This window comes from Stenotrophomonas sp. TD3 (assembly GCF_001939825.1).
GTDB lineage: Bacteria > Pseudomonadota > Gammaproteobacteria > Xanthomonadales > Xanthomonadaceae > Stenotrophomonas.
The window spans coordinates 1,819,576-1,875,052 of sequence record NZ_MOYM01000001.1; the positions used below are offsets into that span (position 1 = coordinate 1,819,576).

52 protein-coding genes and 1 riboswitch (2 of these 53 running past the window's edge) are annotated in these 55,477 nt (G+C 68.2%); of the genes, 26 read left to right on the forward strand and 26 right to left on the reverse strand.

What is annotated here, in order from left to right; all coding sequences use genetic code 11:
- On the reverse strand, positions 1-2,385 hold the 5' portion of the coding sequence (locus tag BKE09_RS08525) for a M14 family zinc carboxypeptidase (protein ID WP_075675451.1). It extends 210 nt beyond the left edge of the window; 2,385 of the gene's 2,595 nt are visible here — the first part of the coding sequence; the start codon lies at positions 2,383-2,385; its stop codon lies off the left edge, out of view.
- 74 nt (positions 2,386-2,459) lie between these two features.
- Positions 2,460-5,099 carry a TonB-dependent receptor gene (locus BKE09_RS08530; RefSeq protein WP_075675452.1) on the reverse strand — a complete coding sequence of 880 codons (2,640 nt, stop codon included), beginning with the start codon at positions 5,097-5,099 and terminating at the stop codon, positions 2,460-2,462.
- A gap of 192 nt (positions 5,100-5,291) precedes the next feature.
- Between BKE09_RS08530 and queD the strand changes: the two genes are divergently transcribed.
- Together queD and BKE09_RS08540 are read left to right on the forward strand one after the other, a co-directional pair.
- Complete coding sequence (gene queD / locus BKE09_RS08535) at positions 5,292-5,654, forward strand: 6-carboxytetrahydropterin synthase QueD (RefSeq protein ID WP_005407953.1); 363 nt, start codon at positions 5,292-5,294, stop codon at positions 5,652-5,654.
- Between the two features lie 116 nt (positions 5,655-5,770).
- Positions 5,771-6,118 (forward strand): phasin family protein, encoded by a 348-nt coding sequence (locus BKE09_RS08540; protein WP_075675453.1) that lies wholly within the window; start codon positions 5,771-5,773, stop codon positions 6,116-6,118.
- 683 nt (positions 6,119-6,801) lie between these two features.
- Here BKE09_RS08540 and asnB read toward each other — a convergent pair.
- On the reverse strand, positions 6,802-8,703 hold the full coding sequence (gene asnB, locus BKE09_RS08545) for an asparagine synthase (glutamine-hydrolyzing) (RefSeq protein ID WP_075675454.1): 1,902 nt from the start codon (positions 8,701-8,703) through the stop codon (positions 6,802-6,804).
- Positions 8,704-9,052: 349 nt separating this feature from the next.
- Between asnB and BKE09_RS08550 the strand changes: the two genes are divergently transcribed.
- Together BKE09_RS08550 and BKE09_RS08555 are read left to right on the forward strand one after the other, a co-directional pair.
- The gene (locus tag BKE09_RS08550; protein ID WP_010484092.1) at positions 9,053-9,742 is read left to right on the forward strand and encodes a winged helix-turn-helix domain-containing protein; all 690 of its coding nucleotides are present in this window, start codon (positions 9,053-9,055) and stop codon (positions 9,740-9,742) included.
- Complete coding sequence (locus tag BKE09_RS08555) at positions 9,739-11,085, forward strand: ATP-binding protein (RefSeq protein ID WP_075675455.1); 1,347 nt, start codon at positions 9,739-9,741, stop codon at positions 11,083-11,085. The genes BKE09_RS08550 and BKE09_RS08555 overlap by 4 nt, the downstream gene beginning before the upstream one ends.
- Here the strand turns inward: BKE09_RS08555 and BKE09_RS08560 are convergent.
- Both BKE09_RS08560 and BKE09_RS08565 read right to left on the reverse strand, forming a co-directional pair.
- The gene (locus BKE09_RS08560) at positions 11,082-12,551 is read right to left on the reverse strand and encodes a HAMP domain-containing sensor histidine kinase (protein ID WP_075675456.1); all 1,470 of its coding nucleotides are present in this window, start codon (positions 12,549-12,551) and stop codon (positions 11,082-11,084) included. The two genes, BKE09_RS08555 and BKE09_RS08560, sit on opposite strands and share 4 nt — an antisense overlap.
- Complete coding sequence (locus BKE09_RS08565) at positions 12,548-13,267, reverse strand: response regulator transcription factor (RefSeq protein WP_014035866.1); 720 nt, start codon at positions 13,265-13,267, stop codon at positions 12,548-12,550. The genes BKE09_RS08560 and BKE09_RS08565 overlap by 4 nt, the downstream gene beginning before the upstream one ends.
- Positions 13,268-13,411: 144 nt before the next feature.
- Here BKE09_RS08565 and msrB (BKE09_RS08570) point away from each other — a divergent pair, with 144 nt between their 5' ends.
- The 4 genes from msrB (BKE09_RS08570) to BKE09_RS08585 all read left to right on the forward strand — a co-directional run bounded on the left by msrB (BKE09_RS08570) (position 13,412) and on the right by BKE09_RS08585 (position 18,169).
- Positions 13,412-13,984: a peptide-methionine (R)-S-oxide reductase MsrB gene (msrB, locus tag BKE09_RS08570; protein WP_014035865.1), complete on the forward strand. Its 573-nt coding sequence runs from the start codon at positions 13,412-13,414 to the stop codon at positions 13,982-13,984.
- A gap of 2 nt (positions 13,985-13,986) precedes the next feature.
- Positions 13,987-15,756, forward strand: a complete 1,770-nt coding sequence (locus BKE09_RS08575; protein WP_075675457.1) for a cytochrome c biogenesis protein CcdA — start codon at positions 13,987-13,989, stop codon at positions 15,754-15,756.
- 14 nt (positions 15,757-15,770) lie between these two features.
- On the forward strand, positions 15,771-16,508 hold the full coding sequence (msrA, locus tag BKE09_RS08580) for a peptide-methionine (S)-S-oxide reductase MsrA (protein WP_075676655.1): 738 nt from the start codon (positions 15,771-15,773) through the stop codon (positions 16,506-16,508).
- Positions 16,509-16,720: 212 nt separating this feature from the next.
- Positions 16,721-18,169 (forward strand): PLP-dependent aminotransferase family protein, encoded by a 1,449-nt coding sequence (locus BKE09_RS08585; protein ID WP_075676657.1) that lies wholly within the window; start codon positions 16,721-16,723, stop codon positions 18,167-18,169.
- Between the two features lie 75 nt (positions 18,170-18,244).
- On the opposite strand, the gene bioD is transcribed toward BKE09_RS08585, so the two are convergent.
- Entirely contained in the window at positions 18,245-18,928 is a 684-nt protein-coding gene (gene bioD, locus BKE09_RS08590) for a dethiobiotin synthase (protein WP_075675458.1), read from the reverse strand.
- A 68-nt stretch (positions 18,929-18,996) separates the two neighbouring features.
- Between bioD and BKE09_RS08595 the strand changes: the two genes are divergently transcribed.
- On the forward strand, positions 18,997-19,479 hold the full coding sequence (locus BKE09_RS08595; RefSeq protein WP_004140850.1) for a GAF domain-containing protein: 483 nt from the start codon (positions 18,997-18,999) through the stop codon (positions 19,477-19,479).
- Positions 19,476-19,838 carry a TfoX/Sxy family protein gene (locus BKE09_RS08600; protein ID WP_014035860.1) on the forward strand — a complete coding sequence of 121 codons (363 nt, stop codon included), beginning with the start codon at positions 19,476-19,478 and terminating at the stop codon, positions 19,836-19,838. Before BKE09_RS08595 ends, BKE09_RS08600 begins: the two co-directional genes overlap by 4 nt.
- 91 nt (positions 19,839-19,929) lie before the next feature.
- Here the strand turns inward: BKE09_RS08600 and BKE09_RS08605 are convergent, their stop codons facing one another.
- On the reverse strand, positions 19,930-20,508 hold the full coding sequence (locus tag BKE09_RS08605) for a histidine phosphatase family protein (RefSeq protein ID WP_032128728.1): 579 nt from the start codon (positions 20,506-20,508) through the stop codon (positions 19,930-19,932).
- A 142-nt stretch (positions 20,509-20,650) separates the two neighbouring features.
- Positions 20,651-20,874, forward strand: a riboswitch (cobalamin riboswitch).
- A gap of 114 nt (positions 20,875-20,988) precedes the next feature.
- Here BKE09_RS08605 and btuB point away from each other — a divergent pair.
- Entirely contained in the window at positions 20,989-22,830 is a 1,842-nt protein-coding gene (gene btuB / locus BKE09_RS08610; RefSeq protein WP_075675459.1) for a TonB-dependent vitamin B12 receptor, read from the forward strand.
- A 141-nt stretch (positions 22,831-22,971) separates the two neighbouring features.
- Here the strand turns inward: btuB and gph are convergent, their stop codons facing one another.
- From gph to BKE09_RS08625, 3 genes are all read right to left on the reverse strand, one after another.
- Entirely contained in the window at positions 22,972-23,628 is a 657-nt protein-coding gene (gene gph, locus BKE09_RS08615) for a phosphoglycolate phosphatase (RefSeq protein ID WP_075675460.1), read from the reverse strand.
- Positions 23,629-23,704: 76 nt separating this feature from the next.
- A complete protein-coding gene (locus BKE09_RS08620) occupies positions 23,705-24,496 on the reverse strand; it encodes a class I SAM-dependent methyltransferase (RefSeq protein WP_075675461.1) in 792 nt (263 codons plus the stop codon).
- The gene (locus tag BKE09_RS08625) at positions 24,493-25,422 is read right to left on the reverse strand and encodes a LysR family transcriptional regulator (RefSeq protein WP_075675462.1); all 930 of its coding nucleotides are present in this window, start codon (positions 25,420-25,422) and stop codon (positions 24,493-24,495) included. Before BKE09_RS08625 ends, BKE09_RS08620 begins: the two co-directional genes overlap by 4 nt.
- A gap of 108 nt (positions 25,423-25,530) precedes the next feature.
- Between BKE09_RS08625 and BKE09_RS08630 the strand changes: the two genes are divergently transcribed.
- Positions 25,531-26,169, forward strand: a complete 639-nt coding sequence (locus BKE09_RS08630) for an NAD(P)H-binding protein (protein WP_075675463.1) — start codon at positions 25,531-25,533, stop codon at positions 26,167-26,169.
- A 91-nt stretch (positions 26,170-26,260) separates the two neighbouring features.
- A complete protein-coding gene (locus tag BKE09_RS08635) occupies positions 26,261-27,172 on the forward strand; it encodes an MBL fold metallo-hydrolase (RefSeq protein ID WP_075675464.1) in 912 nt (303 codons plus the stop codon).
- 312 nt (positions 27,173-27,484) lie between these two features.
- Here the strand turns inward: BKE09_RS08635 and dinB are convergent, their stop codons facing one another.
- Positions 27,485-28,579, reverse strand: coding sequence for a DNA polymerase IV (dinB, locus tag BKE09_RS08640; protein ID WP_075675465.1), 1,095 nt, complete (start codon positions 28,577-28,579; stop codon positions 27,485-27,487).
- Between the two features lie 190 nt (positions 28,580-28,769).
- Here dinB and fabA point away from each other — a divergent pair, with 190 nt between their 5' ends.
- Together fabA and fabB are read left to right on the forward strand one after the other, a co-directional pair.
- Positions 28,770-29,285: a 3-hydroxyacyl-[acyl-carrier-protein] dehydratase FabA gene (gene fabA / locus BKE09_RS08645; protein WP_075675466.1), complete on the forward strand. Its 516-nt coding sequence runs from the start codon at positions 28,770-28,772 to the stop codon at positions 29,283-29,285.
- Positions 29,285-30,493, forward strand: a complete 1,209-nt coding sequence (fabB, locus tag BKE09_RS08650; protein ID WP_075675467.1) for a beta-ketoacyl-ACP synthase I — start codon at positions 29,285-29,287, stop codon at positions 30,491-30,493. Before fabA ends, fabB begins: the two co-directional genes overlap by 1 nt.
- A gap of 113 nt (positions 30,494-30,606) precedes the next feature.
- Here fabB and BKE09_RS08655 read toward each other — a convergent pair whose 3' ends face one another.
- From BKE09_RS08655 to BKE09_RS08665, 3 genes are read right to left on the reverse strand one after another with little or no spacing between them, the layout of a single operon-like run.
- Positions 30,607-31,290, reverse strand: a complete 684-nt coding sequence (locus tag BKE09_RS08655; protein WP_075675468.1) for an HAD family phosphatase — start codon at positions 31,288-31,290, stop codon at positions 30,607-30,609.
- A complete protein-coding gene (locus tag BKE09_RS08660) occupies positions 31,287-31,988 on the reverse strand; it encodes a pseudouridine synthase (RefSeq protein ID WP_075675469.1) in 702 nt (233 codons plus the stop codon). The genes BKE09_RS08655 and BKE09_RS08660 overlap by 4 nt, the downstream gene beginning before the upstream one ends.
- The gene (locus BKE09_RS08665; protein ID WP_075675470.1) at positions 31,985-33,049 is read right to left on the reverse strand and encodes a class I SAM-dependent methyltransferase; all 1,065 of its coding nucleotides are present in this window, start codon (positions 33,047-33,049) and stop codon (positions 31,985-31,987) included. Before BKE09_RS08665 ends, BKE09_RS08660 begins: the two co-directional genes overlap by 4 nt.
- Positions 33,050-33,206: 157 nt before the next feature.
- On the opposite strand from BKE09_RS08665, the gene BKE09_RS08670 reads away from it, so the two are divergent.
- The gene (locus tag BKE09_RS08670) at positions 33,207-33,470 is read left to right on the forward strand and encodes a hypothetical protein (protein ID WP_005407925.1); all 264 of its coding nucleotides are present in this window, start codon (positions 33,207-33,209) and stop codon (positions 33,468-33,470) included.
- Positions 33,471-33,540: 70 nt separating this feature from the next.
- Here BKE09_RS08670 and BKE09_RS08675 read toward each other — a convergent pair whose 3' ends face one another.
- On the reverse strand, positions 33,541-33,834 hold the full coding sequence (locus BKE09_RS08675; RefSeq protein ID WP_075675471.1) for a DUF3247 family protein: 294 nt from the start codon (positions 33,832-33,834) through the stop codon (positions 33,541-33,543).
- Positions 33,835-33,877: 43 nt separating this feature from the next.
- The gene (locus BKE09_RS08680; RefSeq protein ID WP_075675472.1) at positions 33,878-35,866 is read right to left on the reverse strand and encodes an ATP-binding protein; all 1,989 of its coding nucleotides are present in this window, start codon (positions 35,864-35,866) and stop codon (positions 33,878-33,880) included.
- Between the two features lie 244 nt (positions 35,867-36,110).
- Here BKE09_RS08680 and BKE09_RS08685 point away from each other — a divergent pair, with 244 nt between their 5' ends.
- Positions 36,111-36,677, forward strand: a complete 567-nt coding sequence (locus BKE09_RS08685) for a DUF3016 domain-containing protein (protein WP_075675473.1) — start codon at positions 36,111-36,113, stop codon at positions 36,675-36,677.
- 126 nt (positions 36,678-36,803) lie between these two features.
- Here the strand turns inward: BKE09_RS08685 and alr are convergent, their stop codons facing one another.
- Together alr and BKE09_RS08695 are read right to left on the reverse strand one after the other, a co-directional pair.
- Entirely contained in the window at positions 36,804-37,871 is a 1,068-nt protein-coding gene (gene alr / locus BKE09_RS08690) for an alanine racemase (RefSeq protein ID WP_075675474.1), read from the reverse strand.
- Positions 37,850-39,154: a D-amino acid dehydrogenase gene (locus BKE09_RS08695; protein ID WP_014035841.1), complete on the reverse strand. Its 1,305-nt coding sequence runs from the start codon at positions 39,152-39,154 to the stop codon at positions 37,850-37,852. The genes alr and BKE09_RS08695 overlap by 22 nt, the downstream gene beginning before the upstream one ends.
- A gap of 149 nt (positions 39,155-39,303) precedes the next feature.
- Here BKE09_RS08695 and BKE09_RS08700 point away from each other — a divergent pair, with 149 nt between their 5' ends.
- Positions 39,304-39,783, forward strand: a complete 480-nt coding sequence (locus BKE09_RS08700) for an Lrp/AsnC ligand binding domain-containing protein (RefSeq protein WP_004140558.1) — start codon at positions 39,304-39,306, stop codon at positions 39,781-39,783.
- Positions 39,784-39,886: 103 nt separating this feature from the next.
- Here BKE09_RS08700 and BKE09_RS08705 read toward each other — a convergent pair whose 3' ends face one another.
- Positions 39,887-40,066, reverse strand: coding sequence for a hypothetical protein (locus tag BKE09_RS08705; protein ID WP_049408287.1), 180 nt, complete (start codon positions 40,064-40,066; stop codon positions 39,887-39,889).
- A gap of 144 nt (positions 40,067-40,210) precedes the next feature.
- The gene (locus BKE09_RS08710) at positions 40,211-40,585 is read right to left on the reverse strand and encodes a classical arabinogalactan protein 4 (RefSeq protein WP_075675475.1); all 375 of its coding nucleotides are present in this window, start codon (positions 40,583-40,585) and stop codon (positions 40,211-40,213) included.
- 140 nt (positions 40,586-40,725) lie between these two features.
- Here BKE09_RS08710 and msrB (BKE09_RS08715) point away from each other — a divergent pair, with 140 nt between their 5' ends.
- From msrB (BKE09_RS08715) to BKE09_RS08735, 5 genes are all read left to right on the forward strand, one after another.
- Positions 40,726-41,193, forward strand: a complete 468-nt coding sequence (gene msrB, locus BKE09_RS08715; protein WP_005415117.1) for a peptide-methionine (R)-S-oxide reductase MsrB — start codon at positions 40,726-40,728, stop codon at positions 41,191-41,193.
- A gap of 91 nt (positions 41,194-41,284) precedes the next feature.
- Positions 41,285-42,139, forward strand: coding sequence for a flagellar motor stator protein MotA (motA, locus tag BKE09_RS08720; RefSeq protein WP_005407915.1), 855 nt, complete (start codon positions 41,285-41,287; stop codon positions 42,137-42,139).
- 3 nt (positions 42,140-42,142) lie between these two features.
- Positions 42,143-43,081, forward strand: a complete 939-nt coding sequence (gene motB, locus BKE09_RS08725; protein WP_014035837.1) for a flagellar motor protein MotB — start codon at positions 42,143-42,145, stop codon at positions 43,079-43,081.
- Between the two features lie 97 nt (positions 43,082-43,178).
- On the forward strand, positions 43,179-43,667 hold the full coding sequence (locus tag BKE09_RS08730; RefSeq protein WP_014035836.1) for a hypothetical protein: 489 nt from the start codon (positions 43,179-43,181) through the stop codon (positions 43,665-43,667).
- 13 nt (positions 43,668-43,680) lie between these two features.
- Complete coding sequence (locus BKE09_RS08735; RefSeq protein WP_004153991.1) at positions 43,681-43,956, forward strand: DUF4031 domain-containing protein; 276 nt, start codon at positions 43,681-43,683, stop codon at positions 43,954-43,956.
- A 98-nt stretch (positions 43,957-44,054) separates the two neighbouring features.
- On the opposite strand, the gene BKE09_RS08740 is transcribed toward BKE09_RS08735, so the two are convergent.
- Positions 44,055-44,597, reverse strand: coding sequence for a hypothetical protein (locus BKE09_RS08740; RefSeq protein WP_075675476.1), 543 nt, complete (start codon positions 44,595-44,597; stop codon positions 44,055-44,057).
- A gap of 90 nt (positions 44,598-44,687) precedes the next feature.
- Here BKE09_RS08740 and BKE09_RS08745 point away from each other — a divergent pair, with 90 nt between their 5' ends.
- Positions 44,688-44,936, forward strand: a complete 249-nt coding sequence (locus BKE09_RS08745) for a DUF3297 family protein (protein WP_012509930.1) — start codon at positions 44,688-44,690, stop codon at positions 44,934-44,936.
- 106 nt (positions 44,937-45,042) lie between these two features.
- Here the strand turns inward: BKE09_RS08745 and BKE09_RS08750 are convergent, their stop codons facing one another.
- From BKE09_RS08750 to BKE09_RS08760, 3 genes are all read right to left on the reverse strand, one after another.
- On the reverse strand, positions 45,043-46,692 hold the full coding sequence (locus BKE09_RS08750) for a Na+/H+ antiporter (RefSeq protein ID WP_014035832.1): 1,650 nt from the start codon (positions 46,690-46,692) through the stop codon (positions 45,043-45,045).
- Between the two features lie 117 nt (positions 46,693-46,809).
- The gene (locus BKE09_RS08755) at positions 46,810-47,598 is read right to left on the reverse strand and encodes a class III extradiol ring-cleavage dioxygenase (protein WP_075675477.1); all 789 of its coding nucleotides are present in this window, start codon (positions 47,596-47,598) and stop codon (positions 46,810-46,812) included.
- A gap of 31 nt (positions 47,599-47,629) precedes the next feature.
- A complete protein-coding gene (locus BKE09_RS08760) occupies positions 47,630-48,040 on the reverse strand; it encodes a DoxX family protein (protein ID WP_075675478.1) in 411 nt (136 codons plus the stop codon).
- Between the two features lie 96 nt (positions 48,041-48,136).
- Between BKE09_RS08760 and BKE09_RS08765 the strand changes: the two genes are divergently transcribed.
- On the forward strand, positions 48,137-49,018 hold the full coding sequence (locus BKE09_RS08765) for a LysR family transcriptional regulator (protein ID WP_014035829.1): 882 nt from the start codon (positions 48,137-48,139) through the stop codon (positions 49,016-49,018).
- Between the two features lie 95 nt (positions 49,019-49,113).
- Here BKE09_RS08765 and BKE09_RS08770 read toward each other — a convergent pair whose 3' ends face one another.
- The gene (locus BKE09_RS08770) at positions 49,114-52,176 is read right to left on the reverse strand and encodes an EAL domain-containing protein (RefSeq protein ID WP_075675479.1); all 3,063 of its coding nucleotides are present in this window, start codon (positions 52,174-52,176) and stop codon (positions 49,114-49,116) included.
- A gap of 176 nt (positions 52,177-52,352) precedes the next feature.
- On the opposite strand from BKE09_RS08770, the gene BKE09_RS08775 reads away from it, so the two are divergent.
- Complete coding sequence (locus BKE09_RS08775; RefSeq protein WP_075675480.1) at positions 52,353-54,464, forward strand: M13 family metallopeptidase; 2,112 nt, start codon at positions 52,353-52,355, stop codon at positions 54,462-54,464.
- A gap of 193 nt (positions 54,465-54,657) precedes the next feature.
- Here the strand turns inward: BKE09_RS08775 and BKE09_RS08780 are convergent, their stop codons facing one another.
- On the reverse strand, positions 54,658-55,477 hold the 3' portion of the coding sequence (locus tag BKE09_RS08780) for an oxygenase MpaB family protein (protein WP_014035826.1). 110 nt of this gene lie beyond the right edge of the window; 820 of the gene's 930 nt are visible here — the last part of the coding sequence; the start codon falls outside the window, past its right edge; it ends in the stop codon at positions 54,658-54,660.

Here is a 55,477-nt window from a genome sequence, read left to right on the forward strand (position 1 = left end):
CGTATCAATGCGCACCACCGTCGAGAACGGATTCGCACTCGGCTGCAGCGTCACCGTGTTTTCCTTGTTGATCGCCAACTGCCGGCGTGGCACGCCAAACGCCAGCGGATGGCTGGTGTCCACGTCGGCACTGAGGATGTTGCCGCTGACCCGCTCGATCGCGGCAATGTCGCGCTGGTCGCCGAACGCGCGACGGCTTTCGTCAGCAGTCTCTTCCTCCTTGCCAGGCTTCTCGCCGTCGGCCAGCTTCTGTTCGATCGCCCACTTCGAGGCACTGCCGTAGGTCACCAGTGAACCACCGGCCTGCACCCAGCGCTTCAGTGCAGCCACCGCCGTGGCATCGATGCCTGTGTAGGTTCCACCGGACAGCACGATGGTGGTGTAACGATCCAGCGGCGCTTTGCCCAGCTGCTGTGGATCCAGCTTGCTGGCGGGCAACCGCAGCTGCTGGTCCAACAGGAACCAGGCCGAGCCGATCTCGGTGGCGGCCACGCCCTCGCCCATCACCAGCGCAACCGCGGGCTTGCGCAGCGCTTTGACGCCATCACTGCCGAGGTCGATGCCCTCGCGGCTGCGGCCGCTGGACAGCGCGTGCACCTGCACACCGGCAGCACGCGCGGCAGACGTCACGGCTTCAAGCAACGCCGTGCCCTGCAGTGATTGCCCGGCCACCGGAATCACCAGGCTGCCGGCGGCGAAGCTGACCTCGCCCTGCGTGGTCGCGGTGGTGAACGGCTGGAATGCCGCGCGTGCATTCACGCCCTTGTCCTGCAGCGCGGCCAACGCGCGTCCGGCGTTGTAGTTGCGCCAGTCGATCGCGTAGGCGAATCCGGCCTGGCCGCCCAGCACGGCGCCCTGCTCCGCCGGCAGCGCGGCCACGCGTGCGCCGCCGTCGATGCGACTGCGGCTGCCCGCAAAGGCCACGCCGTAGGCCGGTGCGATCGCGTAGCTGGTGCTGCCGTAGAACACATCGCCCTTGATCGGCGGCGTCTCGGCAAAGATCGAATGCACCAAGCGGAACTGCGCCTGCTGCACCGGCACCACGTAGGCGCTGCCGGCATCGAAGCGCTGGCCATCGACAGTGACATCACGATCCAGTGCGCGCACCTCGATGCGATGCAGCAGCAACAGTTCCAGCAGGCGGCGAGTCAGTGCCGGATCATGCGCATCGCCAAACACGAAGCTCTTCACCGGCTGCTGCGCGGCCTGCTTCAGTGCGCTCTGGAAGAACTGCTTCTGCAGGTCGAACAGGCCGCTGCGCTCGGTCACTGCACCACGCACCGTGCCCAGCCCGGTAGCCACCTGGTTGCGGATGGTGAACGGGAAGGTCAGCAGGCCATTCACCGATTCCTGCACGCGGCCGCGCGAGCTGGCCTGCTCGACGGTAACGCCGACCGCGCCATGGAAGTCCGGGTAGGTGGAGCCGTAGACCGGCGAGAAGTTGTCGAAGTTCTCGCCGGTGTAGTACAGCGAGCCCAGCGCATCCAACGCCTGCGCGTGGTACTTGGCCAGGGTCTTGTTGAATTCATACGACGCCGCTGGAATCAGCGGGCTGTGCATGCTCTTCGGCGACGGTTCGAAGTAATAGGTGCTGTCCTTGCCCATCTCGTGGAAGTCGATCTGCACGTTCGGGTACCACTGGTGGAACACCTCCACCTTCGGCCGCGAGTCCTGCTGGGTCAGGGCCAGCCAGTCGCGGTTGAGATCGGTGAAGTAGTGGTTGGTGCGGCCCTGCGGGAACGGCTCGACGTGCTCCTTGTCGGCCGGGTCGGCCGAGGCCGGTTCGGAGGCCCAGGCGTTGTGCCAGTTGGCAGCACGATCGCGGCCGTCCGGGTTCTGCGCCGGGTCGAACAGCACCACCGCCTGCTGCAGCCACTGCTGGGTTTCGGCGCTGCGGTTGGCTACCAGATAGTACGCCGTCAGCATCGCCGCCTCGGCACTGGAGGTTTCGTTGCCATGCACGCTGTAGCCCAGCCACACCACCACCGGGCTGTCGCCCGCCGCGCTGCGCGGCTGTGCCGGATCGGCCAGGGTCGCGTGCTGCTGGCGGATCTGCTCCAGCCGCGCATGATTGCCCGCAGCAGTGACGGTGGCGATCAGCAGCGGACGACCTTCATAGCTGCGGCCGATCTCGCGCACGCTGATCTTGTCCGAGTGTCTGGCCAGCTCCTGGAAATACGCCACCAGCTGGTCGTGCCGGGTGTAACGGCTGCCGATCGGATAGCCGAGGAACTGTTCCGGCGTGGGCACGGCGGTATCGAACGCCGCTGCGTCGGCCACCTGCGGAAAGAAGTAGGCGCTCTGTGCCTGCACCGGCTGCGGTGGGAACAGTGCGGTGGCGGCGGCGATCAGCAGCGGAAGAACGGCACGACGATGCAAGGACACGGTGACTCCCTTGGAACACAACGGCAGGCGGTCGCGCGGCCGGTCCCTACAGGTGACCGGCCGCGGCGGATGGATCAGAAGCGGTAATCGAAGCCCAGCGTGAAGTAGCGGCCACGCAGGTCGTACTGGCTGAAGTCGTACGGCGCGCGGATGCCCGGGAACGAAGCGTCGTACGGCGGCGTCTTGTCGGCCAGGTTCTGCACCTTGGCGTACACGGTCAGCTTGTCGATGCCGGTGTAGGCCAGGTACAGGTCGTACTGGCTGTAGCTGCCGACACGCTGCTGCACGGCCTTGGCGGCAGTGCTGGCTTCCTGGCGGTAGCCGCTGGTGTAGTACCAGGTCACCGCTGCGTTGAAGTCGCCGTACTTCCAGTCCAGCGTGGTGGTGGCCTTGTCCTTGGGCAGGGTCGCGCCGAGGTTGCTGCCGGCGTAGTCGACCAGCGGGCCGCCGACCACGGTCGGGCGACGGTAGTCGCGCACGTGGGTATAGGCCGAGGACACGGTGAAGTCGCCCAGCGCAGCGGTCGGGATGCGCTGGCGCAGCTCGACGTCGATGCCCGAGGTCTTCAGCTCGCTCAGGTTCTGGTAGCGGTTGTAGACCGCCTGCAGCTTGCCGCGCTCATCGCGCTGCACGGCGCCGGCCACATTGTCGTTGACCAGGGTCTGCGTGTTGTTGGTTCCGACCAGGTTGTCCAGCTGGATGCGGTAGTAGTCCACGCTCAGGTTGGTGTTGGCCCACGGCGACAGCACCACGCCGAAGTTCACGCTCTTGGTGCGCTCGGGCTTCAGTTCGTTGTTGCCAACGGTGAAGAAGGTCGGGTTCTGGCGCGAGCCCGGCACGTCCGGATCGCGCGGGTCGACCACGCTGCCGTAGGCGATGCTGGTGCTGTTGGAGTTCTCCGACAGCGACGGCGCACGGAACCCCTTCGACGCCGAAGCACGGACCAGCAGGAAGTCGAGCGGCTGCCAGCGCAGGCCGATCTTCGGCGAGAACGCATCGCCGAAGTCGTCGTAGTGATCGGCACGCGCGGCGGCGGACAGCTCCAGCGTCGAGGCCAGCGGGACGTTCACTTCTGCGTAGGCCGCACTGACCTGACGCTGGCCGTGCACTTCGGCGATGGCCGGGCGCACCTGCAGGCCGGCATCGATCTGCCACGGGTTGTTGGAATCGAGCTTCTCGCGGCGCCACTCGGCACCGGCGGCGAAGCCGATCTCGCCGGCCCAGGTGTGGCCCAGGCTGCCGGAGATCTTGGCGTCGATCCCCTGCAGCTTGGACTCGGCCGGGCGCAGCGTGGCGATGTTGATCGAATCGCGCACCGACTGCGGCGTGGCGGCAGGATTCAACAGGTTGTAACTGCCGGTGGCCAGTGCATCGGCCAGCGCCCAGCGGTTGGCGAAGCCGCCGGACACAGTCTCGCGCTCGCTGCTGCGCGCACCGAACGCGGCCACTTCCCAGTCCCAGTTGGCAGTGGTGCCGCGCAGGCCGAACACGCCGCGATAGGCGGTGGAGCGGTTGGTCTTGATCGTGCCGCCGAGGTCGAAGAAGGTGTATTCGATCGGGATCGCGCGGCCGTACGGGTTGTACGGATTGTTGGCCGGCAGCAACGATGACACCGGCTCGGCCAGGCCGCTGTTCGCGTTCAGTGCGAAACGGCCACTTTCCAGGGTGAAGAACGGGCTGCTGCCGAACCACGCGGCACTCTTGATCTGGCTGTACAGCACTTCGCCGAAGGCTTCGACATTGTCGTTCAGGCGGAAGGTGCCGTTGGCATAGGCCTGGTAGCGTTTGGTCGAGGGGATCAGCGTGGTGAACGGTGCCTGGTTGAAACCGCAGGTATCGCCGGCCAGACCGTCGATCGGCGCGCTGGCGACGCGGGTGGTACCGGCCGGGCAGTTGCCGTTGGCGTCGAGCATCGGCACCGACACGCCGTTGACCAGATAGCGCGCGCCCTTGGCCGACCAGCCGTTCCAGCGGCCACCGGGCTTGTCGGTGTAGATGCCGCTCTTGGTCAGGTTGCGCTCGTCCTGGTCCAGGCGCTCGCGGTTGTAGCCCTGCAGGCTGAAGAGGATGTTGTAGCCATCGGTATCGAGATCACCGAGGCCGCCGACGAACTTCAGGTTCTGCTCGTGCAGGCCGCCCTGGTCGGCACCGCCGAAGCTGCCGCCGATCTCGGCACCTTCGAAATTCTGACGGGTGATGATGTTGACCACGCCGGCCACGGCGTCGGAGCCGTACACCGCCGAGGCGCCGTCCTTGAGCACTTCGATGCGCTCGACCGCAACCAGCGGCAGCGCGTTGAGATCGACGAAGGTGTCGGACAGGCCACCGGCCGGGAAGCCGTAGTTGGCCAGGCGGCGGCCGTTGAGCAGCACCAGCGTGTTCTTCTGCGACAGGCCACGCAGGCCGATGCCGGCCGAGCCGGAGGCCCAACCGTTGTTGGTGGTTTCGTTGCTGGCGTTGCCGGTGTTGGCCGAGATCGAACGCAGCACATCGGCCACGGTGGCCTTACCGGTCTGTTCCAGCTGCTGGCGACCGATCACCTGTACCGGGTTGGAGGCTTCGGTATCGGTGCGCTTGATGTTGGAACCGGTGACGCGCACGGCGGCCAGGGTGCTGGCTTCGCCACTGGCGTCGGCGGAGGTTTCGGCGGCGGCGGACAAAGGCGCGGCCAGAGCGACGGCCAGGGCCGCCACGAGCAGGGTGTGCTTGGGCATGACGATGTGGGGGAGGTGGTAAGGGCGACGAAGTTCCGCAGTAGTCCATGCCTGGCCGTGGTCCGGCCAATAACATCTCTTCATACGGATATAAGAGAAATTATCATCTCTTCATCCGGATGGAAAGACTTTCTTCACGAAAGCCCAACCTCCGCTCAGGCTGCCCGGCGGCCTGCGGCGTACAATCGCGGCATGGAAATCTTCAAAGTCTTCATGCTCGAGGCGGCGCACCGCCTCCCCAACGTGCCGCCGGGGCACAAGTGCGCGCGCCTGCACGGCCACTCGTTCCGGGTGGAACTGAAGGTCGAGGGCGAACCCGGCGCGCAGACCGGCTGGATCATGGACTTCGGTGACGTGAAGGCGGCCTTCCAGCCGATCTACGACCGCCTGGACCATCACTACCTCAATGACATCCCCGGCCTGGAGAACCCGACCAGCGAGAACCTGGCGGTGTGGATCTGGAACGAGCTCAAGCCCAGCCTGCCGGCGCTGAGCGAGATCACCGTGCACGAAACCTGCACGTCGGGGTGCCGTTACCGCGGCCCGACGGCCTGATCAACCCATTGATCTGAAAGGTGTTTCAAAGGCGCCTTGGGCGCCTTTGTTATTTTTGTTGCATTGCCGCATCAAGGGCGTATGCTGCATTGCATCAAGCCACTCCCTGATGCCCCATGGCCGCCGCCTTCAGCGATCGCTTCAGTGATGCCACCCGCCAGCTCGCCGCCGCGGCAACGCGTGCGAACCGGTTGGCGTTGGAGAACGCGGAAAGCATGTTCGGCGTGCAGCTGAAGGTGATGGAGCGCAACCTGACCGCGACCGGCGGCTGGCTGGGTGAACTGGCCCGCGGCGAGGATGCGGCCGGGACGCTCTCCAAGGGTGCGCAGCTGTGGCAGGACAACCTGCAGCGGCTGGGCCAGGCCCAGCAGGACGTGGTCGGTCTCAGCCTGCAGGCCAGCAAGGCCTGGTCCGAACTGGTGCAGGGCTACAACGAATCAACGGCGGACGCGAACAACCACTGACGCGACGCAATGCTCATTGCGTGGGTCCCTCCCCCCACGCAATCCGGACCCGGCAGATCCCTCCCTCTGCCGGGTCTTTTTTTGCCTGGCGTCTGCACTGAAGAGCGCTTCCTCGTCTGGATTCGCCGCGAACTGAAGGGCCCCGCCGGGACAGGCAGGGGCCTGGGCAAATGTCCCCCGGCGCCGGCCGCTGGCCGTCACCTCCTCCTTTACTTTGCCCAGCCCCCTGCCCGCCCCGACGAGGCTCGGCGTGCAGTGAGAAGAGCGCAGTGCGCGCGGCAGCCTTCCAAGGAGGCGCCGACGAACTCCGAACGCAGGGCGGATGCCCTTGCGTACGAAGTAAAGGGGGAGGTGACGGCCAACGGCCGGCGCCGGAGGACATTCGTACGCAAGGGCATCCGCCCTGCGCCACGCAGAATGAATCCGCCACACGCGTGTCTTCGTCCGACGTCTCTGCGGGCTGAAGGGCCCCGACAAGGCTCCGCGTGCGGTGAGGAGAGCGCAGCACGCGCGGCCGCCTTCCAAGGAGGCGCCGACGAACTCCGAACGCAGAGCGGATGCCCTTGCGTACGAAGTAAAGGAGGAGATGACGGCCAACGGCCGGCGCCGGAGGACATTCGTACGCAAGGGCATCCGCCCTGCGCCACGCTAATTCAGTCCGCTGCACGCAATGCAGGAACGACTCAGCGCCCGCGACCACCGTGCCAATGCTGGTGCCACGCCTGGAACATCAGCACGTTCCACAGGTGCGTGTGCCACTTGCGCTCGCCACGCAGGAACGCCTCCCAGATACCGCGCACGCGTGCCACATCGAAGCAGCCCTGGTTGCGCAGCAGCTGCGGGTCCAGCAGCGCCTCCGCCCAGTCGCGCAACGGACCGGCCAGCCAGCGCGCCATCGGCGGACCGAAACCGCGCTTGGGGCGATACACCAGCGGTTCCGGCAGGTAGCGCGCCAGCAGGTGCTTCAGAATCAGCTTGTGCTCGCCATCGTGGTACTTCAGGTGCTGCGGCAGCCGCCAGGCCAGGCGCACCACCTCCATGTCCAGCAGCGGCGCACGGGTTTCAACGCCCGCCGCCATGCCCGCGCGATCAACCTTGGCCAGGATGCCCTCGGCCAGGTCCATGCGGAAATCCAACAGCTGGATGCGCGCCTCGGCCGGCAGCGCCGTGTCCTGCTGCTGGAAGATCGTCACCGGCTCGCGCGCGCCCAGCACCACCTGCGCCGGTTGCCGCCAGCGGGTCACGCGCTGCAGGTAATGACCTTCCACATCGTTGGCAGCCACCTCGGCCACCAGTGCGCGCCAGCCACCGAGGCGGCCACGCTCGACGTTCATGCGGTTGCCGCTGCGCCGCGCCAGATCGCGTACCCAGTCCGGCAGGCCACCACACAGGCGCGCATTGCGCAGCGCGCGGCCATAGCTGGGGTGGCCGAAGAACAGTTCATCGCCACCGTCACCGGTCAGTGCAACCGGCTTGCGCGCCCCCAGCAGTTCACTGGCCAGCAGCGTCGGCAGCTGCGAGGCGTCGGCGAAGGGCTCGCACCAGACCTGCGGCAGGCGCTGTAGCAGGTCCAGGCCCTGGCGCGCGTCCATCCGGTGCAGGTGGTGCTGCACACCCAGGTGGCGCGCGACCTGCGAAGCCCAGTCGCTCTCGTCATGCCCCGGATCGTCGAAGCCGACCGTCCACGCTTCGATCGGTAGGGTCGATTGTGCCTGCATCATCGCCGTCACCAGCGAGGAGTCGGTGCCGCCGGACAGGAACGCGCCGCACGCCAGGGGCGAGTGCATGCGTGAAGCGATGGCCTTCTGCAGTACCGCTTCGAGCTGGTCGGTGGCCTGTTCCAGGCTCGGCGCCGGCTGCAGCGGCTCCTGCAGTGCGCTCTGCATCGCGTCGCGTGCGCACCAGTAGCGCGTTCCCCCCTGCGCAGCCTGGCTGGAGCAACCCGCGGCATGGTCGCTGAGATCGATGCGCAGCATCGCGCCCGCCACCAGCTTGTGGATGCCACGGTAGATGGTGTGCGGCGCCGGCACATAGTCGTGGCGCAGCAGCAGGCTCAGCGCATCCTGGTCGATGCTCGGCGCGAAGCCGGCGAAGGCCTGCAGCGCCTTCAACTCGGAGGCGAACAGGAACTGGCCCTGGTACCAGCCGTAATACAGCGGTCGCTCGCCCACCGGATCACGGGCCAGCCACAGCACGCGCGACTCGCGGTCCCAGACACTGAAGCCGAACGCACCTTCGATACGGGACAGTGCCCGCTCCACGCCCCATTCGACGATCGCCTGCAGCAGCAGCCGCGCATCGCTGCAGCTGCGGGGCAGATCGCGCAGCTGCGCCTGCAGGTCGCCGCGGTTGTACAGGCGGCCGTCCAGGCACAGCACGTAGCGACCGCAGTCCGAGCTCAGCGGCTGCAACGGCGTATCGGTCGGCGCCCGGCAATGGCCCAGCGCGAGGCCGGCCTCGGCGTCGGTCCAGTAGCCGATGCGGCCGCGCCCACGCTGCTGCAGGGCGCGCAGCATCGGGGCCAGCTGCTGCAGCAGTTGCTCGTCTTCGGCGGGCGGCAGCCAGGCCCCGACCACGCCGCTCATCGGAAGCCTCCGCACTGGCAGCGGCGGGACGGGTTCGGCAGACAGGGGGCGGCGGGCGACATGGGGACGGCACGCGGAGCGGAGGAGACTCCATGCTCGGCCCCGGGCTGCGCGGCGTCAGTCGCTTTGCTGTCAGCGATCGTCACCAGCCGTATCACGAAGGTAACGTTTTGTAACAGCAACAGGCTATGCTGGACGCCAAGTTGTTGCCGGGACTGAGACCCGGCCCGTGCGCCAGCAACCCCGGCTGAATGGCGCCCGCCCCCGGGACCCGGGCGGCCCGAAGGCTGGGATAGCATCGCCGCGCTCGTGCCGTGGCGGTACGTTTGCGCCCACGGAGGCCTTGGAAATGCTGGATATCGTACTGGTCGAAGACGATGCCCGCCTGGGAACGATGGTCAGCGACTACCTGCAACGGCATGGCTACCAGGTGGCCCACGAGCGCAGCGGCGAGCGCGCAGTGGCCCGGATCCTGGCCGAAAAGCCGGCCCTGGTGCTGCTCGATGTCGGCCTGCCCGACCAGGATGGTTTCGAAGTGTGTCGGCAGATCCGGCCCCACTATGACGGCATCATCTGCGTGCTGACCGCCCGCACCGACAACATCGACCAGGTGCTGGGCCTGGAACTGGGGGCCGACGATTACATCGGCAAACCGATCGAACCGCGGGTGCTGCTGGCCCGCCTGCGTGCCCACCTGCGCCGCCACCGCCGGGTCGAACCGCGTGACGGCAGCCTGCGCTTCGGCGAGCTGAACATCGACCCGTCCACCCGCAACGTGCACCTGCAGGGCGGCCTGCTGGAGCTGACCACGGCCGAGTTCGACCTGCTGTTCCTGCTGGCCAGCAACGCCGGCCAGATCCTGGACCGCGACGCGCTACTGCGCGGCCTGCGTGGCATCGCCTTCGACGGCCTGGACCGTTCGATCGATGCCCGCATCTCGCGCCTGCGCCGCAAGCTGGGCGACAACCCCGAGCAGCCGGAACGGATCAAGACCGTCCGTGGCCGCGGCTACCTGTTCAGCCGCTCGGCATGGGGATGAAGCGCACGCCCTCGGCGATGCGCGGCCACGCCTTCCACTTCCTGCGCTACGGCATCGGTTTCCTGGTCGCCCACCTGTTGTTGATCGTGCTGGGCTTGTGGGCCTGGGATGCTCTGCTGGAAGACCGCACGGAAGCCGGTCTTCAGGCCGAGATGCGCGGTACCCATGCGCTGCTGCAGCACCGCTTCGCCGAAACCCCGCGCGGGCAGTGGCCGGCACTGGCGCGCGAACTCGACGCCGATTTCGCCTACGCGCTGCGCATGGTGCCGCTGGCCGAGGCGGTGAAGGAGCTGCCGGCCAGCCAGCGCCCGCCGTTCAACAACGGCCGCGTGCAGATCGACCTGGAGCACATGCGCAGCCTGCAGCGGATCGGCGACAGCGACTACGCGGTGATGCTGGGCCCGTTGGATGAAGCGCTGCCGGACGAGGGCTGGCAGGACAGCGAAGTATCCGGCGTGGCGATCCTGCTGCTGATCCTGATGGTGGCGGTGGCACTGCCGATGTACGTGATGGTCTACCGGCTGTGGCGCGACGTTTCGCAGTTGGCCCAGGCCGCGCGGCAGATGCGCGACGGCCAGCTGGATACCCGCGCGCCGCGTGCCGGTACCGCGCTTGTGCGTCCGTTGGCCAACGCCTTCAACCACATGGCCGAGCAGCTGCAGCAGCTGCTGGAAAGCCAGCGCGTGCTGGCCCAGGCGGTGGCGCACGAGGTGCGCACGCCGTTGGCACGGATGCGTTTCGGCCTGGCCGACCTGGAAGACACCGCGCTCGACGATGTGCAGCGCGATGCGCTGGGCGGTCTGCGCACCGATGTCGATCGGCTGCAGCACCTGACCGATGCCGGCGTCGAATACGCCGCACTGGGCCGCTGCCATCAACTCACCCGCCAGCGCCTGCAGCTGGCGGCGCTGGTGCGAGGCGTGGTGGCCCAGTTCGCACCGTTGCCGATGCCGGTGCAGCAGGCGTTGTCACCCGTGGGCCTGGTCAACGTCAACCGGCACATGCTGGAACTGGCGCTGCGCAACCTGCTCGGCAATGCGCTGCGTTACGCGCGTCGGCAGATCCGCATCGCCAGCACGGTCAATGACGGCTGGCTGTGCGTGCAGGTGGAGGACGACGGCCCCGGCATCGCGCCGGAACTGCGCGGCCAGGTGCTGCAACCGTATGTGCGGCTGGACCCGGGCAGCCCCGGTTTCGGCCTCGGCCTGGCGCTGGTGCAGGTGGTGGCCGACAAGCATGGCGGCCATGTCGAGGTGACCGATTCGGAGCTGGGCGGCGCCTGCATCCGCCTGCACCTGCCGCTGGAAACCGGCGGTGTCGTGGAGGGCGACGCGGTCTGCTAGACCGCCGGTTCCGCGCGCGGTAGTGCAAACACGAACAGCGCGCCTCGTTCGCTGTCGCGCAGTTCGATACGGCGGCCATGCAACTGCACAATGCGCTGCACGATCAACAGGCCCAGTCCGCCGTTGTCGCCACGCCGCGCGCCGAGCGCGGCCGGTGCCTGGAACAGCTGGGTACGCAGCGCCGGCGCAACCCCGGGGCCATCATCGGCAACACTGACCTCCACGCTGTCGGGGGTCGCGCGCAGGCGCACCTCGATCTGGCCACCGTCGGGCGCATGCCGCAGCGCGTTGTCGAGCAGATTGGTCAGCACCCGCTCGACCAGGCCCAGGTCGGCGCGGACCAGCGGCAGGCCGGGCGGAAACGCTGCGTGCAGCTGCTGGCCACGCGCCTGCGCCGCCAGTTCGAACTTCTGCAGCACGTCCTGCAGCAGCTCCGGCAGCGCGAACACCTCCCACTCCAGCCGCACTTCGCCGTGCTCCAGCCGCGCAAGTTCGAACAGCGCGCGTGCCAGCCGGCCGACCTTGGCGCTCTGCGCCAGCGCAATGCCGAGATAGCGGCGGCGCTCGTCCGGTGACAGCGTGGCGTCCTTCAACGCCAGCGTTTCCAGGTAGCCGTGCAGCGACGACAACGGCGTGCGCAGGTCGTGCGAGATGTTGGCGACCAGTTCACGGCGCTGCAGGTCCTGCTGGCGCAGCTGCTGCCACTGCTCGCCCAGCCGCTGCGCCATCTGCGCGTGTGCATGTTCGAGGATCACCAGTTCGTCGCGCTCCCCGGGGCGCAGCGGCTCCGGCGGCGGCAGTGGCGTGGGCGCATCGATGTCGAAGGCCTGGATCCGCCGGGTCAGCCGCCGCAACGGGCGCGTCACCCAGTAGAACGCCACCAGCCCGGCAAACAGGCCGAGGCCGCCGACCAGCACCACCGACCACAGCGTGGTGTTCCACTGGCTGCCGGCGGCAAGATCATCGGAGAGCATCTGCCGGTGCTCGCCGACCAGCACCACGTACACATAGCCAGCCGGCCGGCCCTGCACGATCAATGGTGCGGCGCTGAACACCTTGCGGCCGTCCGCGCTGCGCGGGTCATCGCCGAGGATCGGCAGTGGCGCACCCGACAGCAGGCGGCGCAGCGGTGCCACGTCCACCCGGTTGCGCACCAGATGGCCACTGGGCGCATCGTGACCGAGGATGCGGCCCTGGTCGTCCAGCAGGTAGACCTCGACGCTGGGGTTGACCGCCATCAGCTGGCCGAACAACGCGCGCACCGCGGCATCGCGCATGCCACTGGTGTCCATCAGTTCGCTGCGCTGGGCGATGTGCTCGGCCAGGCCCAGCGACAACCGCTGCACCACCTCCTGCTCGTGGCGGGTGTTGGCACGCATCTGCAATGCGAGCAGCGCCATGCAGCACATCAGCATCAGCGCGGCGGTCACCACCGCCAGCTTCTGCCACAGGTTCGGCTTGATCATGCCGCCGCCCCGGCCGGGTCGACCAGCTTGTAGCCGCGGCCCCACACCGTCAGCAACCGCCGTGGGTTGGCCGGGTCGGGTTCGATCTTGCTGCGCAGGCGGTTGATGTGGGTGTTGACCGTGTGCTCGTAACCATCGTGCTGGTAGCCCCAGACCTGGTTGAGCAGTTCCATGCGCGCGAACACCTGGTCCGGATGACGGGCGAAGAACAACAGCAGATCGAACTCGCGCGGGGTCAGCTCCAGCGCGTTGCCATCCACCGAGGCGGTGCGCGCGACCGGATCGAGCTGCAGCCCACCCAGCTCGATCGCGCCGGCATCGATGCGCGCGCTCTGCGCCATCGCCTCGGCGCGGCGCAGCAGCGCGCGCACCCGTGCCACCAGTTCCGGCATCGAAAAGGGTTTTGCCAGGTAATCGTCCGCGCCCAGTTCCAGGCCGACGATGCGCTGCGTTTCGCTGCCGCGCGCACTGATGATGATGATCGGGACATAGCGCGCCATCGCGCGTGCACGCTGGCACACCTGCAGCCCGTCCACGCCGGGCAGCATCACGTCCAGCACCAGCGCATCCCACGGGCCGTCCTGCTCGAGCAGGCGCAGGCCGGCATCGCCGCTGGCGGCATGGGCGACGTCGTAACCCTCATCGCCCAGATGCATGCGCAGCAGGTCGGCGATGTGGGCATCGTCTTCAACGATCAGCACGCGTTTGGTGGACATCGGCAGCTCGGGGCCAGTGGGGAGGCTGGCTGCATTGTGGCGCGGGACGGCCGCCGATACCTCACGAAAAATTGAATCCTGCGTGAGGATTCGTTGACCCGGGCGGGCGCAGCATGGCCCCGTCGCCCCTTCCCGGAGTCCGCCATGTCCCTCTCCCGCCGCCATCTGCTGGGTCTGGGCGGTGTTGCCACCGCCGCCGGGCTGCTCGGCCTGGGGGCGTGCAGCCGCGCCGCCCCGGCCGCCGCCGAAGCGCGTCCGTCGCGACAGTTCGAGGTCATGCACAGTGATGCCGAGTGGCGCCAGCGCCTGACCCCGGCGCAGTACGCGGTGCTGCGCCAGCAGGCCACCGAACGGCCGTGGAGCAGCCCGCTCAACAAGGAACACCGGCAGGGCACCTTTGCCTGCGCCGGCTGTGCACTGCCGCTGTTCTCCTCCTCCACCAAGTTCGAGAGCGGCACCGGCTGGCCCAGCTTCTGGGCGCCGCTGCACAACGCCATCGGCGAAGACCGCGACGTCACCTTCGGGATGCTGCGGGTGGAGGTGCATTGCCGCCGCTGCGGCGGCCATCTCGGCCATGTGTTCAACGATGGGCCACGCCCGACCGGGCTGCGCTACTGCATGAACGGTGCGGCGATGGTGTTCGTTCCCGGTGCCACTGATGGCACTGCCGACGGCTGGCGGGTGCCGGTCGGTTCTTCCACTGCTTCCGGAGCCTGACCATGCTGCTGTTGCTGCTTGCCTATCTGGGGGGCGCGCTGACCCTGCTCAGCCCCTGCATCCTGCCGGTGCTGCCGTTCGTGTTCGCGCGTGCCGACCGTCCGTTCCTGCGCAGCACGCTACCGCTGCTGCTGGGCATGGCGCTCACCTTCACAGTGGTCGCCAGCCTGGCCGCGGTGGGCAGCCAATGGGTGGCGCAGGCCAACCAGGTCGGACGCTGGATCGCCCTGCTGCTGATGGCGCTGTTCGCGATCGCCCTGCTCTGGCCACGGCTGGCCGACCACCTGCTGGCACCGTTCCAGCGCGTGGGTGCCCGCCTGAGCGCGCGCGCCGACGCGGCGGATGCCGCGGGGCACGGCGGCGCGTGGACCTCGCTGCTGATCGGCATCGCCACTGGCCTGCTGTGGGCACCGTGCGCCGGGCCGATCCTTGGCCTGGTGCTGACCGGCGCCGCCCTGCATGGCGCCAGCGTCGGCACCACTGCGCTGCTGCTGGCCTATGCACTGGGTGCGATCACCGCACTGGCGCTGGCGGTGTGGATCGGCGGTCGGGTGTTCCGCGCGATGCAGGCGCGGCTCGGCCTCGGCGATGTCCTGCGCAAGGTGCTGGGTGTGGCCGCGCTGCTGGCCGTCGTGGCGATCGGCCTCGGCTGGGATACCGGCCTGCTGACCCGCTTGTCCACGGTCAGCACCGCGCGCATCGAGCAGAGCCTGCTGGACGCAGTACCCGGCGCGCAGCCGATGGCACCGCCGATGATGATGATGGCCGGCGCCAAAGCCGGTGCCGATGCACCGCTGCCGGTGGAGGGCACCCTGCCCGCGCTGGACGGTGCCACCGGCTGGCTCAACAGCCCGCCGCTGAGTGCACAGCAGCTGCGCGGCAAGGTGGTGCTGGTCGATTTCTGGACTTATTCCTGCATCAACTGCCTGCGCGCGATGCCGTTCGTGCACGAATGGGAGCGACGCTACCGCGACCACGGCCTGGTGGTCGTCGGCGTGCATACGCCGGAGTTCGCCTTCGAGCGCGACCCACGCAACGTGATGAAGGCGGTGCAGCAGCTGAAGGTCGAGTACCCGGTGGCCCTCGACAACCAGTACACGATCTGGCGCGCCTTCAACAACCGCTACTGGCCGGCGCAGTACTTCGTCGACGCGCAGGGCAACATCCGCGGCCACCAGTTCGGCGAGGGCAACTATGCGCGCTCGGAACAGATGATCCGTCGCCTGCTGGCCGAAGCCGGGCAGACGAATCTGCCGCCACCGGCCGATCCCGCTGCCGCCGACCTGAAGGGCGTGGCCGTGCAGGCCGACATGGGCAACCTGCGTTCGCCGGAAACCTACCTGGGCCACGCCCGCGCCGAGCAGTTCGCCTCGCCCGGCGGGCAGCGCAGCGACACCGCGTTCGACTACACGCTGCCGGCCGCCCTGGCGTTGAACCAATGGGGACTGTCCGGGCGCTGGACCGTCACCGACGAGGCCGCACAACTACACCAAGCCGGTGGCCGCATCGCCTTCCAGTTCCACGCACGCGACCTGCACCTGGTGCTAGCACCGAGCGAGGACGGCAAGCCAGTGCGCTTCCGCGTCTGGCTGGACGGCAAGCCGCTGCCCGCCGCCGATGCCGGCAGTGATGTCGGCACCGATGGCAGCGGCGTGGTCGACGAGCACCGCCTGTACCAGCTGGTCCGCCAGCGCGGCACGGTCGGCCCGCACCGCTTCGAGATCGAATTCCTCGATGCGGGCGTGCAGGCCTATGCCTTCACCTTCGGTTGAACCGGGAGGACATGATGAAACTCTCCTTTGAACAGGGCATCGCCGCCGGTGTCGCCGGATTGGTCGCTGCCGCATTGATCACCGGCGTGCTGCTGGTCGACCACAGCGCGGTCGCGGCACCGGTCGAGGCCAGCGCGCAGGTCAAGGCGCTACCTGCGCCCAGCGGCGACGCCGCGTTCCGCGATGACGCCACCCATGCCAGTGTGGTGTTCGCCGGCGGTTGCTTCTGGGGCGTGCAGGGCGTGTTCCAGCACGTCAAGGGCGTGAGCAATGCGGTATCCGGCTACATCGGCGGCAGCGCGGCCAACGCGCGCTATGAGCGTGTCAGCAGCGGCCAGACCGGTCATGCCGAAGCCGTGAAGGTCGACTATGACCCGCGCCAGGTCAGCTATGGCCAGCTGATGCAGGTGTTCTTCTCGGTGGTGCACGACCCGACCCAGCTCGATCGACAGGGCCCGGACCATGGCAGCCAGTACCGCTCGGCGATCTTCAGTGACGACGCACGCCAGCAGGCTGCCAGCCGCGCCTACATCGCCCAGCTCGGCCAGGCCGGCAGCTACCGCGCGCCGATCGTCACCCAGCTGGTCAGCGGCCAGCGCTTCTACCCGGCCGAGAGCTACCACCAGAACTACATGACCAATTACCCGCAGGCGGCCTACATCCGCTACTACGACGCACCGAAGCTGGCCGCACTGGGCAAGCAGTTCCCGGCGCTGTACCGGCGCGACGCGGCGCTGGTGCCGATGCGCTGACGCTCCGGGTGGTGCCGGCCGCTGGCCGGCAACCGCGCCGTTCCGGATCCGGGGATTGCCGGCCAGCAGCCGGCACTACCTGAAAAAAAAGACGCACGGCCATCCAGCCGTGCGCTTGGGAAGTATCGGCCGTGCCCCGATCAGGCCCGGCCGACAACGACATGCTAGGCTCGCCATCATCATGGGTACAGCACCAGATGGTGGGAAATTCGATGGATACAGATAACCAGAGCGCGATGATCCCACCCCGCTACCAACGGCTGTCCGACGAACTGGCCGAGGCCATCCACGGCGGACGCCTCCCGGTCGGCAGCCGCTTGCCTTCGCTGCGGCAGATGGCCTTGCAGCGCAGGCTCAGCCTGAACACGGTGATTGCCGCCTATCGCCAGCTGGAGGACGCCGGCCTGGTCATTCCGCGGCCCAAAGCCGGCTTCGAGGTGGCGCCGCGATTGTCGGTGCCTGAGCGTTCGCTGCGTGATACCCCGTCCGCACCCACCGCACCACTGCAGCAGGTGCTGATGGCCCGCGTGCTGGAAGCACAGCGCCGCCCCGGTGTGATCGACCTGGCCTTTGCCGGTCCGCGCGGGCGCCAGTTCTATCCGGGCGCGCAGCTGGCCCGGCATACCGCGCAGGTGCTGCGCCACGGCCAGCAGACGGTGGAGACCTACGCGCGCCCCAACGGCTCGCCACGGCTGCTGGCGCAGATCGTGCGGCGTGGGCCACGCATGGGCCTGCATACCCACTGCGAACGCCTGCTGCTGACCCATGGTGCGATGGAGGCCCTGCAGCTGGCGCTGCGCGCGGTCACCCAGCCCGGTGATGCGGTGGGCATCGAGGCGCCGTCCTACTTCAACCTGTACCCCCTGCTGGCCAACCTCGGCCTGCAGGCCATCGAGCTGCCCACCCATCCGCAGCACGGCCTGGATGTGGATGCGCTGGATGCGCTGCTGGAACACACGCCGCTGGCCGCGCTGGTGGTGATGCCGACCGTGCACAACCCGCTGGGCTGCACCATGCCGACCGCCGCCAAGCAGCGCTTGGCCGAGCTGGTCAACGCACGGCAACTGCCGCTGATCGAGGATGCGGTGTACGCCGAGCTGCAGTTCTGCGAACCGCCGGCGCCGTTGCTGAAGGCCTTCGATCGCGATGGCTGGGTGATGGTGGTCGGAGGTTTCTCGAAGACACTGGCACCGGATTACCGCATCGGCTGGCTGGATGGCGGCCGCTTCGCCGAGCGCATCGCGCTGCTGAAATTCCAGTCCACCGGTGGCGAGCCGCAGCTGCTCGGCGATGCGGTGGCGGCGTATCTGGAAGCCGGCAGCTACGAGCATCACCTGCACCGCATGCGCCGGCTGTACCGCGAACAGGTGGGACGGCTGCGCCAGCTGGTGGCCGAACACTTCCCGGCCGGCACCCGTGCCACCGAGCCGCAGGGCGGCTTCCTGCTGTGGCTGGAACTGCCCGGCGTGGATACACGCGAGCTGTTCGAGCGTGCATTGCAGGAGGACATCGTGTTCATGCCCGGCCAGGTCTATTCACGTGGCGCGCGCTACCGCCACTGCCTGCGGCTGTCGTGCTGCCAGACGCTGGACGCACGCTTCGTCGGCGCAGTGGAGCGGCTGGGTGCGATCGCGCGGGAGCTGGCGGCTGCAGCACGGTAGTGCCGGCCGCTGGCCGGCAACCCCGGGATCGCCAGGTGGATGCAGTTGCCGGCCAGCGGCCGGCACTACCCAGGATCACTCGAGCAGGTGCGCCGCCAGCGCTTCGCCATTCGCACCCGGCAGATGCGGCAGCCGTCCCCAGCACGGCATCGGCAGGCGCTGCTGCAACGTCGCGATGTTCTCGTCCTGGCGCTGCATCGCCGGGTCGATGTGGTTGCCGATCCAGCCCAGGCACTCCACGCCACTGGCCTGCAGCGACTGCGCGGTCAGCCGAGCATGGTTGACGCAGCCCAGCCGCATGCCGACCACCAGCAGCACCGGCAGCCGCAGTGCACGTACCAGGTCCAGCTGGTCCAGCGTGGCCGAGACCGGCGCCAACCAGCCGCCAACGCCCTCCACCACCACGACATCGGCCTGCGCGCGCAATCGCGCGAATGCGGCCACGATCGGCGCCAGCTCCACCTGCACGCCATCCTCGGCAGCGGCCAGCTCCGGTGCCAGCGGCTGCCGCAGCGCGTACGGATTCAGGTCGGCATAGTCCGGCACCGGCCAGCTGGCTGCCTGCAGGGCCAGCGCGTCTTCGTTGCGCAGGCCCTGCCCCAGGTCTTCGCTGCCGCTGGCCACCGGCTTCATGCCCACCGCGCGCAGGCCGCACCGGCGCAGCGCATGCAGCAGCGCGGTGCTGGCCGCGGTCTTGCCGATCTCGGTATCGGTGCCGGTAACGAACAGGGCGGGCGGCAGCGTAGCGGGCAATGGCATCGATGGGCTCCAACGGGACGACAGAGCGTGCATTATCGCCGGCCCGGCGTGCTTGCTAGACTGCGGGCATGTTCGCCAATGCCTCGCTTACCGGCAGCAAGCCGGAACAATACGCCCAGCTGCTGGAACAGGCCCGTGGCCTGGTCTACGCCGAGTCCGACCGCATCGCCAACGCGGCCAACCTCTCCGCACTGGTCTACCACGCCCTGCCCGACCTGAACTGGGTGGGCTTCTACCTGTACGACGGCAAGGAGCTGGTGGTCGGCCCGTTCCAGGGCCTGCCGGCCTGCGTGCGCATCCCGCTGGACAAGGGCGTGTGCGGTGCCGCCGCCAGCCAGCGCGTGACCCAGCGCGTGGACGACGTCGATGCCTTCCCCGGCCATATCGCCTGCGATTCGGCCTCGCGTTCGGAACTGGTGGTGCCGCTGCTGCGCGGCGATGAACTGATCGGCGTATTCGACATCGACAGCCCGAAGGTCGGCCGCTTCGATGCCGATGACCAGGCCGGCCTGGAAGCCATCGCCCGCGTGTTCGTCGAGGCGCTGGGATGAGCGCGCCAAAGCTGCGCAACATCGGCCCCAAAAGTGCAGCTTGGCTGCGCCAGGTCGGCTTGCGCAGCCGCGAGGATCTGGTTGCGATCGGCGCGGTCGGCGCCTTCGTCAAGGTCAAGCGCGCGGGCTTCAAGCCCAGCCTGAACCTGTTGTACTCGCTGGAAGGCGCGCTGCTGGACTGCCACTGGCAGGAACTGAGCGAGCCGCAGCGTGAGGCGCTGGTACAGGATTACGAAGCGCGCATCGCCGCGCATCCGCTGAAGGCGGCCGGCCCCGCTTCGGGTCCGGTGCATGAGCAGCGTTTCGATGCCGACGATGACGCGGAAGACAGCGTGGCCGAGCACGCCGACGAGGATTGAGGCCTCCGCGTTCCTGGGGATGCCGGCCAGCGGCCGGCACTACCACTGTGATGCGGGATCGGTAGCGCCGGGCCATGCCCGGCGGGTGCGCTCAGGGCTGCTGCAGTTCCAGCAGCTCGCCCACCAGCCCGACTTCGCCGCGCTCCAGCCACACCCGCAGACGGGTACCGTGGTCGATGCGCAATGCCCAGCACAGCGACATCGGCAGGCCACAGACCTGCGACAGCACCATGCGCAGCGGGCCGCCATGGCTGACCACCAGCGTCGGCACCGGGTCATCATCATCGAGCAGGCGATCCAGCGCGCGCGCGATACGCCGCTCGAAGTGGCCCCAGCTTTCACCGTTCGGCGGCGGGAATGCATGCGGATCGGCATGGAAGGCCGCCAGTGCGTCCTCCGGCAGGTCGAACAGCGACTGCCCGTCCCAATCGCCGAAATCCAGCTCTTCCCATTCCTCGTCCGCTTCCACGTCCAGCCCACGCGGGGTGGCCAGGGCCATCGCCGTGTGCAGCGAGCGCAGCCGCGGCGAACTGATCACCCGCTCCCAGGGCTGCGCAGCGTAGGCGTCGACCAGTTCCTGCGGCAGGCGGGCCAGCTGCGGTGGATCGCTGCGGCCATCGAGGAACTCATCGCGACCGTTGCCGGCATGGCGGACCAGGTCGAGGATCATGCGTGCGTCCTGTACAGGCAACGCGGGAACAGCGGAAAACGGGCGGACATCGGCAACGGCACCACGGGATCGAGGGACCATTCTAAGGGCTCAGCAAAGGCAGTCGAGCAGGCTCGACGCTACGGGCCACCTGCGATGCCGTAGACTGCGCGCACTTCCAGGTGACCTGCGGCCACGGCCGGCAGGTTGAAACGGGAAGCCGGTGACGCGTGATTCCACGCCAGGCCGGCGCTGCCCCCGCAACGGTAAGCACGTCAGTTCCAGGCAACAACGCCACTGTGCCGCAGGCATGGGAAGGCGCCTGGACGGTGGCCTCGCGCCACCCGGCGGCAAGCCCGGAGACCGGCCAGGAAGCCTCAGGTCGCGATGCGGTGGGCATGGCGCTGGATGACCGCAGCCTGCGCTGCGGCGTCGGCGCATGCCTGCCTTCGCGACTCCTCCCCTTCGCCACGCGGGCGTGCGTGGCACCTGGAGTCCCCCATGAAGCTGCAGTCCCGAATGCTGTCCTTGGCCGTGCTGGCCGCCCTGCCCGCGCTGTCCCAGGCCGCCGATGACACCACCGCGCTCGACCAGATCCTGGTCACCGCTACCCGCACCCCGATCGCCCTGCAGGACAGCATCGCACCGGCCCAGGTGATCGACCGCGCGCAGATCGAATCCAGCCAGGCCACCTCGCTGCAGGAGCTGCTGCGCGGCCGTGCCGGCATCAACCTGACCAATGCCGGCGGCCTCGGCAAGCAGAGCTCGCTGTTCCTGCGCGGCACCAACTCGGGCCACACCGTGGTGCTGGTCGACGGCGTGCGCATCAACAGCGCCGACCTTGGCCTGGCCATGTACCAGGACCTGCCGCTGGCGCAGATCGAACGCGTGGAAATCGTGCGCGGCCCGCAGTCCAGCCTGTACGGCGCCGACGCCATCGGCGGCGTGATCCAGATTTTCACCCGCCGCAACCAGGGCGATTTTGCTCCGCACTTCCAGCTCGGTGGCGGCAGCAACGGCCTGCGCGAAGCCAGCGGCGGCATCGGTGGTGGCACCGAACGCGGCTGGTTCGGCGCCGACATCGCCTACCAGCATTCCGATGGCATCGATGCCTGCCGTGGCTCGGCGACGCTGTTCACCGGCTGCTTCGCCGACGAACCCGACCGCGACGGCTACCGCAACCTGTCCAAGAGCCTGCGTGGCGGCTACACCTTCAACGACCAGTGGAACGTGGAAGGCAGCGCGCTGCGCGCCGACGGCAAGAACCACTACGACGGCTATTACAACTACTCGGAAACCCGCCAGCAGGTGCTGGCCGGCAAGGTGCGCTACACCCCGTCCGAACACCTGGCGTTCACCGCCAACGTCGGCCGCAGCGACAACGAGTCGGACAACTTCGGCGACTTCGGCGCACGCGGCAGCGCACAGACCCACCGCGACAGTGCCTCGCTGCAGGGTGACTTCACCTTGGCCGAAGGCCAGCTGCTGAGCACCGGCGTGGACTGGAGCGAAGACAACCTGGATGGCAGCAGCGCGGGCTACATTGTCGACAGCCGCCGCAACACCGGTGTGTTCGTGCAGTACCAGGGCCGCTTCGGCCGCCACCAGCTGCAGGCCAGCGCACGCAACGACGACAACCAGCAGTTCGGCAACCACGCCACCGGCAGTCTCGGCTGGGCGATGCAGCTGGACCACGGCCTGCGCGTCAACGCCAGCTACGGCACCGCGTTCAAGGCGCCGACCTTCAGCGACCTGTACGACCCGTGGAGCGGCGTGCCGACGTTGAAGCCGGAGAAGTCCAAGAGCGCCAACCTCGGTGTTTCGCAGCAGGGCCAGGGCTGGCATTGGGGCCTGGACGTCTATGAGACCCGCATCGATGACCTGATCACCTACGACGCGGCAACCTTCAAGATGCAGCAGGTGGAGAAGGCACGCATCCGCGGTGCCGAGCTGACCGGTGGCGTGCTGCTGGCCGGCTTCGACATCAACGCGCAGCTGAGCTACACCGACCCGCGCAACCGCACCCACGGCAGCACCCAGTTCGACAACTGGCTGCCGCGCCGTGCACAGCAGACCGCACGCCTGGACGTCGACCGCCGCTTCGGCGATTTCCGCGCCGGCCTGACCGTGCAGGGTGCGGGCAAGCGCTATGACGATGCCGCCAACGCAGTGAAGGTTGGCGGCTACGGCACGCTGGACCTGCGCGCCGAGTACGCGCTGACGCCGGAGTGGTCGCTGCTGGCGCGCGCCGCCAACGTGTTCGACCGTCGCTACGAGACGGTGGCGTGGTTCAACCAGCCCGGCCGCGAGTACCAGCTGAGCGTGCGTTACCAGCCGAAGTGAGCGCGACGGTCATGGTAGTGCCGGCCGCTGGCCGGCAACATCATGACCGTCGGCAGCGCATCCCGGGTTGCCGGCCAGCGGCCGGCACTACCCATTGCGTCGGCCCGGGTTACCGCCCGGCGACCAGGGATGTCCGTTGCATCAGCCCTGCAACCCCGGCAACTCACGCAGGTCGTCAATCACTGCCACGGCGTGCGCGGTGGCCAGGTCCAGGCCACGCGGATAGCCGTAACGCACCAGTGCGATCGGCATGCCCGCATCTTCGGCGGCGCGGTAGTCGGTCAGCGAATCACCCACCATCAGGCAGGCATCGACCGGCAGCCCGAAGTGCGCAGCGATATGCCGCAGCGGCTCACCGCTGGGCTTGCGCTGCGGCAGCGAATCACCACCCAGCACCAGCGCGAACGCATCACCGATGCCCAGGTGCTGCAGCAGCGGCGGCACCAGCGCCTCGGGCTTGTTGGTGCAGATCGCCAGAGGAACAGCGCGTGCACGCAGCTGCGCCAGTGCCTCGGCCACGCCATCGAACAGGCGCGGGCTGCGCAGCAGGCACTCACGGTAGTGCACCATGAACACCGGCATCACTTCGGCCAGGTCGACCTCGCGACCGGCGGCATGCACGGCCTGCTCGACCAGGCGGCGCACACCATCGCCGATCCAGCCCAGCACCGTGGCTTCCGGGACGCGTGCCACACCGATGTCCTCCAGCGTGCGGTTCAGCGCTTCAGCGATATCAGCCGCGCTGTCGACCAGCGTGCCATCGAGGTCGAACACGACCAGCGGATAGGGATACGACAAGGGACGGCACCTATGGAACGTGGGGCCGTCCATTGTACGCCGCCGCTTTTTCCGCAGATCCTCCTGCCGCTGCGCCTCAGCCGATCCTGCGTGCGCGGGTGGCGAGGAAGGTGGGCAGATAGCGGTCGATCAGGAAGCGCGGCTGCGGCTGCCAGTCTTCCATGAAGCGATCGATGACGAAGCCGGCATCCAGCTGCCCACCGATCAGTTCGGTCAGGCTGTGGCCGAAGGTCAGCGCATCGCCGCGGGCCAGCTTTGCCTCGCGCTCGGCTGGCGCCAGGTCTTCCAGGTCCGAATAGGGAATGGCGTACTGCGGCCGGATCAGACCCTGTACATCCAGCTGCGGATCACGCGCACCGACGAACAGCACCGGGTTGTAGAAGCTCGCCATCAGCATCCCGTCGCGTGCCAGCACACGGCGGCATTCGGTCCACACCGGGCGCACGTCGGGCACGTACAGGTTGGAGATCGGATGGAACACCACGTCGAAACTGTCGTTGGCAAACACGTGCAGGTCGCGCATGTCACCCTGCACGGTGCGCAGCTGCAGGCCATCGCGCGCGGCGACCCGGCGGTCCTGTTCCAGCTGCCCGTCGGACAGGTCGAACACGGTGACGTCGGCGCCGGCCGCCGCCAGCACCGGCGCCTGCTGGCCACCGCCCGAGGCCAGGCACAGGATGCGGCGGCCGCGCACATCGCCCAGCCAGTCCAGTGGCAGCGCGCGTGGGGTCAGGTGCACCTGCCAGCGGCCTTCGCGCGCGGCGGCAATGGTTGAACTTTCCACCGGGCGCGACCATTCGCGCACTTCGCTGGCCTGGCGGTCCCAGGCAGCACGGTTGTGGTCGATCAAGGCCTGTCCATGGTTCATGTGTTCTCCTTGCCCGGTGGGCGCCAATCCAGATCCTGGAAGGCCGGGCTGGCGAAACACTCGGCCAGGTGGTCCAGGAATCGCCGCATGATAGCGGGCTGCTGGCGCCGTGATGCGTACACGGCATGAATGCCGAGTTCGTCCAGACTGAATCCGGGCAGCAGTTCGATCAGCTCGCCACTGCGCAGCAGCGGCGCCACCTGGTAGGTCGGCAGCATGGCGATGCCGGCACCGGCGCGCACCGCCTCCAGCAGCAGCGAGGCCTCGTTGGCACTGATGTTGCCGCCTACCGCCACCGACAGCGAACGACCGTCGCGGTGCAGCTGCCACAGGCTCTTGCCGACGTAGTGATGGGTCAGGCAGTTGTGCGCGGCCAGATGCTCGGGAGCGGTCGGCGTGCCGCGTGCCTGCAGGTAGGACGGCGTCGCGCACAGCACCGAACGGCAGGTGGCCAGCCGCCGTGCGATCAGGCTGGGGTCGATCTGGCGCGCGATACGCACCGCCAGGTCCACCCGCTCCTCCACCAGGTTCACCGTGCGGTCGACCAGCAGCAGTTCGATGCGTGCCGCCGGATGACGCGCAACAAAGCCGGCCACCGCCCGCGCCAGGTGACTCTGCCCGAACGAGACGCTGGCAGTCACCCGCAGCGTGCCGTGCGGCTCGGGATCATCGCTGGCCAGCTCGCCCTGCAGTTCTTCGCCGATCGCCAGCATCTGCCGGAAGCGCGCCAATGCCGCTTCGCCCGGACCGGTCAGGCTGATCCGGCGCGTGGTCCGGTGCAGCAGCCGTGCACCCAGCCAGCCCTCGACCTCGGCCAGGTAGCGGCTGACCATCGCCCGCGACATGTCCAGCACCTCGGCAGCGGCGGTGAGGCTGCCGCGCTCGGCCACCTCGACGAACACGGTCATGGCGGTCAATCGGTCCATATGCTCGATCCATGCAACAAACAAGCGCGTTATACGCTGTTTTTCGAGCGACTGCAGCGGCCTAGAGTGGCCCCATTCCCACCCCACACCGCCCCACGGAGTCATGCCATGAAGATCGCCCTCGTTGGTTCCACCGGCAACATCGGCCGCCAGATCGCCCGCCACGCGCTGGCCCGCGGCCACGAACTCACCGTCATCGTGCGCAGCGCACAGGACCTTCCGGCTGAACTGGCCGGTGCCCACCCGGTGATCGCCTCGCTGGATGACCAGGACGCCCTGGTCGCCGCCATCACCGGCCACGACGTGCTGGCCAGTGCCTACGGCCCGCGCCCGGGCGATGACATCGGCCGCGTCGGCGAGGTCGCCGCGCAGCTGGCCGCCGCCGCACGCAAGGCTGGTGTGCCGCGCCTGGTCGTGGTCGGTGGCGCCGGCAGCCTGGAAGTCGCGCCCGGCGTGCAGCTGGTCGATACCCCCACCTTCCCGGACGCCTACAAGCCGTACGCACTGGCCCACCGTGAGGCATTCAACCGCCTGCAGGCGGTGGATGACCTGGACTGGACCTTCTTCTCGCCGGCCGCCGAGATCGGCCCGGGCGAAGAGCGCGGCCAGTACCGCGTGCAGCCCAAGGCCTTCCTGGCCGACGCCAGCGGCCACAGCCGCATCAGCTACGCCGACTACGGCGCGGCGTTCGTCGCCGAGCTGGAAGCGCACGCGTATCCGAAGCAGATCATCACCGCGGCGTATTGATCCACGTGCGTCCCTTGTAGCGCCGAGCCCGCGCCCGGCGCTACGCGAACCTGCAGCCGGGCATTGGCTCGGCTCTACACAAGGAATTCCGATGCGTACCGCTGCCCTGCTGCTTCCCCTCGCCCTGGCCGCCACCTTCACCAGTGCGCCGCTGCTGGCCGCGCCGGCCACCGCAGCGCCCGCCACGGCGACGAAATCCCAGCTGCACCTGCAGACCTTCCATCCCGGCCCGCAGGCGATGTTCTCGGTGTCCTCGGTGCTGATCGAAGGCCGCCACGACGCGATCCTGGTCAATGCGCAGTTTGGTGCCAGTGACGCGCGCAAGCTGGTCGAGCTGATCCGTGCCAGCGGCAAGCAGCTGACCACGATCTACATCAGCCACGGCGATCCGGATTACTACTTCGGCCTGGCCACCGTGCAGGACGCGTTCCCGCAGGCACGCATCGTCGCCACCGCGCAGACCGTCGCCCACATCCAGCAGACCCAGGCCGGCAAGCTGGCCTACTGGGGACCGAAGATGGGTGCCGACGTGCCCGCGCGCATCGTGGTGCCGCAGGTGCTGGACGGCGATGCCCTGCAGCTGGAAGGCCAGCGCCTGCCGCTGATCGGCCTGGATGGGCCGACGCCGGACCGCACGGTGCTGTGGGTGCCGTCACTGCGCGCGATCGTCGGTGGCATTCCGGTGGTGGCGGGCGAGCACGTGTGGATGGCCGACACGCAGACCCCGAAGTCACATGCCGACTGGCTGCAGACCCTGCAGCGGCTGCAGGCGCTGAAGCCGAAGGTGGTGGTGCCGGGGCATTACGCGCCGGGTGCGGCACTGGATGCCAGTGCGCTGCGCTTCACCGCGGACTACATCCGCGCATTCGACGCCGAGACGGCAAAGGCCAAGGACAGTGCGGCGCTGGTGAAGGCGATGCAGGCGCGCTACCCGAAGCTGGCCGGCGTGGCGTCGCTGGAGCTGAGTGCGAAGGTGGCCAAGGGCGAGATGCAGTGGCCATGAGCTAGGGGGTTTTCTTTTGCAGGGCTGCGCCCTGCACCTGCTCAATGCAACGGCAACAGCCGAAGCAACAGCAACAGCTGCCTATCCGTGGGATGACGAGGTGGGTCCGGTTGCGGGGGACGCTGCAAGTACGTCCATGTAAGCTCGGTCGCCGCATCCATGCGGCTCACGCCCCCGCAACCGGACCCACCCCGCCTTCGATAGTTTCCCGCTATCTGTCGGAACCTGCTGCTGATGGTGGGTGCCGACCGTTGGTCGGCACGGGGTCGGATCCCGTTGCTGCGCAACGGGCTCTGACCCCGACTTTGACGATCAGATGGATGCGGAATCGTTCGGCCCGTGCTCGAACAATTCCCCCTGCACCACCGGCTCCTTTTCGCGGAACCCACCGAGCCCGACACCCACCAGCCGGTAGCGGGTCTCCGCCGGCAGGTCGACGCGGGCGCGCAGGGCCAGGGCGATGTCGCGCAGTTCTTCCATCGACTCGGGCGGGCGCTCGGGGGTGAAACTGCGGGTGAGGATGCGGAACTGCGCGGTCTTCAGTTTCAGCACCACGGTGTGGCCGACGCGCTCGGTCTTGCGCGTGGCATTCCAGGTTTTCTCCGCCAGCTGCACGATCGCCTCGCCCAGGTCTTCCAACGGACGGTCCTCGGCGAAGGTGTCTTCCGAAGAGATCGACTGCACCTGCTGGTCCGGTTCCACCGGCCGCTCGTCGATGCCGCGTGCGCGGTTGTACAGGCTGCGGCCGAAACTGCCGAACGCCTCTTCCAGGTCGATCAGTGCCCACTGCCGCAGGTCGCCGCAGGTGACGATGCCGCGCGCGGCCAGCTTGCCTTCCATCACCTTGCCGACGCCGGGCACGCGGTTCACCGGCAGTGGCAGCAGGAAGGCGTCCACCCGCTGCGGTGGAATCACGAACTGGCCGTCGGGCTTGCGCCAGTCCGAGGCGATCTTGGCCAGGAACTTGTTCGGTGCGATCCCGGCTGAAGCAGTCAGCCGGGTTTCCTCGCGGATCTGGGTGCGGATGGTACGGGCGATGTCGGTGGCCAGTTCGATGCCGCTCTTCGGCTCGGTCACGTCCAGGTAGGCCTCGTCCAGCGACAACGGCTCGACCAGGTCGGTATGGCGCAGGAAGATCTCGCGCACCTGCTGTGACACCGCTTTGTAACGTGCGAAGTCCGGCGGTACGAAGATCGCATCCGGGCACAGCCGCTCGGCACGCACGGCCGGCATCGCCGAGCGCACGCCGAACACGCGTGCCTCGTACGACGCCGCGCACACCACCGAACGCGCGCCACGCCATGCCACAACCACCGGCTTGCCGCGCAGTGACGGATCGTCGCGCTGCTCCACCGACGCGTAGAACGCGTCCATGTCGACGTGGATGATCTTGCGCAGTCGGGTCATGTCAGGCGGAAAGGGCGGGGGCGGGCCGGGCGGGCCACACGCCGAAGTATGGTCGTTGCACATCAACAGGATGCGCGTATTCCCTTGAAAACACTACGGTTGCGTACGGTTGAAATGTTTGATCGGGGCAGTTTCCACGGGCATCCTCGAGCGCTTGTTTCCCGTTTCCCCGCTTCCAGGATTGTGCTTCATGACCCGTCTCCACGCGTTCAACCGCGAACAGCTGCTGGCCAGCACACGCGGTGAACTGTTCGGCACCGCTGCCGGCCGTTTGCCCAACGACCCGATGCTGATGTTCGACCGCATCACCGACATCCACGAGGACGGCGGACCGCACGGCAAGGGCATGGTACGCGCCGAGCTGGATATCCGCCCGGACCTGTGGTTCTTCGGCTGCCACTTCATCGGCGACCCGGTGATGCCCGGCTGCCTGGGCCTGGACGCCATGTGGCAGCTGACCGGCTTCTTCCTGACCTGGCTGGGCGCCCCCGGCAAGGGCCGCGCACTGGGCTGCGGCGAGGTAAAGTTCACCGGCCAGGTACTGCCGGACGCCAAGCTGGTGCGCTACGAGATCGACATCAGCCGGGTCATCAACCGCAAGCTGGTGATGGCCCAGTCGGACGCCCGCATGTACGTGGATGACCGCGAAATCTACAGCGCGCGCGACCTGCGCGTCGGCCTGTTCACTGAAACCGGGAGCTTCTGATGCGTCGCGTTGTCATCACCGGCATGGGCATCACGTCCTGCCTCGGCAATGATCTGGATACCGTTTCGACCGCGCTGCGTGAAGGGCGCTCGGGCATCACCCTGCTGGCCGACCATGCCGATGCCGGGCTGCGCAGCCAGGTTGGCGGCCGTGTCGACCTCGACCTGGACGCATTGATCGACCGCAAGCAGAAGCGCTTCATGAGCGATGCGGCAGCCTTCGCCTACCTGTCCATGCGCGATGCCATCGCCGACGCCGGGCTCAGCCCCGAGCAGGTCAGCAACCTGCGTACCGGCCTGATCGCCGGTTCCGGTGGCGGCTCCAGCGAGTGGCAGATCGGCGCTGTCGACCTGCTGCGCGAACGTGGCGTGCGCAAGGTCGGCCCGTACATGGTGCCGCGCACGATGTGCTCGACGGTCTCGGCCTGCCTGGCCACGGCCTACCAGATCAAGGGCGTCAGCTACTCGCTGTCGGCCGCCTGCGCCACCTCGGCGCACTGCATCGGCGCCGCCGCGGACATGATCCGCCACGGTGCGCAGGACATCATGTTCGCCGGTGGTGGCGAAGACCTGCACTGGTCGATGAGCGTGATGTTCGACGCGATGGGCGCACTGTCGACCAGCTTCAACGAAACCCCGGCCAGCGCCTCGCGCCCGTACGACAAGGACCGCGACGGCTTCGTCATCGCCGGTGGTGGCGGCATGCTGGTGCTGGAGGATTACGACCACGCCGTGGCCCGCGGTGCGCACATCCATGCCGAGCTGATCGGCTATGGCGTGACCTCCGATGGCGCCGACATGGTCGCACCGTCCGGTGAAGGCGCGGTGCGCTGCATGAAGATGGCGCTGCAGGGCGTCGATCGCCCGCTGGACTATCTCAACACCCACGGCACCTCGACCCCGCTGGGCGACGTCACCGAGCTCAACGCGATCCGCGAAGTGTTTGGCGACGCGGTGCCGCCGCTGTCCTCGACCAAGGCGCTGTCCGGCCATTCGCTGGGCGCGGCCAGCGTGCACGAGGCGATCTACTGCCTGCTGATGATGCGCGATGGCTTCGTCGCCGGTTCGGCCAACATCGGCGAGCTGGACCCGAAGGTGGTGGATTTCCCGATCCTGCGCGAGAGCCGCGAGCAGCAGCTGGACACGGTGATGTCCAACAGCTTCGGCTTCGGTGGCACCAACGCTGCGCTGGTGTTCGGGCGCGTGTGACTGGGCAGGTGTGCCGACCAACGGTCGGCACCCACCGGAGATTTGTGGCGCGCCGACCAAGGTTGGCACCCACCAAAGCAGTAAAGAGTGCCGGCCAACGGTCGGCACCCACCTTATTTCGGCAGCAGCGGCAACAGCAGCGCGTGCGCGTCCACCAGCGAGCCGACGATGCGGTGGCCCAGTGCGCGCAGCTCTTCATCCGGATGCACCAGGTCCGGCACCTGGATCACGGTCATGCCGGCCGCCAGTGCGGCCCGCGTGCCGGCCGGTGAGTCTTCCAGCGCCAGGCAGCGCTCGGGCACCTGGCCAAGCCGCTGCGCGGCCAGCAGGTAGATGTCCGGCGCCGGCTTCGGCCGCGCGACGTCACCACTGGTGATCACGGCATCGAAGTACGGCAGCAGGCCTGCGGCCGCCAGCTTGCGGTTGGCGCGCGGCTGCCGCGTGGTGGTAGCCACCGCACGCGGTACCGCGTGCGCCTTCAGCAGTTCCAGCAGCTCCAGGATGCCCGGCCGCAGCGGCAGCCCGGTCTGCGTGCGTGCTTCGTACAGCTCATGGCAACGTGCCGCCACTGCATCGATCACGCTGTCCTCGATGCCCTGCGCGCGCAGCAACGCATGCGTATCGCGGTCGCCGAGGCCGACCATGCGCAGGAACACCGCTTCCTCCAGGCCCAGCCCGAATTCGTCGGCGGCCTCGCTCCAGCAGGCCAGCGAGACCCGCTCGCTGTCGATCATCAGGCCGTCCATGTCGAAGATGACAGCGTCGGGGAGGAACGGCAGCGCAGCGATGGTGGTCATGGAGCGAACAGCGTGTCCAGGTCGGTGGAAGTGAGCTGCCGCCATTGCCCTTCGTCCAGCCCCTGCAGGTCCAGCCCGCCGACGCGGCTGCGGTGCAGGGCCTGCACGTGGTTGCCGGTGGCGGCGAACATGCGGCGTACCTGATGGTAACGGCCCTCATGCAGTACCAGGCGCGCACGACGGGCCTCCAGCACTTCGAGTTCAGCCGGCAGCAGGGGGGTCTTCTCGGACTCCAGCATCAGCGTGCCGCTGGCGAACAGCGCCACTTCGTCGCCGCGCAGGTCGTCGCTCAGTTCCACTTCGTAGACCTTCGGCAGCTTCGACTTCGGCGAGATGATCCGGTGCAGCAGGCCGCCATCGTCGGTCAGCAGCAACAGGCCGCTGGTCTCGCGGTCGAGGCGGCCCACGGTGGACAGCACCGGATCGCGGTCGCGGAAGCGCGGCGGCAGCAGGTCGTAGATCAGGCGGCCGGTGTCCTTGGTCGAACAGGTGTAGCCGGCGGGCTTGTGCAGCGCGATCGACAGCCCCACCGGCGGATCCAGCGGCTCGCCATCGACGCGGATCGCCTCGTGCGGCACCTGGTCATCGGCGTACAGCACTTCGCCGTCGGCGTCGGTGACGCGGCCTTCGCGGAACATCCACTGCACCTGCTTGCGGCTGCCATAGCCCAGGTTGGCGATGTGCTTGACCAGCTTCACTTGCCCTTCCCCTTCACTGCTTCAACCAGCTTGAAACCGTCGCGCTCGGCAACCACGCGCACCGCACCGAAGCTGTCGTTGAGGGTGTGCTCGTACGGCAGGTGGCGGTTGGCCACCACGTACAGGCGCCCACCCGGGCGCAGCGCCTGCGCGGCCACGGCGATGAAGCGCTGGCCGATGTCCGGGCGGTCGGCACGCGACGGCGTGTGGAACGGCGGGTTGCTGATGATGACGTCGTAGCCCGGCTCGATGCCGGCGGTGACGTCCTGCCACAGGAAGCGCAGCGGCAGCGCGCGCGGCGGCGGCGCCAGGTTCAGTTCGGCCAGGGCCAGCGCACGCTGCTCGGCCTCGTACAGGTCGAGCGCGGTGATCTTCGGGCAGCGTTCCAGCAGCTCGCGCGACAGATAGCCGTAGCCGGCGCCAAGGTCGGCGGCGCGGCCGGCCAGGTCGGCCGGCAGGTGCTCGGCCAGCAGCGCCGATGCCGGATCGATGCGGTCCCAGGCGAACACGCCCGGGCGGCTGAGGAAGCGGCCGCCCATGATCGGGCGCACCGCATCCAGCGCCGACCAGCGCTTGGCCAGGTCGGCGTCGTGCTGGCCCTGCAGCGGGGCGGTCCAGTACACGCGGCAGTGGTTCTTGGTCAGGCAGCCACCGAGGCCGGTCAACTGCTTGAGATCACCTTCACCGGAGCGCGCGCCTTCGTTGTTGGACTGGCAGGCAACGATACGGCCGCCTTCGGCAACCAGCGCCAGCGCGCGGGCGAACAGCGCACGGGCTTCTTCACGCTGGCGCGGTGGCAGCACCAGCACCAGCGGGTAACGGCCCTTGCCGGCCACATCGTCCAGCTGGCCGCTGACGGTCCAGCCGGCGGCCTGCTGCAGCGGCTGCGCGAACGGGGCGAAACTCTGTTCGCAGTGCACTTCGCGGTTGCCGGCCGCTTCGCGCAGCGGCCAGCCATCGCGGGCACGCAGGAAGGCCACCGGGCCCTCCGGCCAGCGCAGGGCGCCTTGGGAGAACGGCAGGAGCAGGGTCTGCAGGGGGGCGTCGTCGCTGGAGGCCATCGGCGCGGGTACTTCAAGCGTGAGGGCCGTCCATTGTACCGGCTTGGCCGGGCCCGCCCCGGCAGGCCGCTTTGCGAAACCCGAACGGGGCCTTGATCTGCCAGAAACATTGAAACGTTCAGGGTAGAGGCTCCCCCGGAAACCCAGGAGAACCTGCATGCGAGCCTTGTTCGTCGGTGGCGTGGTCGACAACAGTGAAATGGACCTGGAAGGCAGCCATCCGCCCGTGCATTACCCCGAGGACACCGGCGGCGGCCACTCGCGTTACCGGCTGCACCAGGTCGGTCATGGCGCCGACGGCAGCGTGGCCTATGCGGTGTACGGCGCGCCGGACCTGGCCGATGACGAGGTGGCCCGGGTCGCTGAAGAACGCGCCTACGCGCGCCGGTTCGAGGCGACGCCGACGTTGTTCGAGCATTGACACATCTGTAGCGCCCGAGCCCGCGCTCGGGCGACGGCGCAGCCGAGCGTGGGCTCGGCTCTACATCGGATCAAGGCGCCTTGGGTGGGAGGCGGTTGATGCTGGCGATCTCGTCCAGCCACACGTGGTGCTGCTGCACCGGCGTGTCGTAGTCATCCAGCCGCAACTGGCCGTTGCTGCCTTCGTCGCCAGCCTCGTTGCGGTACTGCTGCACCGTCGGTTTCACCGCGACGGTGCCGAGCAGGCGGCGACCATCGTGCAGGGTCAGTTCCACCTGCGTTTCGCCTTCCAGCTGCGGCAGCAGGGCTTCCAGGCGCGCGATCTGCGCCGGATCGGTATGGATACGGGGAGCTATGCGGGACATCGGCGACCTCCTGCATACAGGGTCGCCGATCGGCCGTGAATGCTCAGTGCAGCGCGCTGTCCGCGCGGGGTACCTGCACCTTGCGCACCGCAGCCACCAGCTGCGCCACCGAGTACGGCTTGGCCACGTGCTCCTGGAAGCCCGATGCCAGCGCACGGCGACGGTCATCGGCACGCGCCAGCGCGGTCACGGCTACCGCCGGCAGGGTCATGGCATCCACGCCCATGTCCTCGCGCAGCGTGCGCACCAGGCCATAACCATCCATGCCCGGCATGCCGATGTCGGTCAGCATCACGTGGTACTGCAGATGGCCGGTGTCGGCCAGCAACGCCAGTGCCTCGCCGGCCGAACTGGCCGCGGACACGCTGGCGCCCTGCTCTTCCAGCATGCGCCGCAGGTACTCCAGCACTTCCGGCTGGTCTTCCACCGCCAGCACGTGCATGCCGCGCAGCGGATACGGCTCGACGATCACCGGCTCCAGGATCGGCCCGCTGATCACTTCGCGCAGCGGGCGCCGCTCGGCATCGGGAATGTGCTGCGGCAGGCGCACGGTGAACGTAGCGCCGTGGCCGTGGCCCTCGCTGGCGGCGGTGACCGTGCCGCCATGCAGTTCGACCAGCTGCTGCACGATCGCCAGGCCCAGGCCCAGGCCGCCATGGCGTCGGGTGGTGGTGCCATCGGCCTGGCGGAAGCGGCTGAACAGATGATTGAGGAATTCGGGCGCGATGCCATCACCGGTATCGCGCACGGTGATCTCCCAGTGGTTGCCGTCGGCCCGCAGCTGCAGGTCGATGCGGCCTTCAGCCGGGGTGAACTTGATCGCGTTCGAGAGCAGGTTCCAGAACACCTGCTGCAGGCGCGTGGCATCGCCCAGCACCAGGCTCGGTTGTTCGGGCAGCTGCAGGTGCACGTCCAGCGCCTTGCCTTCGGCCACCAGCTCCTGCGCGCCGATGGCCTCGCCCAGCAGCGTGCTCAGGTCCAGCACTTCCACCTCCAGCTGCACCTTGCCCAGCAGCATGCTGCTGAGGTCGAGCATGTCCGAGATCAGCCGCTTCTGCGCACCGGCGCTGTTGGCGATCACGTTCAGGCCCTTGTACAGCGGGCTGGTGTTGTCCACGCGCTGCAGCAGCAGCTCGCTCCAGCCGAGAATGGTGGTCAACGGCGTGCGCAGCTCATGCGACAGCGTGGCCAGGAACTCATCCTTCAGCCGCGCCATGTTTTCCGCAGCACTGCGCGCAGCACGCTCGGACTGCAGCAGTTCCTCGCGGGCCAGTTCGATCTCGCGGCGTTCGGTCACGTCCGGGCTGCTGCCGGCCAGGCCGATGAAGCGCCCCATGCGCGAGAAGCGCGGGCGGGCGTTCATCTCCAGCCAGCGCCACTGGCCATCGGCACGGCGCGCACGCACCAGCGCATGCATCGAGCGCTGCGCCTTCAGCGCTTCCTGCAGTTCGTACTCGAATACCGACGCATCGTCCGGATGCACCAGGCCACGCCAGACGTCTTCCGGCACACGCGTCTCGTCACCGCCGAAGAATTCGCTGAAAGCGCTGTTGACGAAGCGGGCATGGCCGCGCTCGTCGAGCACCCACACCGGCATCGGCAGGCCATCGGCCAGCGCACTGAAGCGGGCCTCGCTCTCGCCCAGCTCCACTTCCATCTGCTTGCGCGCGGTGATGTCGAAGAACAGGATGCCGACCTTGTCCTCGCCCGGCCGGCCCACGCGCACCGCGTCAACCGCGAACGAGCGGCCCAGCGCGCGCGCTTCCATCTCGAACTGGGCGGGGCGACCGCTGCGTGCGACCTCGCCGTAGATGCGGAACCAGTCTTCCTCGTGGTGCGGCTCCAGCAGGCTCATGCGCTGGCCGCGCGCGTCCTTCAGGCCGGTGTGGCGCTCGAAGGCGTCGTTGACCTCGATGAAACGATAGTCGACCGCACGGTCGCCCTCGAACAGCACCTGGATCACGCAGAAACCGGCGTTGATGCGCTCAAGCACGCCATGATGCAGGTCGGGTTCGGGCGCCGGCACCATCATCGGTGGGCGCTCCACGAGGGGCGGCAGTGTGGACAAGGGCGTCTGTGCAGGCCGGGTTGGAGGCACAGCATCTTCCAAAGGGCGTATTCACAGCGTCAAGCGCCGTCAGTCATGGTTGACGACGATGAATTGGCGGCAACCACTCTTGCGGATGTCGCAATCGGCCGTTGCGGCGACGGGAAAGCGGGATCACACTCGATCTGTAAACCGCATCGTCCCCATCGAAGGGGCGCAGGAGACCGTCATGAACCGCTCATTGGCCACTGCCCTGCTGCTGGCAGGCGCCCTCATGGCGGGCAGCGCGAACGCCGCGCCGCGCGCCGTCACCGATCCGGATGCGCCCCGTGCGCTGCAGGCCAATGGCCCGGTCAGCGTGAAGTGGGACGATCCGGCCAAATTCACCGAAATCCGCCAGAGCACCAACCGTTTCGAGGCCGAACGCGGCAACTGGGTGCAGCAGCTGGCCAGCTACGTGCAGACCACGGCGGCCAAGCCGCTGCAGCCCGGGCAGACCCTGGACGTGACCCTGGTCGACATCAAGCGCGCCGGCGACTACGAGCCCTGGCACGGCCCGCGCGGCAGCGACATCCGGATCATGCGCGACATCTATCCGCCGCGGATCACGCTGCAGTACACGCTGAAGGACGCCAGTGGCCGCATCGTCGATGAGGGCGAAGCCAAGCTCAGCGACACCGGCTACCTGCACAACCTGGGGCTGAAGAGCGACAGCGACCCGCTGCGCTACGAGAAGCGCCTGATCGACGACTGGGTGAAGCGGCAGCTGACAACGCAGGCCACTGCTGCACGCTGATTCCGGGCGGCGCGACCCACCGGTAGGTGTCGACCAGTCCCTACCGGCAGGTGTCGACCTTGGTCGACATGCATTCAAAGCGCCGACCAAGGTCGGCCGCTACCAGAGCCGAGCGTGGGCTCGGCGCTACACGTACACCTTCGCCACGCGCTTGACCGCACAGGGCAGCTGGTAGGCGCTGACGCCACAGCGCGGCGCCAGTTCCGACAGCGTCGGCGCAGAACCCCACAGTTCCACCACGCTGCCGATGCCGGCCTGCGCATGCGCGGTCAGGTCCACGGTCAGCATGTCCATCGACACGCGGCCGATCAGGGCTCCGGGCTGACCATCGATCAGCACGGGCGTGCCATTCGGTGCGAACTGCGGATAGCCATCGGCGTAACCCAGCGCGACCACGCCCACGCGGGTGCGCGCCTTGGCAACGAAGCGGGCGCCATAGCCCACCGGCTCACCGGCCTCGATCCAGCGCTCGGCGATCACCTTGGACTGCATCGTCATCACCGGGCGCAGGCGCTCGGTCAACGCGGTGTTGTCCGGCAGCGGATTGGCGCCGTACAGCATCAGGCCTGGGCGGACCCAGTCGCTGCGCACGTCCGGCCAGCCCAGCAGTGCCGGCGAGTTGCACACGCTGGTCTCGCCGTGCAGGCCGTCGATGGCCCGCGCGAAGGTCGCCGCCTGCTCGTGCGTGCGTTCGCTGTCCAGCTCGTCGGCGCGCGCCAGGTGGGTCATCAGCACGATGCGCTCGACCTGCGGCAGCGCCGACAGGCGTGCATGCGCCGCGCGGAAGCTGTCCACGTCCAGGCCGAGGCGATGCATGCCGCTGTCCAGCTTCAGCCACACCGTCAGCGGGCGCGGGCTGTCGAACGCGACCAGCGCTTCCAGCTGCCACGGCGAGCCCACCGCGAACCAGAAATCGTGTTCGGCCACCAGCGCCATGTCACTGGGCTCGAAGATGCCTTCCAGCAGCAGGATCGGCGCACGGATGCCGGCCTGGCGCAGTTCCAGCGCCTCTTCGATGGTGGCCACGCCGAAACCATCGGCCTCGCCTTCCAGCGCCTGCGCACAGCGCACCGCGCCATGGCCATAGGCATCGGCCTTGACGATCGCCAGGGCCTTGCCACCGCCCAGTTCACGGGCGAGCCGGTAGTTGCTGCGCAGGGCGCCCAGATCGATCAGCGCGCGGGCAGGACGCATGTGCGGTTCTCATGTTGCGGGGCGTGACCGTACTGGCCGTAGCGGAAAATATCCAGGCCTTCGGTGCTGATCTGCGGCTGGCGCGCGCTCATCAGGTCGGCCAGGTAGCGACCGGAGCCGCAGGCCATGGTCCAGCCCAGGGTGCCGTGGCCGGTATTGAGGTACAGGTTGCGGAACGGCGTGGCGCCGATCACCGGCGTGCCGTCTGGCGTGGCCGGGCGCAGGCCGGTCCAGAACTGCGCGCGCGACAGGTCGCCGCCCTTCGGGTAGAGGTCGCTGACCACCAGTTCCAGGGTCTCGCGGCGGCGCTGCGACAGCGACAGGTCGAAACCGGCCACTTCGGCCATGCCACCGACACGGATGCGGTCGTCGAAGCGGGTCACCGCCACCTTGTAGCTCTCGTCGAGGATGGTCGAGGTCGGCGCCATCGCCGGGTCGGTGATCGGCAGGGTCAGCGAATAGCCCTTCAGCGGGTACACCGGCAGGCGCATGCCCAGCGGTGCCACCAGCGCCGGCGAATAGCTGCCCAGCGCGACCACGAAGCGGTCGGCGGTTTCCAGCTTGCCGTCGATGCGCACGCCGGTGATGCGGTCGCCATCGAACTCCAGGCCAGTGATGTCCTGGTCGAAGCGGAATTCGACGCCGGCATCCACGCACATCTGCGCCAGGCGGCGGGTGAACAGCTGGCAGTCGCCGGTCTGGTCACGCGGCAGGCGCAGCGCGCCGACCAGGCCATCGACATGGGCCAGGGCCGGTTCGGCCTGGATGATGCCGGCGCGGTCCAGCACCTCGTACGGCACGCCGTACTGGGCCAGGATCTCGATGTCCTGCGCCGAGGCATCCAGCTGCTGCTGGGTGCGGAACAGCTGGGTGGTGCCCAGGTCGCGGCCTTCGAACTCGATGCCGATCTGCGCGCGCAGCTCGTTCAGGCAGTCGCGGCTGTACTCGGACATGCGCACCATGCGCGCCTTGTTGATCGCGTAGCGCTCGTGGGTGCAGTTGCGCAGCATCTGCCACAGCCAGCGGTACTGGGCCAGGTCCATGCCCGGCTTGATCGCCAGCGGCGCGTGCTTCTCGAACAGCCAGCCGATGGCCTTCTTCGGCACGCCCGGGGCGGCCCAGGGCGAGGTGTAGCCGAACGACAGCTGGCCGGCATTGGCGAAGCTGGTCTCCAGCGCCGGGCCGGGTTGGCGGTCGATGACCGTGACTTCAAACCCGGCCTGTCGCAGGTACCAGGCACTGGTGGTGCCGATCACGCCGCTGCCGAGAACTAGGACTCGCATGGGACTTCTCCAACCCGATCATTCCCTGCACTGGAGCGTGCCGGGACCATAATTGGGGAAGTATAGACAGCCAATACCAGTTGATTTGCCTGATTTGAAATCAACCGGCAGGATGTTCTCCTGCAATTCATTCCCCAAGGTTGACGGCCATGGCCACCCGTACCCGCGAACTGGACAAGATCGACCGCAAGATCCTGCGCATCCTGCAGGCCGAGGGCCGTATTTCCTTCACCGAACTGGGTGAGCGGGTCGGGCTGTCCACCACCCCGTGCACCGAGCGCGTACGCCGGCTCGAGCGCGAAGCGGTGATCACCGGCTACCACGCCCACCTGGACCCGGCGGCGGTGAAGGCCAGCCTGCTGGTGTTCGTGGAGATCAGCCTGGCCTACAAGTCCGGTGACATCTTCGAGGAGTTCCGACGCGCCGCCCTGAAGCTGCCCAACGTGCTGGAGTGCCATCTGGTGTCGGGCGACTTCGATTACCTGCTGAAGGCGCGGATCAGCGAGATGGCCTCCTACCGCAAGTTGCTTGGCAGCACCTTGCTGACACTGCCGCATGTGCGTGAGTCGAAGAGCTACATCGTGATGGAAGAGGTGAAGGAGACACTGAGCCTGCCGATTCCGGATTGAGACCGGAAAGGGTTGGGGTCGGAGCCCGCTGTGCGGGATCCGACCCCGGTCGGGGGGCTGCAAGGGGTCAGATCCCGCAACGCGGGCTCTGACCCCGATTCCGTCAGCGCTGCTGCGGGTGTTTCTGCGAACGCTGTTCCTGCTGCTTGCCACCCTTGTGCGGCTGCTGCGGCTCCATCTGCTGCTGTTGCTGCTGTTGCTGCGGGTTGCGGCCCTGCGGTTCCTTGCCGGGATGACGGTTCTGCTGGTTTTTCATGATCGCGATCCAGTGGACGAAGGACATGCGGCGGCGGAATGCCGGCGCAGGGCCACGGTGGTCCCGGAACGGTTAATCGCAGGCGAAAAAGCAGTGATCGGCAGGACGTTGTTTTCGTGCGTTCAGGCCGTACAGCGTGTGGTGGCTGCCAACCCTGCCTGGCATCCGAGGTCAGCGCTTGATCTGCTGCCCATCGCCGGCCGGCACGCTGTCGTAATAGCGGCCGGTGCGCGAATCGAACACGCGGTTCGGACCGGCCGGGCGCACACCGGGCACGATACGGCCATTGCGGTCGTACACCTTGTCAGCCGGCTTCGGCATCGGTGTGGGCGCGACCTGGGCAGGCCCGGTGGACCTGATCGGCTGCGCCGGCTGCGGCGACGGCAGCACCTGCGGCTGCGGGCGGGCCGCCTGCGGCGGCGGTACCACCGGCGCCGGTGCCACGGTGGTCGCACTGCGGGTGGCGGTCGGGTCGGCGGTAGGCACCTGGGCCAGCGCCAACGTGGGCAACAGGGCCATCAACAGCAGGGGAAGGGTTGGTTTCATGGCACGCTCCGGCGTGGATCACATTCACCATGCGCCTGCGCCTGTGTGCCGCCCATGAACGGCCATCACACTTGCAAGCGCGCGCCGGCACCCCCACGTTTTCCCGCATCCCCAGGCCATCGACCCCACGGAGAGCCGGCATGACTGCCTTCGACCTGACGCCCCCCACCGCCACCCAGACCGAGGCGCTGATCGCTGGCCTCAGCAGCGAAGAGCGCCGCGTGCTGCTGCAGCACGGCACCGAAGCGCCGTTCTGCGGGGTGTTCCTCGACAACAAGCGCGAGGGCGTCTACTGCTGCCGGCTGTGCGCGCTGCCGCTGTTCCGCTCCAGCACCAAGTTCGATTCCGGTACCGGCTGGCCCAGCTTCTTCGCCCCGTTCGACCCGGCGCACGTGCGCGAGATCCGCGATACCAGCCATGGCATGGTGCGCACCGAGATCACCTGCGCGCGCTGCGGCAGCCACCTGGGCCACGTGTTCCCGGACGGTCCGCCGCCCACCTACGAGCGCCACTGCCTGAACTCCGTCTCACTTTCGTTCACCGGCAATGGCGAGCCCTGGCCCGACCCGTTGCAGCGTGGCGGCGCAGAAAGCGGCGTGGCGGGCTGAAACACCCCGCTGACCGATTTCACAGAATTCCCTCTTCAGAAAACCGGGCGACGGGCCGACAAGGAGATATCCCCTCTCCTTGCGTCGCCCCATGCTCATCATCGTTGGATTCCTGGTCGTCATCATCAGCGTGATCGGGGGCTACCTCGGTGCCCACGGCCGCCTGGGTGCCCTCTGGCAGCCCTACGAACTGGTCATCATCGGCGGCGCCGCGCTCGGCGCCTTCCTGGTCGGCACCCCGGCCAAGACGGTCAAGCAGACCCTGCAGGCCATGGTGGGCGTGTTCAAGGGCCCGCGCTACAAGCAGCAGGACTACATCGATGTGCTCAGCCTGCTCTATGAACTGCTCAACAAGGCCCGCCGCGAAGGCTTCATGGCGCTGGAAGACCATGTGGAGCGGCCGGCCGAGAGCGCGCTGTTCGGCAACTACCCCAAGGTGCAGGCCGACCACCACCTGATCGACTTCATCACCGACTGCCTGCGCCTGATGATCGGCAGCAACATCGAGCCGCACGAGCTGGAGCCGCTGCTGGAACTGGAGCTGGAAAAGCACCATGCCGAGGCGATGGCACCGTCGCAGGTACTGACCAAGGTGGCCGACGGACTGCCCGGTTTCGGCATCGTCGCGGCGGTGCTCGGCATCGTCATCACCATGGGCTCGATCGGCGGCGACATCGTCGAGGTCGGTGGCCACGTGGCCGGCGCGCTGGTCGGCACCTTCCTCGGCATCCTGCTGGGCTACGGCTTCGTCGGCCCGATGGCCGCCGCCATGGAAGCGCGCGCCGAGCAGGACAGCCGCATCTACGAATCGGTGAAGACCGCCCTGCTGGCCTGCCTGCGTGGCTACAACCCGAAGATCGCGCTGGAATTCGCCCGCAAGACGCTGCCGTCGAACGTGCGTCCGGCCTTCTCCGATTTCGAGCAGCACCTGAAGACGGTCAAGTAAGCCATGGCCGAGACCAAGCCCACTGTCATCGTCCGCCGGGTCAAGAAAGCCGGCCACGCCGCCCATCATGGCGGTTCGTGGAAGGTGGCGTATGCCGACTTCGTGACCGCGATGATGGCGTTCTTCCTGGTGCTGTGGCTGATGGCCACCACCAACAAGAACGACCGTGCGGCCATTTCCGAGTACTTCCGCAACCCCAGCCCGCTGAGCGGGCAGAACGCCACGCCGGCGCCCGGCATGGCCGGCCCGGGTGGCGCCAGCACCTCGATGATCAAGCTGGGTGGTGCCACCGACATCTCGCGGGGCAGCAGCAACGATCCCTTCCAGAACCAGAAGGAAGCGGTGCCGCAGCCGGTGGACCAGCAGCAGCGCGACAAGCAGCAGCTGGAAGCACTGATGAAGGAACTGCAGGAAGCGATCAGCAAGAGCCAGGCACTGGAGCCGTTCAAGGACCAGCTGCTGCTGGACCTGACCCCGGAAGGCCTGCGCATCCAGATCGTGGACAAGCAGAACCGGCCGATGTTCGACCTCGGCAGCGCCACGCTGAAGCCCTATACGCAGCAGATCCTGCACGAGCTGGCCAACTACCTGAACCACGTGCCGAACCGGATCAGCCTGACCGGCCACACCGACATCACCGCCTATTCGGCCGCGCGCGGCTACGGCAACTGGGAACTGAGCGCCGATCGTGCCAACGCCGCACGGCGCGCACTGGTGGACGGTGGCCTGGAGGACAGCAAGATCACCCGCGTGGTCGGCCTGTCTTCGTCGGTGCTGTTCGACAAGGCCGACCCGCAGAACCCGATCAACCGCCGCATCAGCATCGTGGTGATGACCCAGGCCGCCGAAGCGGCCGCCCTGGCCGGTGCCGGCCCGCAGGTGGGATTGTCGGCCCCCGCCGCCGACCCGGACGTGCAGGCCGCGCAGGGGCCGGCGCGCTGAATCGGGGTCAGATCCCTTTCCACGGGAAAGGGATCTGACCCCACCTGCACGCGGCCGCTACAATGGCGGTCTTTCCGTTTCCAGGTGACCCCACCCCATGTCCCAGAACTCCAAGGCCAAGCGCGACAAGCGCAAGAAGCAGCAGGCCAAGCGCCCGTTCCTCCGCCTGAACGCCCAGCAGCAGGTGCAGAACCATGCCGTGCTGACCAACGAAGACGGCCAGGTGGTTGCGGCCATCGGCCTGCAGGGCCGTGAGTGGCTGCTGGCCATCGGCGGCCAGACCATGGGCAACGCCGAGAACCCGGTGCCGATGCTGGCCATGCTCAAGCACCTGGCCAACGTGCAGGAGAAGGAAGGCCGCAAGGTCAACCTGGAGTACTCCGAACTGCTGCAGAAGCTGCTGGACACCCTGGCCGCCGAATCCGAGCAGACCGCTGACGAGTACCTGGACAAGCTGGTCGCCGAGTTCGAAGGCGTCGACGCTGCAGAGGGCGAGGAAGGCGAAGCCGCCGAGGGCGACGTGGCCGAAGACGCCGCTGCCGAGGCCACCCCGGCCGCTGACAGCGACAGCAAGCCGCAGGCCTGAACCGGCCGCGGCGGTGACGGTCTACGTCGATGACGCGGTGCATCCCTGGCGCGGACAGCGCTGGGCGCACCTGATGGCCGACACCCTGGCCGAGCTGCACGCGATGGCGGCGCAGCTCGGCATTCCCCCGCGGGCCTTCCAGAACAAGGCCAGCGGCGCCCACTACGATGTCACTGCCGAGCTGCGCGCGCAGGCGATCGCGCTCGGTGCGCGGGCGATTTCCCGGCACGCCGACCGCGAGCTGGTCAAAGCAGTGATCGCCAACGCCAGGGCGCAATACCGGCCGTAGGCAGCCGTGGGTGGCTACCGCTTGCTGTGCTGGGTGGGGCTATCACTTGCTAAGGTTGGCATCCCCCCATAGGCGGGCTGCGCACCCACCTGCCCTGCTCAGAACGGGTCGCTGCCCAGCCGGATTTCCACGTTCAGCAGCGAGCACAGCGCCAGCATCGCGTCGTCGTCGCGGGTCAGCGCCATCACGCCGGTGAAACCGTCGCTGCCGGCATCCACGCTCCACAGCGTGTAGTTGTGCTCGCGCAGGCGGTCGAAGGCGGTGGACATCAGCTGCACGCCGTCCAGGTCTTCGGTGAAGTCCTCGTCGTCCAGGTCGCCGCCCCAGTCCAGCTGCAGGTTGAAGCGCGCCGACAGCTCGTTCACCGCCGACTGCAGCGATTCCAGGTCGTCACGCTCGACCTCGAAACCGGACTGCCAGGCAATGGCCGTGAACAGCGCCGGCAGCCAGTCGCTGTCCGCTTCCAGCGGCTGCCCATCCTCGGACAGGTGCTCGCGCCAGCGGTTGAACTGCTGCAGGGCCAGCTCTTCGTCGCCCGGGTTGATCAGCACCAGCAGGTTCCAGACCCGCGCCTCGAAGCCCTCCTCGTCGAAGTCGTGGATGTCTTCCTCGAAGTCGAAATAGTCGCTGTTGTCGGGCATGGCGGAACTTCCTCTGGGGCAGGCCGGCATTCTACGGTTTATCCTGTGCCGCTGAAGCCGGCCTTGGTGGCCGTCACTGTGAACGAAGCGATGAGCGATACCCCTCCCGACCACCTGGCGATCAACCCGGCCAGCCCCTTCCATGATGCGCAGGCGCTGGAGCGCGGCGTCGGCGTGCGTTTCAACGACGTCGAGCGCGACAACGTCGAGGAATACTCGGTCAGCGAAGGCTGGATCCGCGTGCAGGCCGGCAAGGCCCGCGACCGCCGCGGCAACCCGATGACCATCAAGGTCAAGGGCAAGGTCGAGGCGTATTTCCTGGAAACGAAGCCGGAATAAGTGGCTTTTGTAGAGTCGAGCCATGCTCGACTGCTTTCCGTTCCGGGTTCATGACGCCGGGGGCAAGAGCAGTCGAGCATGGCTCGACTCTACAGATGTACGCTGGTCATTCGCGCTTGCGCGATTCCAGCAGGTCCAGGTTGCGGATCAGGCGCCGCGAGATCTCGTCGGAGATCACCCCGCGCCGGGTCAGCCGGAACAGTTCCTCGCGCTCGGCATTCAGGCCCGCGCTGCGCAGCTGGCGGTAACCCAGTTCCATGCGCCGCACTTTCTCCGGGTCCACGTCGGGCCCGTCGTTGTCCTTCTCCAGGTGCCGCTGGTACAGCAGGCTCACCCGCGAGGCAGCATCGTTGTACAGCTGCACGTTCTCGGTGTTCTGGTTCATCACCAGCTGCTGGCGCATGCGTTCGACCCCGGCCAGCGCGGCCTTGGAGGACAGCTTGCGTGCCAGGTCCTCTTCCTTGCGCTCGCCCGAATCGGCTGGCAGCTGCAGGCCCTTCAGCAGCTGCGGCAGCGCCACGCTGGCGCCGATCAGCGAGAACAGGATCACCGCCGCGGCCAGGAAGATCACCAGGTCGCGTGCCGGGAACGCGCTGCCATCGGGCAGGAACAGCGGCAGGGTCAACACACCGGCCAGGGTGATCGCACCGCGCACGCCGGCCACCGAGGTCGCCACCACGATGCGCCAGTTCGGCGCCTCGCCCCGCTCCAGGCCGCGGCGGCGCGCGCGCAGCAGGTTCCAGCGCAGCGACAGCCATACCCACAACAGGCGCAAGGTGATCAACGCCAGATTGATCACCACCACGTACACCACCAGCCACCACGCACTCTGGTGGCCGGACTCGTTCATGGTGGTGGTTGCGCGTTCGACGATGCCCGGCAACTGCTCGCCGAGCAGCACGAACATGATGCCGTTGAAGCTGAACTGCAGCATGTTCCAGACCCCCGCACGCTGCACGCGCATGCTGCCGGAAACACGGCCGGTCAGCTCGACGTAGCTCATCGCGATACCGGCGGCGACTGCGGCCAGGATGCCCGAGGCATGGATTTCTTCGGCCAGCAGGTAGGCCGCGAACGGGATCAGCAGGTTGACCAGCATGGCGGCACCCGGCTCTTCGCCGAAGCGGCGCCACAACCAGCGCTGGAACGTGGATACGCCGAGGGTGACCGCCACGCCCACGGCAAGGCCGGCCACCGCCACCCACAGGAAGGTCAGCGAGGCCGTTGCCAGCGAGAAGGAGCCGGTCATCACCGCCGCCACCGCGAAACGGAAGCAGACCAGGCCGGACGCATCGTTGAGCAGTGACTCGCCTTCCAGGATGTGCATCAGTCGCTTCGGGATCGGTGCCTTGGAGGCAATCGCCCCGACCGCTACCGGGTCGGTCGGCGAGACGATGGCCGCCAGCGCGAAGCACACCGCCAGCGGCATCACCGGAATCATCCAGTGGATCAGCAGGCCGGCGCCGATCACGGTGAACACCACCAGGCCGAACGCCAGCTCGAGGATCGCGCCCTTGTCGCGGAACAGGCCCTGCTTGGGAATGCGCCAGCCATCGAGGAACAGCAGCGGCGGCAGGAACAGCAGGAAGAACACCTCCGGCTCCAGCGCATGGCCGCGGTTGAACACGCCGGCGATCACCGCGCCCAGGCCGATCTGCACCAGCGGCAGCGGCAACGAGAACGGGAGGACGCGAACCAGGTAGCCGCTGGCGACAACGGCCACCAGCATCGCCAGGACGACTTCAATGGTATGCATGCTTCTTCCAGGAAGCGGCGCGCGGGGAGGCTCGAGGGCCAGCGCCGGAAACCCGGAAAAAACTACCACATGCGGCCGTGACCGCGACGGCCGGGGCCGCCGCGCGTCAGCCCCGGCTCATGCCCCGTCGAAGCGGTACAGATCCATGGCGAGGAAGCCGGCATCGATGCCGGCGTCGATGCGGCGTGCACCGAAACCGCCCTCGCCGGCCGCGCCCATCGCGAAGAACAGCGGCAGCAGGTGCTCGTCGGTCGGGTGCGCGCGTTCGGCGAACGGCGCCTGCCGGCGGTAATCGAGCAAGGCCTCGCGGTCGTCGGCGGCCAGGCGCTGCTCCACCCACTCGATGAAGGGCCGCACGTACGGCGCTTCCTTGCCGTCCTGGTAGTCGCCCCAGTCGTGCAGGTTGTGGGTGATGCTGCCCGAGCCGACCAGCAGCACGCCCTGCTCGCGCAGCGGCGCCAGCGCGCGGCCCAGCGCGAACTGGTGCTCGGGACCGAGCAGCGGCTGGATCGACAGCGGTACCACCGGGATGTCGGCCTGCGGGCGCAGCAGCCGCAGCGGCACCCACGCGCCATGGTCGAGGCCACGCTGCGGGTCGAGTGCCACCGGCAGGCCGGCAGCGGCGATGCGGCCGGCCACCTCTTCGGCCAGCGCCGGATCACCCGGCGCCGGGTACTGCAGTTCGAACAGCGCGCGCGGGAAGCCACCGAAGTCGTGGATGGTGGGCGGCTGCGGATGCGCGCCGACCAGCGGTTGCCGGCCCAGCCAGTGCGCCGAGGCCATCACGATGGCACGCGGCGTCGGCAGGTCGCGCGCCAGCTCGGCCAGACGCACGCCGACCTGGCCCGGATGCAGGGCGGTCATCGGCGAACCATGGGAGATGTACAGCGAAGGCAGGCGGGACATGGAATTCTCCAGTTGCAGGATCAGGCGGCGATCAGCGCGAACGCAGGGTCCACTTGCCGTCGCCGACCAGGAACAGCACTACCAGCGCCAGTGCCCAGAACGCCGGGTATTCCCAGCCACCGCCGGCATTGGCGAAACCGAAGCCGTTGGCGCCGTGCACGGTGACGATGGTGCCCAGCAGCAGCGGCACGCCGACCAGGCCCACCCAGCGGGCGTAGATGCCCAGCAGGAGCGCGACGGTGATCACCAGCTCGACGCCGATGGTGAGGTAGCCGAGCACGCCGGGCAGGCCCAGCGACTCGAAGAACGCCGCCGTGCCGGCCGGGGTGAATACCAGCAGCTTGGTCAGCGCATGGACCAGGAACAGCACGCCCAGGGCCAGGCGCAGCAGGGTGGCGCCGTACGGGGCCAGCGGCGAAACAGGAGCGGTCGTGGTGTGCATGGGGAAACACCTTGAAGGGAGTGGGAACAGGTTATTGCGCCTTCGTGAGCCAATAAATACGATGGATTGACCGTATTTATTTCAAAAGGCGCAACAATGGACACCCTCGAGGCGATGCGCGTGTTCGTGGCGGTGGTCGAGCGCAACGGCTTCAGTGCCGCCGCCCAGGCCCTGGACATGTCCACCGCCGGCGTCACCCGCCAGGTCGCCGCGCTGGAAAAGCGCCTGTCCACCCGCCTGCTCCACCGCACCACGCGCCGGGTCAGCCCGACCAGTGCCGGCGCCGCCTACTACGCCCAGTGCGTGCGCCTGCTGGCCGAGTTCGACGCACTGGAGGCCAGCATCGGGGCGCAGGCGCTGGAGCCCTCCGGCACGTTGCGCATCAACGCACCGGTCAGCTGGGGCATCGCCCGCCTCGGCCCGTTGCTGGCCAGCTACCGCGAACGCTACCCGCAGGTGGAACTGGACCTGGCCCTGTCCGACCGCCTGGTGGACATGGTCGAGGAAGGCTACGACGTGGCCATCCGCATCACCCGCGAGCCCGGGCCCACCCTGATCGCCCGTCGCCTGGGCGAGTCGCGGGTGAGCCTGTGCGCCGCGCCGGCCTACCTGGCCGCACGCGGTACGCCACAGACGCCGCAGGAGCTGCAGGCCCACGCCTGCCTGAGCTACAGCTACTGGGCCGCGGGTGACCATTGGCCGCTGCAGGGGCCGGGCGGCGAAGTAAAGGTCTCGGTGAGCAGCCTGCTGCACGCCAACAACGGCGACGTGCTGCGCGAAGCGGCGATCGCCGGCATGGGCGTGATCCTGCAGCCCGACTTCCTGCTGGAAGACGCACTGGCCGACGGCCGACTGGTGCGTGTACTGCCCGAGTGGGAGGCCTCGCCGATCGGCATCTTCGCGGTCTATACCAGCCGCAGCCACCTGGCACCGAAGGTGCGCAGTTTCATCGACCATCTGGTGGAAGCCGGGGTATAGCCGAGTCTGGCGCCTGCCGGTAGTGCCGGCCGCTGGCCGGCAATCCGACACATCCCGGTCCTGGGCGAATGCCGGCCAGCGGCCGGCACTACCACTTAGGCGGCCACTTCATCCAGCGCGTCGATGATCCGTTCCAGCGGCGCCGGCCGCCCCAACAGGTAGCCCTGCACCTGGTCGCAGCCGTGCGCAGCCAGCCAGTCCAGCTGCCCCGGCGTTTCCACGCCCTCGGCGATGATGGTCAGGCCCATGCTGTGGCCCAGTGACAGCAGCGCGCGGCAGATCGAGGCATTGCGCGGATTGGTTTCCACATCGGCGACGAAGCTGCGGTCGATCTTCAGGATGTCCAGCGGCAGGTGCTGCAGGTACGACATGCTGGAATAACCGGTGCCGAAATCATCCAGCGACACGCTGATGCCCTGCTCGTGCAGGCGCTGCATGGTCTGCATCGCCTGCGCCGGCTTTCGCATCAGGCTGCTCTCGGTCAATTCCACGTGCAGCGCACCGCGGGCCAGGCCGAACTCCTGCTGGGCGCGGGTGAACTCGGCCACCAGGTCGCTGTTGAAGAACTGCACCGCCGATACATTCACCGCGATCGGCAGCTCACCCCAACCGGCCTCGACCAGTCGACGCTGCGCCTTCGCCGCCGCGCGGATCACCCAGCGGCCCAGCGCCAGGATCAGCCCGGTGTCCTCGCACAGCTGGATGAACTCGTTGGGCGGAATGAAGCTGCCGTCGGCCTGCGGCCAGCGCAGCAGGGCCTCCAGCGCGGCCGGGCTGCCATCGCTGGCATGCCGGATCGGCTGGAAATACAGCTGGAATTCGTTGTCGATGGCGGCGTGGATGCGCCCGGCCAGGCGCAGGCGATCGGCCAGGCGCGTGGTCACCGCCGCGTCGAACCAGACCACCACGTTGCCCTCGGCGCGCGCCGCGTGCGCGGCCTGTGCAGCCATGCCGATCACCTGCTCGGCGCTGTGGCCGTCACCGGCGATGTGCACGGCCACGCCGATGCGCGGCTCGAACTGGTGCAGCGAATCCTTGCCGCGCATCGGCGCAGACACGATCTGCAGCAGGTCGTCCAGCACGCGCTGGGTATCGTGCTCGGTACCGATGGCGAACACGAAGTCCTCCGCCGGCTGGAATGCCAGCGTGCCACAGCGCGCGCCCAGGCCACCGAGCCGGGTCGCCATCGACTGCAGCACCGCATCGCCGATCTCGCGGCCCAGCGTATCGGCCACCAGCTGCAGGCCGCGCAGCTGCACGAAAGCGATGGTGTAGCCTTCCTGCTGCTCGTCCAGCTGCTCGGTCAAGGCGCGCACGTTGAGCAGGCCGGTGGCCGGGTTGTGCCGCGCCTGGTAGGCCAGGTCACGCTCGTAGGCCAATCGTTCGCTGACATCCTCGGCCAGCACCAGGCATGCGGGCTGTCCGTCGAAATCGAGCCTGGACAGGTGGGCGCGCACTTCGAACACGCTGCCGTCCTTGCGCCGGTGCAGGCGCACGGTGGCGTCCTGAAGCTCGCCAACGCGGGCCTTGGCGATCGCACCTTTCACCTCATCCCAGCCTTCGCGCGGGCGGATGTCGAGGATGCTCATCGCCAGGAACTCGTCGCGGCTGTAGCCGTACTGGCGCACCGCCGCATCGTTGACCTCGATGAAGCGCAGCGTATCCGGGTCGAACACCCAGAACGGCGCCGGGTTGCGGTCGAACAACAGGCGAAAGCGGCGTTCCACCTCGCTCACCTGCTCGCGCGCCTGGTAGCGCTCACTCAGGTCGGTCAGCGCACCGATCATGCGCCGCTCGCTGTCGGCCACTTCCACCCGCTGCCCGCGCGCGCCCACCCAGCGCACCTCGCCCCCGGGCAGCACCAGGCGGAACACCTGGTCGAGCACGGCGCTGCCGGCGAAGGCCTGGTCAAAGGCCTGCTGCAGGCGCGCGGCATCATCGCGATGCACGCGTGCGAAGAAATCGGCAACCGGCAGGGCATCGGTCTGCACCCCGAAGATCTCGCGCGCCAGCGGTGACCAGCGCAGCAGTGCGGCATCCTCGTCCACGTACCAGGTACAGACACGCCCGACCTGGTGCGCAAGGCGCAGCTCGGCGTGGCCTGTTTTCAGCTCCTCGGCCATCGCCTGCTGGCTGCGGGTGCTGCGGCGCACGGCGTACAGCAGCACCAGCAACACCGCGATGTAGGCCAGTACGATCGCCACCGACGCCTGCAGGTACGGCCACCACGGCGCCAGTACGTCTTCGTCGGCCAAGCCGACCTGCACCGCCAGCGGGCTGCGTTCCAGCGTGCTGATGGTGATGATGCGCGGCACGCCGTCGACGGCACCGGGCAGGCTGCCCAGCTCGACCACCGCCTGCTTGCCGAGCAGGTCACGGCGCGGCAGATCGTAGCGGCGGCCCACCGTGCCGTGTGGATCGGGCACGCGGGCCAGCATGTAGCCCTCGGCATCGCTGATCGAGACCAGTCCGTTGGGGCCGACATCGAGGCCGCCGACGATGCGCTGCAGTTCGCCACAGCGCAGCCGCGCCAGCAGCCAGCGGTCGCCGGCCATCGGCAGCGCCAGCGGGACCACCCAGCCACCATCACTGGCCCGCTGCGGCGGGCCGATGTACAGCGCGCTGCCTTGGCCGCGGCGCTGCGGGTCGGTCCACAGCGGCAGCTGAAGGTCGCCCTTGCCGGCCGTCAGCGGCCGGCCGTAGCTGTCGAGCACGACGATGCTGTGCAGCTCGGCATGCCGGCGCAGCACGCCGCCGATGGAGGCATCCAGCAAGGCCGGCGCCTGTGCCGGCACGCTGCGGAACAGTTCGGCGGCGTCGGCGGCGATGCCGGACATGGCCCGCTCCAGGTTGCGCAGCTCCAGCGCCAGCAGGCGCTCGCTGCCCACCGCCAGCGCACGGCTCTGCCGCTGCGCCGCTTCCAGGCGGCGGTGGTGGTCATTGACCAGCATGGTGGTCAGGCCGGCCACCAGCAGCACGCCCAGCAGCACGCCGCCCCAGGTGATGGCGCGCAGCGGCCGGGCCAACGCCCGTTTCAGCGCGGGCATCGGTTGATCTTCCTTGTGCAGTCGGCTGGCTTCATGCGCGAACGAATCCTCCACGTCCCCGACCTCAACGGCCGGCGGACGCCATTCTTGACGCCTGACCCCGTCCTGCATGGCCACCTCCCCGTGTCCGCGCAGGGCTCCAGGGTCCAGCATGCACCACCCCGGTGACGGCGTGAAGATCGCGTCTGCGCGTTCAGCCAGATCCTGCACAGGGCGGGCCGCCCAAGGGGGCGGCCAGTGGCGCTGGAGCGGATTAGACTTGGGGTTTTCCGCTGCAAGAGAAGTCCATGTCCAAGCTGCGCCGTCCCACCCTGGCGCTGGCCATCGTTGCCAGCCTGTCCCTGGCCGCCTGTGACCGCCCGGCCGACCCGGCCGCCGGTGCCACCGCGCCGGCCGATGCCGCCCCCGCTGCGGCCAAGCCGATGCTGGGCAGTTTCGGCTTCGATGCCAGCGGCATGGACCGCAGCATCGCCGCCGGCGATGATTTCTTCGGCTTCGCCAACGGCACCTGGGTGAAGAACACCGAGATTCCGGCCGACCGTTCGCGCTTCGGCAGCTTCAACGTCATCGCCGAGAAGACCCTGGCCGATACCCGCGCGATCCTTGAAGGCGCCGCCGGCAATACCCAGGCCAGCGATGACGACAAGCTGATCGGCGATTACTACGCCGCCTACATGGACGAAGCCGGCATCGAGCAGCACGGTCTTGCGCCGGTGCAGCCGCAGCTGAAGGCCATCGATGCGATCGCCGACAAGGCCGGGCTGGCCCGTGCCCTGGGTGGCGACCTGCGCGCCGACGTCGACCTGCTCAACGCCACCAACTTCTACACCGACCGCCTGTTCGGCCTGTGGGTGTCGGTGGACATGCTGCAGCCCGACCGCACCGCGCCGTACCTGGTGCAGGGCGGCCTGGGCATGCCCGATCGTGATTTCTACCTGGGCGATGGCCGCATGGCCGAACTGCGCAAGCAGTACCAGGCCTACATCGCGCAGATGCTGCAGCTGGCCGGCGTCGCCGACCCGGCCGGCAAGGCGCAGCGCATCCTGGCGCTGGAAACGAAGATCGCGCAGGCGCACGCCACCCAGGAAGAAACCAACGACGTGACCAAGGGTGCCAATCCCTGGACCCAGGCCGATTTCGCCGCCAAGGCGCCGGGCATGGACTGGAACGCTTTCCTCGACGCGGCCGCGCTGGGCAACCAGCAGGACTTCATCGTGTGGCAGCCCAAGGCCGTGGCCGGCCTGTCCAGGCTGGTCGCCACCGAGCCGCTGGACGCCTGGAAGGACTACCTGGCCTTCCACGCGCTGGATCGTGCCGCCGCCTACCTGCCGAAGAAGTTCGCCGATGCCCGCTTCGCCTTCCACGGCACCGCGCTGAGCGGCACGCCGCAGCAGAGCGACCGCTGGAAGCGCGCGGTGGACGATGCCAACCATGCGGTCGGTGAAGCGATCGGCAAGCGCTACGTCGAGAAGCACTTCGACGCGAAGACCAAGGAGCGTGCGGACGAAATGGCGAAGAACATCATCGCCGCCTTCGCCAAGCGCATCGATGCACTGTCGTGGATGTCGCCGCAGACCAAGGCGCATGCCAAGGCCAAGGTCAACGGCCTGACCGTGGGCATGGGCTATCCGGAAAAGTGGCGCGACTACACCGGCCTTGAGATCCGCCGTGATGATCCGCTGGGCAATGCACAGCGCGCCGAGCTGTTCGAGTATCAGCGCAACATCGCCAAGCTGGGCAAGCCGGTCGACCACAGCGAGTGGGCGATGCTGCCGCAGACCATCAATGCGATGAACGTGCCGCTGGAAAACCGCCTGGTGTTCCCGGCTGCGATCCTGCAGCCGCCGTTCTTCGACGGTGCGGCCGACGACGCGGTGAACTACGGTGCGATCGGCGCGGTGATCGGCCACGAGATCAGCCACGGCTTCGACAACGCCGGCGCCCTGTTCGACGAGACCGGCAAGCTGCACAACTGGTGGACCGCCGAGGACCTGAAGCAGTTCAATGCTGCCGGTGATGCGCTGGCCGCGCAGTTCAGCAGCTACGAGCCGTTCCCCGGCGTGCACGTGAACGGCAAGCTGACCCTGGGCGAGAACATCGCCGACGTGGCCGGCCTGGGTACCGCCTACGACGCTTACCAGCTGTCGCTGCAGGGCAAGCCGGGCCAGACCCTGGAAGGCTTCACCCCGGACCAGCGCTTCTTCCTCGGCTTCGCCCAGGCGTGGCGCAGCAAGAGCCGCGAGCAGGCGCTGCGCAATTCGCTGCTGACCGATGTGCATGCACCGGGCCAGTTCCGCGCATTGACCGTGCGCAACATCGACGCCTGGTACCCGGCGTTCGAAGTGAAGGAAGGCCAGAAGCTGTACCTGGCCCCGGACAAGCGGGTCAAGGTGTGGTGATGTAACCGGAACGGGCGCCGCAAGGCGCCCGTTTCATTTCCGGGTAGCCGTCAACCTTGGTTGGCAGGCTTCAGGCATCCACGCATGGCGTGGATCTGCTGACCTTCCCGGACAGGTACGCATTGGTAGTAGTAGATCCACGCCATGCGTGGATGAAGCCTTACGCGCAACGCGTGCCAACCAAGGTTGGCACCTACCGGGCAACCGTGGGCCACTCGCGCAACACCGCCACCGGCACGCCCATGCGCGCGCAGGCGCGGCTGGCCAGGCCATCGGGTAGCGCGCGGCGGAACAGCGGCGCCATGCCCTGCATCAGCTTCGCCGACGCCGCCGCCTGCGCGCGCTGGCGCGCACTGCGTTCAAGCATGCCTTCGGCCCAGTCCGGCAGCAGTGCCGCGCCCGCACCCAGGAACACTTCGCGCGACAGCCCCGGCACCGGTACCGGCAGGCGCACCCCGGACAGCACCTCCAGCACCTCGCGCGAGCGTTCGTCGACGCGCAGCTCCGGCTGCCGCGCACAGAAGTACGCCGCCACTTCCGCTTCGCTGCGCGGCACGTCCACCGCGCCCAGCGCCTCGGCCACGCAGCGGTATTCGTCGTAGTAGCGATCGGCGATGTGCGCCGGCACCTCGCGTCCGTAGCGGCGGAAGCCCTGCAGGAACCCGAACGCCTCGGTCACATGCACCCAGGTCAGCAGCTGCGGATCATCGGCGGCGTAGGGTTCGCCCTGCGCGGTCTGCCCGCGGATCTGCGCATGGATGCGGCGCACCTTGGCCACCAGCGCCTCCACCTCGCCGCTGGGCGCATAGCTGGTGCCGGCAACGAAGGCCGTGGTGCGGCGCAGGCGACCCACCAGGTCCTGGCGGAAATTGGAGTGGTCGTAGACCCCGGCCAGCGCGCGTGGGTGCAGGGTCTGCAGCATCAGCGCGCACAAGCCACCGGCCAGCATCGAGGGGAATTCGGCGTGCAGCCGCCAGGTGACGCTGTCCGGGCCAAACCAGCCCGGGTCGCCC

Excerpts from the sequence above, each read along its gene's own strand:
- msrB (WP_005415117.1), top strand. The coding sequence starts at position 40,726 with ATGACTGCCTTCGACCTGACGCCCCCCACCGCCACCCAGACCGAGGCG.
- BKE09_RS08760 (WP_075675478.1), bottom strand. The coding sequence starts at position 48,040 with ATGCACACCACGACCGCTCCTGTTTCGCCGCTGGCCCCGTACGGCGCC.
- BKE09_RS08705 (WP_049408287.1), bottom strand. The coding sequence starts at position 40,066 with ATGTCCTTCGTCCACTGGATCGCGATCATGAAAAACCAGCAGAACCGT.
- BKE09_RS08755 (WP_075675477.1), bottom strand. The coding sequence starts at position 47,598 with ATGTCCCGCCTGCCTTCGCTGTACATCTCCCATGGTTCGCCGATGACC.
- BKE09_RS08710 (WP_075675475.1), bottom strand. The coding sequence starts at position 40,585 with ATGAAACCAACCCTTCCCCTGCTGTTGATGGCCCTGTTGCCCACGTTG.
- BKE09_RS08555 (WP_075675455.1), top strand. The coding sequence starts at position 9,739 with ATGAAGCGCACGCCCTCGGCGATGCGCGGCCACGCCTTCCACTTCCTG.
- BKE09_RS08605 (WP_032128728.1), bottom strand. The coding sequence starts at position 20,508 with ATGATCCTCGACCTGGTCCGCCATGCCGGCAACGGTCGCGATGAGTTC.
- motB (WP_014035837.1), top strand. The coding sequence starts at position 42,143 with ATGGCCGAGACCAAGCCCACTGTCATCGTCCGCCGGGTCAAGAAAGCC.
- BKE09_RS08625 (WP_075675462.1), bottom strand. The coding sequence starts at position 25,422 with ATGGACCGATTGACCGCCATGACCGTGTTCGTCGAGGTGGCCGAGCGC.
- BKE09_RS08620 (WP_075675461.1), bottom strand. The coding sequence starts at position 24,496 with ATGAACCATGGACAGGCCTTGATCGACCACAACCGTGCTGCCTGGGAC.
- BKE09_RS08745 (WP_012509930.1), top strand. The coding sequence starts at position 44,688 with ATGAGCGATACCCCTCCCGACCACCTGGCGATCAACCCGGCCAGCCCC.
- BKE09_RS08630 (WP_075675463.1), top strand. The coding sequence starts at position 25,531 with ATGAAGATCGCCCTCGTTGGTTCCACCGGCAACATCGGCCGCCAGATC.
- BKE09_RS08565 (WP_014035866.1), bottom strand. The coding sequence starts at position 13,267 with ATGTCCACCAAACGCGTGCTGATCGTTGAAGACGATGCCCACATCGCC.
- BKE09_RS08740 (WP_075675476.1), bottom strand. The coding sequence starts at position 44,597 with ATGCCCGACAACAGCGACTATTTCGACTTCGAGGAAGACATCCACGAC.
- alr (WP_075675474.1), bottom strand. The coding sequence starts at position 37,871 with ATGCGTCCTGCCCGCGCGCTGATCGATCTGGGCGCCCTGCGCAGCAAC.
- BKE09_RS08700 (WP_004140558.1), top strand. The coding sequence starts at position 39,304 with ATGGCCACCCGTACCCGCGAACTGGACAAGATCGACCGCAAGATCCTG.
- asnB (WP_075675454.1), bottom strand. The coding sequence starts at position 8,703 with ATGAGCGGCGTGGTCGGGGCCTGGCTGCCGCCCGCCGAAGACGAGCAA.
- BKE09_RS08530 (WP_075675452.1), bottom strand. The coding sequence starts at position 5,099 with ATGCCCAAGCACACCCTGCTCGTGGCGGCCCTGGCCGTCGCTCTGGCC.
- BKE09_RS08600 (WP_014035860.1), top strand. The coding sequence starts at position 19,476 with ATGAGCGCGCCAAAGCTGCGCAACATCGGCCCCAAAAGTGCAGCTTGG.
- BKE09_RS08655 (WP_075675468.1), bottom strand. The coding sequence starts at position 31,290 with ATGACCACCATCGCTGCGCTGCCGTTCCTCCCCGACGCTGTCATCTTC.
- BKE09_RS08595 (WP_004140850.1), top strand. The coding sequence starts at position 18,997 with ATGTTCGCCAATGCCTCGCTTACCGGCAGCAAGCCGGAACAATACGCC.
- msrB (WP_014035865.1), top strand. The coding sequence starts at position 13,412 with ATGTCCCTCTCCCGCCGCCATCTGCTGGGTCTGGGCGGTGTTGCCACC.
- BKE09_RS08585 (WP_075676657.1), top strand. The coding sequence starts at position 16,721 with ATGGATACAGATAACCAGAGCGCGATGATCCCACCCCGCTACCAACGG.
- dinB (WP_075675465.1), bottom strand. The coding sequence starts at position 28,579 with ATGACCCGACTGCGCAAGATCATCCACGTCGACATGGACGCGTTCTAC.
- msrA (WP_075676655.1), top strand. The coding sequence starts at position 15,771 with ATGAAACTCTCCTTTGAACAGGGCATCGCCGCCGGTGTCGCCGGATTG.
- BKE09_RS08635 (WP_075675464.1), top strand. The coding sequence starts at position 26,261 with ATGCGTACCGCTGCCCTGCTGCTTCCCCTCGCCCTGGCCGCCACCTTC.
- BKE09_RS08675 (WP_075675471.1), bottom strand. The coding sequence starts at position 33,834 with ATGTCCCGCATAGCTCCCCGTATCCATACCGATCCGGCGCAGATCGCG.
- BKE09_RS08575 (WP_075675457.1), top strand. The coding sequence starts at position 13,987 with ATGCTGCTGTTGCTGCTTGCCTATCTGGGGGGCGCGCTGACCCTGCTC.
- BKE09_RS08560 (WP_075675456.1), bottom strand. The coding sequence starts at position 12,551 with ATGATCAAGCCGAACCTGTGGCAGAAGCTGGCGGTGGTGACCGCCGCG.
- BKE09_RS08550 (WP_010484092.1), top strand. The coding sequence starts at position 9,053 with ATGCTGGATATCGTACTGGTCGAAGACGATGCCCGCCTGGGAACGATG.
- BKE09_RS08695 (WP_014035841.1), bottom strand. The coding sequence starts at position 39,154 with ATGCGAGTCCTAGTTCTCGGCAGCGGCGTGATCGGCACCACCAGTGCC.
- BKE09_RS08665 (WP_075675470.1), bottom strand. The coding sequence starts at position 33,049 with ATGGCCTCCAGCGACGACGCCCCCCTGCAGACCCTGCTCCTGCCGTTC.
- bioD (WP_075675458.1), bottom strand. The coding sequence starts at position 18,928 with ATGCCATTGCCCGCTACGCTGCCGCCCGCCCTGTTCGTTACCGGCACC.
- BKE09_RS08680 (WP_075675472.1), bottom strand. The coding sequence starts at position 35,866 with ATGATGGTGCCGGCGCCCGAACCCGACCTGCATCATGGCGTGCTTGAG.
- BKE09_RS08775 (WP_075675480.1), top strand. The coding sequence starts at position 52,353 with ATGTCCAAGCTGCGCCGTCCCACCCTGGCGCTGGCCATCGTTGCCAGC.
- BKE09_RS08750 (WP_014035832.1), bottom strand. The coding sequence starts at position 46,692 with ATGCATACCATTGAAGTCGTCCTGGCGATGCTGGTGGCCGTTGTCGCC.
- BKE09_RS08685 (WP_075675473.1), top strand. The coding sequence starts at position 36,111 with ATGAACCGCTCATTGGCCACTGCCCTGCTGCTGGCAGGCGCCCTCATG.
- BKE09_RS08670 (WP_005407925.1), top strand. The coding sequence starts at position 33,207 with ATGCGAGCCTTGTTCGTCGGTGGCGTGGTCGACAACAGTGAAATGGAC.
- btuB (WP_075675459.1), top strand. The coding sequence starts at position 20,989 with ATGAAGCTGCAGTCCCGAATGCTGTCCTTGGCCGTGCTGGCCGCCCTG.
- queD (WP_005407953.1), top strand. The coding sequence starts at position 5,292 with ATGGAAATCTTCAAAGTCTTCATGCTCGAGGCGGCGCACCGCCTCCCC.
- BKE09_RS08730 (WP_014035836.1), top strand. The coding sequence starts at position 43,179 with ATGTCCCAGAACTCCAAGGCCAAGCGCGACAAGCGCAAGAAGCAGCAG.
- fabB (WP_075675467.1), top strand. The coding sequence starts at position 29,285 with ATGCGTCGCGTTGTCATCACCGGCATGGGCATCACGTCCTGCCTCGGC.
- BKE09_RS08765 (WP_014035829.1), top strand. The coding sequence starts at position 48,137 with ATGGACACCCTCGAGGCGATGCGCGTGTTCGTGGCGGTGGTCGAGCGC.
- BKE09_RS08770 (WP_075675479.1), bottom strand. The coding sequence starts at position 52,176 with ATGCAGGACGGGGTCAGGCGTCAAGAATGGCGTCCGCCGGCCGTTGAG.
- BKE09_RS08540 (WP_075675453.1), top strand. The coding sequence starts at position 5,771 with ATGGCCGCCGCCTTCAGCGATCGCTTCAGTGATGCCACCCGCCAGCTC.
- fabA (WP_075675466.1), top strand. The coding sequence starts at position 28,770 with ATGACCCGTCTCCACGCGTTCAACCGCGAACAGCTGCTGGCCAGCACA.
- motA (WP_005407915.1), top strand. The coding sequence starts at position 41,285 with ATGCTCATCATCGTTGGATTCCTGGTCGTCATCATCAGCGTGATCGGG.